We start from the raw sequence: 55,173 nt of genomic DNA, 5'->3' as shown, positions 1-55,173 counted from the left end.
GACGTAGACGCCTCCGCCCCAGCCGAGGTTCGCGCCGGTCGCCGTCGCCCGGTTGCCACTGATCTGCCCGCGGGTCATCGTCAGCGAGGCGCCGGTGGAGGGCCACAGCAGAGCGCCGCCACCGGCGGTGGAGGTGCTGTTGGTGATCGACACGTCGGTGGCACGCACGTTGCCCACCACGATCGGCAGCGCCCCGCCGGTCTGGTAGCTGCCGCCGGTGAGGGTGAGGTTCTGCAGCTCGAGCGTCCCGGCGACCTGCACGGCGAGCGCCCATCCGGCCGTGGTGCTGCTGCTGCCCACCAGCGTTGCGCCGCCACCGGTGCCGATGATCCGGGCCGGCTTCGTCACGAACGGCCGATCGGCGTAGGTGCCCGGAGCGACGTTGATGGTGTCCCCGGCCTGGAAGCCCGCCTTGGCGAGTGCTCCCGTGATCGTGGCGCAGGGGGCTGCCGCGCTGAGACAGCTCGCGGCGTTGCTGCCGCCAGGAGCGACGAACCACGGTCCGGCGGCGCGGGCAGGCGACGCAGCGAGCACGCCGCCGAGCGAGCTGCTGAGGGCCAGCGCGGCGGCGGCCAGCAGTGTCGTACGACGACGGCGCGGCCGCCCGTGACGGTGGCGGGGCTGGGGGGACCTGGACGATCGGACCGGCATGGTGGGCCTCGGCGGGAGTCGACCCGAGAAGGGGAGCAGTCGCGTGACCGTAACATCACGTGACGCCCGTCACGGCCGATTCGGCGAAGCGTCTGTGCCGGGGCCGATTTTCGCACCGGGCGCTGACCTGAGAGACTGGGCCGATCGATCCTAGGAGGAACCATGGGCAAGACCGGCCGCAAGCGCCGCGCGCGCCGCAAGAAGGGCGCGAACCACGGCAAGCGCCCCAACAGCTGAGCGCACGCTCCGACGAACCCCCGAGGCCATCCGGCCCGGGGGTTCGTGCTTTCCGGGTCTCCTCGGGCCTACTCGGGCCGCGGGAACTGACTGCGCATCGCCAGGTCCCAGCCGCGGTCGCCGAGCAGCTTGCGGGCAGCGATGGCAGCCGGGGCGGAGACGGTCACCGTGTAGCGCGGCTTCGGCCGCGACTTCGTGAGGGCCTTCTCGATCACCTTCGCCACGGCCTCCGGCGGGCCGCCGAAGCGCGCCATCGGGCCGGTGTAGGCGTCGCTGGTGGTGGCCTGCACCCGGGCGTTGAAGTCGGCGTACGGTCCTTCGCCGGTCGGCATCCCGGCCGCGACGGCGGCCTCGAAGTTGGTGGTGATCAGGCCGGGCTCGACCAGCACGACCTTGATGCCGAATCCGGAGACCTCGAAGCGCAGCGCATCGGAGAGAGCCTCGACGGCGTACTTGCTGGCGTGGTAGGCGCCTCCGCCGGGGAAGGTGAGCCGACCACCCATCGAGCCGATGTTGACGACCCGTCCCGAGCGCTGGTCGCGCATCGTGGGCAGGACGAGCTGGGTGAGGCGGACCAGACCGAAGACGTTCGTCTCGAACTGACGCCTCAGGTCGTCGAGGTCGACCGACTCGAGCGCCCCGGACTGGGAGTAGCCGGCGTTGTTGACCAGCGCGTCGATGCGGCCGGCGCCGGCCAGCACCTCGTCGACGGCCGCGACCATCGACGACTCGTCGGTGACGTCGAGGGCGAGGGTGTGGCAGCCGGCATCGGCCAGCTCGGTCAGCACCTCGGGCCGGCGGGCCGAGGCCCACACGTCCCAGCCGTCGGCCGCCAGCCGGGCGGCCGTGGCCGCTCCGATGCCGGAGGAGCAGCCGGTCAGGAGCACGGTCTTCATGCCCGGATCATGGCACCCCGGCGGAGGCGGCGTCAGCCCTCGCTGATGCGGACCTGGATCTGCTGGATCTGGATGCGGACCTTGGCGCGCAGCTCCTCCGGAGCCGTCTCGCCGCACGAGCGCGCGACGACGGCCTTCACGGTCCGCTGGAGGTCATAGCGCTCGAGGCACGGGCTGCAGGAGTCGACGTGTGCACGGACGATCGCGCAGTCGCCGTCCTCGAGCTCGTTGTCGATCAGACGCACGATGCGCTCGAGGAAGTCGGCGCAGTCGGCACTGCTCGGCTCGTCGCCGTGGACGTGCCCGTGACTGGTGTCGGAAACGGACATCACTTGCCTCCCTCGAGCGGCGCGTCGCCGCCGGTGCGGACATAGTCGGAGAGCATGTCGCGCAGCTGTCGGCGACCTCGGTGAAGGCGGGACATCACCGTCCCGATCGGCGTGTCCATGATCTCGGCGATCTCCTTGTAGGCGAAGCCCTCGACGTCGGCGAGGTAGACCGCGAGCCGGAACTCCTCGGGCAGACGCTGCAGCGCGTCCTTGACCTGGCTGTCGGGGAGGTGCTCGAGCGCCTCCATCTCGGCCGACTTCAGGCCCGAGGAGGTGTGGGCCTCGGCGCGGGCGAGCTGCCAGTCCTCGACCTCGCCGGTGTCGCCGGCCAGCGTCATCTGCGGCTGCCGCTGCTTCTTGCGGTAGTTGTTGATGAAGGTGTTGGTGAGGATCCGGTAGAGCCAGGCCTTGAGGTTGGTGCCGGGCTTGAACTGGTGGAAGGCGGAGTAGGCCTTGGCGAAGGTCTCCTGGACGAGGTCCTCGGCGTCGGCGGGATTGCGGGTCATCCGCATCGCGGCGCCGTAGAGCTGGTCGAGGAAGGGCAGGGCATCGCGCTCGAAGCGGGCGGCGCGCTCCTCCGGGCTCTCGGTCGCGAGGTCCACGCCCGCCCCGGTGGCGGGGTCGAGCTGGGCAGCCTCGGCTGAGTCGTCCAGGGACGGGAGGTCAGAGGTCTCGGTCATCGCGTCCCAGCCTACGGCGCCGGAAGCCGGGGCCACGAGGGGCCGCTCGAGTGTCGCGATCATGCCAGGTGGAACGCCCTACCCCCGGCCCGCATTCCCCACGATCTCGCGCACGATCCACTCAAGGGTCGACTCGACGACGATGTCCATCGCGTCGGCCTGCGACAACGGCGCGCTCCGCGGTACGGCGAGGCCGTGATCGGCTGCCGGGACGATCGCCAGGTCGGTGCGACCGGGCAGCGGATCCGGGAACTCCTCGGGCCGGCCCATCGGGTCCCGCTCCCCCTGGACCACCAGGGTCGGGACCCCGGCCCCGGCCAGCTCCTCGAGGCGGGACCGCTCCGGCTTCCCGGGCGGGTGGAGCGGGAAGGACAGGGCCAGGCATCCGGTGGCCGCGAGGGACCGGGCGCAACGCGCCGCGGACCGGGCACCCGCCGACCGTCCGCCCACGATGAGCGGGGTGCGGACCCGCAAGGCGTCGGCGGCCGACCGCAGTCCGGCGTCGAGGGTGGGCGGCGGTGTGGCGATCTTTCGCCCCGCACGACGCCACGGCTGCTCGAAGAGCGCGACGTTGATGCCCTGGCGCGGCAACGCCTCGGCGAGCGCCACCAGGTCACGCGCCTCGATGCCGCCGCCCGCGCCGTGGCTGGCCAGCAGGGTCGCGACCGGGCGCCGGGCGCGGTGCATGACCAGCCGGCCCTCGCCGTGCGGGGTGTCGATCACACGTTCGTCGCTCATGCCGCGATCATTCCGCGCTGCTCACAACAGGGTCCCCTGTCCGTCATCGGTGTCATCGTCGGTGTCGTCGTCACTGTCGTCGCCGGTGTCGTCGCTGTTCCCGCCCTCGGCAGGCAACGGCTCGACGAGCTCCGGCCCGTCGTTGGCCACGTTGCCCACCGCGGTCGAGACCGGGAAGGCCGTCAGGTCGCCCTGCTGGGCAGGCGTCAGCAGGGACTGGAGGTCGGTGACGGCGTGTCGGGGGTCGAGCCACTCGTCCCGCGCAGCCCGGTCGACGAGGAGCGGCATCCGGTCGTGGATGCGGCCGAGGTCGTCGGTCGCGGCGGTCGTGATCACGGTGCAGGTCCAGCGGAAGGCGTCGGGGGCGTCCTCCGGCAGCGACCGGTCGCGCCAGATCTCGTAGAGACCCGCCATCGCGAGCACCGAGCCGTCGGCCGGCCGGATGAAGAAGGGTTGCTTGCGCGGCTTGCCCTTCGCCGTCAGCTGCTCGGTCTCGTACCACTCGAAGTAGCCGTCCGCCGGCACGATGCACCGCCGGGACGCGAACGCCTTGCGGAAGGCTGGCTTCTCGGCGACCGTCTCCAACCTGGCGTTGATCATCCTGCTGCCGATCCCGGCATCCTTCGCCCACGACGGCACCAGGCCCCAACGCACTTCGCGCAGCTGGCGCACCGGATCGCCCTCCCGCTCGCCGGCGTCGTTGCGCGGCACGCGATCCAGGACGGCGTAGACCGGGTCCGTCGGCGCGACGTTCCAGGACGGCGGGATCACCCGCTCGAGCCGGGGATCGAGCACCTCGAACTCCTCGGCCAGATCCTCCGGACTCCGACTGGAGGCATAGCGCCCGCACATGGCGGCCAATCTACGCAGTCAGTGGGCCGTGTGGGTCGTGATGGTCGGGGTACCGACCGGCCATGGCACTGAGCAGACTGATCGCCCGACCACTGCTGGCGACCTACTTCCTCGCCAACGGCGTGCAGGACCTCAAGGATGCGCCCGCGCGCGCCAAGGAGGCCGCCCCCGTCACCGAGGCGATGGCGCCGATCCTCGACAACGCGACCCCCGACGCCGTGAAGGTGCCCTCCGACCCCACCACCTGGGTGCGGGTCAGCGGTGCGCTCCAGCTCGCCGCGGGCGCCGCGCTCGCGACGGGCAAGTTCCCGCGGCTCTCGGCAGCCGTGCTGGGCGTGACGCTGTTGCCGTCCACGGCCGCGCACCACCGCTTCTGGGAGGCGTCCGATCCTGCAGAGCGCAAGGCTCAGCTGGTGCACTTCGCCAAGAACGCCTCGCTCGCCGGCGGCCTGCTGATCGCCTCCCTCGACACGGCCGGCAAGCCCGGCGTCGCGTGGCGGGCCGGCCATGCAGCCCACGACGCGAAGCGCGAGGCCGCGCTGCTCAGCGCGAAGGTCAAGGCGTCCGCGCCGTCGCTCCCCTGAGGCGACCCGGAGAGCATCGCCCTAGACTCTGGCGGGAGATGAGCACTCCCGACCCCTGGCCCGCGCCCACCGTCGCCGGAGCCGTCACCACGACGGTCGCCCTGCCCGGGAGCAAGTCGCTCACCAACCGGGCACTGGTGCTCGCCGCGATCGCCGACGGGCCCTCCGTCGTACGACGGGCGCTGCGCTCGCGCGACACGTTGCTGATGGCGCAGGCGCTGACCGCGCTGGGCGCCGTTGTCGACACCAGCGGCGATGACTGGACGGTGGTGCCCCTCGACGGCTCCGTGCCCGACGGCGTGGCCGAGGTCGACTGCGGGCTCGCCGGCACCGTGATGCGGTTCGTGCCCCCGGTGGCGGGTCTCGTGGCGGGCCGGGTCACCTTCGACGGCGACGCGCACATGCGGCAGCGCCCCGTCGGCGAGATCCTCACCGCCCTGCGCGGGCTCGGTGTGCCGGTCTCCGACGGCAACGCACTTCCGTTCACGATCACCGGCACCGGAGCGGTCGCAGGCGGCACGGTCGTCATCGACGCCTCGGCGTCCTCGCAGTTCGTCTCCGCGCTGCTGCTGGCCGGGGCCCGCTATGCCGGGGGCGTCGACATATGCCACGAGGGCGCCCCGATCCCCTCGCTCCCCCACATCGAGATGACGATCGCGATGCTGCGCGACCGCGGCGTGGTGGTCGACGACTCCGATACGGACCGGTGGCGGGTCGCGCCCGGACCCGTGACGGCCCACGACGAGGCGATCGAGCCTGATCTGTCCAACGCGGCGCCCTTCCTGGCCCTGGCCGCGGTGTCCGGCGGCTCGGTGACGGTGCGCGACTGGCCGCTCTCGACGACCCAGGCCGGCGACGCGCTGCGCGACCTGCTGGCCCGGATGGGCTGCCGGGTCGAGCGGGTCGACGACGGGCTGCGGGTCACCGGCCCCGTCGACGGTTGGCGTGGGCTGCAGGGCCTGCAGGCCGACCTGCACGACGTCGGCGAGCTCGCGCCGGCGATCGCCGCGCTCTGCGCCCTGGCCCAGACGCCCTCGCACCTCAGCGGCATCGCGCACATCCGCGGCCACGAGACCGACCGGCTGGCCGCACTGGCCAAGGAGATCGGTGGCCTCGGCGGCGACGTCGAGGAGCACCCTGACGGCCTCACGATCCGCCCGGCACCGCTGTCGGCGGGTGTCTTCCACACCTACGCCGACCACCGGATGGCCCATGCCGGCGTGATCATCGGCGCCGCCGTCCCCGGTGTGCTCGTGGAGAACGTCGGCACCACCAGCAAGACCTTCCCCGACTTCGCGGCCTTCTGGTCCGGCCTGCTCTGAGGGTCGGACCGGGATGGGGCGCTACAGCGAGCACGACGTCGAGCACTACGAGCGTCCCCGCCGCCGCACCCGGCCCCGCACCAAGGATCGACCGACCTATGACGACGCGGTCGACGGTCTCGTCGTCACCGTGGACCGTGGCCGGTTCACGCTGCTGATCGACGGCCGCACCGTGATGGCGATGAAGGCCCGGCCCCTCGGCCGCAAGGGCGTGGTCGTGGGCGATCGCGTGCGCGTCGTCGGCGACGTCACCGGCGCCGATGGCTCGCTCGCCCGGATCGTCGAGGTCCAGGAGCGCACCAGCACGCTGCGTCGTACGGCGGACGACGACGACCCGGTCGAGCGGGTGATCGTCGCCAACGTGACCCAGCTCGTCGTCGTCACCGCGCTCGCCGACCCCGAGCCGCGGCCACGCTGGATCGACCGCGCCCTCGTGGCGGCGTACGACGGCGGGATGGCGCCGCTGCTCTGTCTCAGCAAGGCCGACCTCGAGGACCCGGAGACCCTGCTGTCGACCTACCGGTCGCTGGGCGTGCCGTGGGAGGTCACCCGCCGCGATGCCGATCGCACCATCGTCGGCCTGGACGCCCTCCACGAGCGGCTGCGCGGCGAGACCAGCGTGCTGATCGGGCACAGCGGCGTGGGCAAGTCCACCCTCGTCAACGCGTTGGTGCCCGACGCGCGACGGGAGACCGGGCACGTGAACGCCGTGACCGGTCAGGGGCGGCACACCTCGACCTCCGCGCTCATGCTGCCGCTCGAGGGCGGTGACGGCTGGATCATCGACACCCCCGGCATCCGCTCCTTCGGTCTCGCGCACGTGCAGCCGGAGCACCTGATCGAGGCGTTCCCCGACCTCGACGAGATGACCGAGGACTGCCCGCGCGGCTGCACGCATGCCGAGGACGAGCCGGAGTGCGGGCTCGACGTCGCGGTCGCCGACGGCGAGGCCGATCCGGAGCGCGTGTCGTCCTTCCGGCGGCTGCTCGCCGCCCGGTCGATCTCGGACTACTGAGCCCAGCCTGGATCCAGGCTCAGCTTGGCTCAGCCCCAGACGGCCTCGGCGCCGGAGTGGCCCGTCACGGCCACGATCAGGAGCACGGCCAGCGCGTCGATCGCCATCAGCACGCCGAGCAGCCACCGCACCCAGGTCCGGTCGGAGTGGAGGACCGTGTTGAGCACCGCCATCACGCCGAACGCGATCGTCCACCACAACAGGTAGGTGCCGAGGTCCTCGTGGGTCTCGAGCCGCTCGGCGAACTCGCCGGTGGCGGTGGCGAAGCGTTCGGAGTCGCGGAAGTCGGAGCCCGACAGGTAGGCGACAACCACGGAGGCCACCGCGACCAGCGCCGCGACCAGCAGCGGCCAGCGCAGCCGGTCACGCCAGCCAGGCACCAGGTAGGCCAGGGCGAGGAGCGCCGCGATCGGCGTCAGGACCACGGCTGCGTGGACGGCGAGCGGATGCAGGGGCAGTCCGAAGAACTCCATGGTTGAAGAGTGCACCACCGCGCCCAGCGCTGCCAGCACCACCGACAGTAGGGTGCCCCTGTGGCCGCCCCCGATTACACCGACGACCTGCGGCTGGCGCACCTGCTCGCCGACGACGCGGACTCGCTGACCCAGGCCCGTTTCCGCGCACTCGACCTGCACGTGATGAGCAAGCCGGACCTCACGCCCGTGACCGACGCCGACCGCGGCGTCGAGGAGTCGATCCGCCGTACCCTCGCCAAGGCGCGCAGTCGCGACGCCATCACCGGCGAGGAGCAGGGCACGTCCGGGCACTCGCAGCGCCGCTGGATCATCGACCCGATCGACGGCACCAAGAACTTCGTGCGCGGTGTGCCGGTGTGGGCCACGCTGATCTCCCTCGTCGTCGAGGGCGAGGTCGTCCTGGGTGTCGTCTCCGCGCCCGCGCTGCAGCGGCGCTGGTGGGCCGCCACGGGCCAGGGGGCGTGGACCGGCAGGTCGCTGATGAAGGCGACGCAGTGCCACGTGTCCGACGTACGACGCCTCGAGGACGCGTCGTTCTCCTACTCCTCGATCAGCGGCTGGGAGGACCGGGGCCTCGGCGAGGACCTGCTGGCGCTGATGCGGCGGGTGTGGCGCACCCGCGCCTACGGCGACTTCTGGTCCTACATGCTGCTTGCCGAGGGCGCCGTCGACCTGGCCGCCGAGCCCGAGCTCGAGGTCTATGACATGGCCGCGCTCGACGTCATCGTCCGTGAGGCCGGCGGACGGTTCACCTCGCTCGAGGGCCGCGACGGACCGTGGGGCGGCAACGCGCTGGCCAGCAACGGCCACCTGCACGACGCGGCGCTGGCGTTCCTCGGCAGCGTCCTCGCCGACGACTCCGATCCGGACTGGCCGCGCAGCGGGCCGGGCAGCGTCTCCGACCTGCGCAGCCGCCGACTCCGGGCGGCTGAGGAACAGACCGATGACGGCGAGGGCTCCGACGAGTAACCTGCGTCACATGCGCATCAGTGACGTGCTCGGCTCCAAGTCGATCAAGGACGTGGTCAGCATCCGCCCCGACGCCGGAGTCCGCGAGCTGCTCGCGACGCTCGCGGAGCACAACATCGGGGCGGTCGTGGTGAGCTCCGACGGGGAGTCGCTGGACGGCATCGTCTCCGAGCGCGACGTCGTCCGCACGCTGCACCACGACGGCACCGTCATCAACAACGTCGTCTCGGCGATCATGACCAGCGCGGTGCGCACGTGCGCCCCGGAGGACGAGCTCGACGAGGTCATGCAGATGATGACCCAGCACCGCTTCCGGCACATCCCGGCCGTCTCCGAGGGCCGGGTCGTCGGCATCGTCAGCATCGGCGACATGGTCAAGCACAAGATCGACCAGCTGCAGTTCGAGCGCGACCAGCTCGACAGCTACGTGCACCAATCCTGAGGAGCCCGGGCACAGTCCCGGCAGCATCTCACCGGGTTTCGAGACGCGTCGCTCGGCCCTCGCAGGCTCGGTCCGAGCCGACGCTCCTCAACCTTCGGCCGTTTCTCGTGTCCTCGCAAGCTCGGCCACGACGGCCTCGACGGCCGCTAGGAAGACCGGCCGCCAGCGGTGGACGTCGAAGACGACGGAGGCGTGCCCGCCGGGGGCCTCGTGGACGGTGGCGCCCGGGATCGCCGCGGCCATCGCGCGCTGTCGCGCGGTCGGGATGGCATGGTCACGGGCAGTGACGACGACCGCGGTGGGGACGTCGATCTCGCCGAGCCAGGGGCGGGCGTCGAAGCGACCGAGAGCGCCGAGCACCTCGGGCAGCGCCCAGGCACTGGTGCTGCGGAACTCCGCCCACGCCCAGGTCGACATCTCGGCCGCGGTCAGCGGGATCTCGCTCAGGGCCGCCCGCGCAGCGCCGACCCGCTCGCGATAGCGGTGGCGGAACCGGTCGTTGGCGAAGCCGAGAACGGGATAGAACATCGCGTCGCCGACATTCGTCCGCCAGCAGGCAGCGGTCGAGGCGAGGACCAGGCCAGCGGTCCGGTCGGCGTGCCGACGCCAGAACACCTGCGCCAGGGCTCCGCCCATCGAATAGCCGACCACGACCACGTCGTCGATGCCGAGCACGTCGAGGACGGCTGCGGCGTCATCCGCGCAGTCCTCGAGGGAGAAGTGCTCCGAGACGATGCCCCGCCCGTGCCAGCGCTGGTCCAGCAGGACGACCCGATGGTGCCGGCTCAGCTCGGCGATGGTGCTGAACCAGGTGAGGTAGGCCGTCGTGGCCAGCCCGTGGAAGAGCAGCAGAGTCGGCGCGCCCTCGCGGGGGCCGGTGTCCGCGACGAACAATTCGCCGCGTCCGGGCAGGTCGATGAAGCGTCCCTCGGGGAGCTCGGGCAGGTCCGGGAAGCGCTGGGTGCGCCGGATGCCCGTGCGCACGCCGAACACGGCAGCTCGCCCACCGAGCCGGGCCGCGAGCATCGAGCCACGCCAGGCGTGGGCGCCGGCGGACTTCATCACCTTGGTGGTCATGCGAGGGCCTTCTGCTCCTTCGTCGGGATGGTCAGGCGGTGGCTTCGGCAGCGACGGGCGCCGGCGGCTCGAGGTCGAGCTCGGCCAGCGCCGCCGGGAAGTACGACGCCAGGTGCTGCACGTCCGGGAGGAGGTCCGGGCAGGCGAGCAGCGAGAAGTTCATGCGGTCGACGTAGGACCACACCGTCACGTTCAGCCCGATCCCGTCGGCCAGCGGGCCGACGCTGAACAGGTCGGCGAGGCGGGCTCCGCCGACGGTGGCGGGCTCCCGGGGGCCCGGCACGTTGGACACGATCGCGGAGAACGCCGCCGGGTGCCACGACGCGGCACTGATCCGGGAGTAGGCCCGCACGGCGGCGGCGAACGGTCGCGGCGGGGTGAACTGCGACCAGTCGGCGAGGATCGTGGAGCCCAGCTGGGCGTTGATCCGCTTGGCGTGGCTGGTCGTCTCCGCGATGACGCGCAACCTCTCGGTCGGGTCGTCGACGTCGGTCGCCAGCGTGGTGAACAGGTTGGACACCCGGTTGCCGCCCAGCCGAGGCACGGCGTCACGCTCGTCGGCACTGACCGGGACGCCGGCCAGCAACGACGAGGACGGCCGCTCGTCGTGGTCCTCCATCCAGCGGCGCAGGGCACCGGAGGTGATCCCCAGCACGATGTCGTTGAGGGTGACCTCGTGGCCGGCGGCGACGTGCTGGGCACGGATGCGCTTGAGCTCGGCCAGGGGGAGCGTGACGGTCGCGAAGGACCGGAGCGGGGTGAGCGAGCCGTTGAAGGAGACCCGCGGCGCGTGCAGCACCGGGACGGGAGAGCTCGCCCCGGCGCGGCGCTCGCGGATGACGCCCCGGATGCCGAGCAGGGTGCGCCGCAGCAGCGCCGGGATGGTCCCGATCTGCGCGGCCGCGTCGGCCCAGGCGTGCCGGATCAGGTTCCACCGGCTCGGCGGGCGGTCGCGGGTGGCGAACTCCTCCTGGACCGGCTCGGGGACGGCCGCGCTGCGCACGTCGGTGACATTGCCCAGCAGCGCGTTGGCGGCGGCACCGTCGGCGAGGGCGTGGTGCATCTTGCCGACCACGGCCACGCGTCCACCCTCCAGGCCCTCGCAGTAGTGCAGCTCCCAGAGCGGGTGGTCGCGGTTGAGTGGGGTGCTGGCGATCATCCCGATCAGCTGCTCGAGCTGGGCCATGCTGCCGTCTCCCCCGACACGGTGGCGCCGGATGTGGTGGGCGACGTCGATGCGCGACTGGGTCACCCACACCGGGTGGTTGAGGCCGAAGGGCACCTCGACGACCCGGCGGCGCAGCGGCGGCAGTCGCTTGAGGCGCGCGAGCATCCCGGCGACGAAGGTGTCGTAGGTGAGCGCCTCGTCGGCCTCGAGGATCGCGATCTTGAGGGTGTGCATGTGGACCGACGGGGTCTCCATGTAGAGGAAGCCCGCGTCGATGCCGGTCATCCGCTCGATGGCCGGCCGCACGTTCATGCCGCTCCCCCGGCCGCCGGCAGGTCCCGCACCGTGATCTTGCCGGAGGCGTTGCGCGGCAGGGCGTCGAGCACGACCACCTCGCGCGGCACCTTGTAGCCGGCGAGCTGGGCCTTGACGTGGGTCTTGAGCTCGTCGCCCGCGAGGGTCGCACCGTCATTGAGGGCGACGTAGGCCGCGAGCCGTTGGCCGAACGCCTCGTCGTCCACGCCGATCACGACGACCTCCCGGACGGCCGGGTGGGCGCCGATCACCTTCTCGACCTCGATCGGATAGACGTTCTCCCCGCCCGAGACGATCATGTCGTCGTCGCGGCCCACGACGTAGAGGCGCCCGCCCTCGTCGAGCCGACCGACGTCGCCGCTGACCATGAAGCCGTCGATGAAGTCCTTCTCGGCCCCGGCCGTGTAGCCGTCGAAGGGCGAGGCGCCGCGGACGATGATCCGGCCGACCGTCCCTGTCGGGACGTCCACGCCCGCGTCGTCGACGATCCTGATCGCCGTACCGCGGACCGGGCGGCCGGCCGTGTCGGCGGCGTGCCGCAGGTCGGCGGGCTGGGCCACGCTGATCTGGCCCGCCTCGGTGGCGTTGTAGGAGTTGTGGACGACGTCGCCGAAGCGGTCCATGAAGGCGACCACCGACTGCGGCTTCATCCGTGATCCCGATGCCGAGGCGAAACGGAGGCTGGCGAGCGAGTAGCGATCGAGCGTCCCCGCCGGGAGGTCCATGATGCGCTCGAGCATCACCGGCACGACGCTGAGCCCGGCGGCCCGGTGCTCGTCGACCAGGGCGAGGGTGGCCTCCGGGTCGAACCTGCGGCGGGTCACGACGGTGCAGGTCATCGTCGCGGAGATGACCAGCTGACCGAAGCCCCACGCGTGGAACATCGGCGCGGCCACGACCGTCGTCTCCTCGCCCCGCCACGGGATCCGCTCGAGCATGGAGGCGAGCTCGTCGGCGCCACCGCCGCTGCGGCGCGCGCCCTTCGGCGTACCGGTCGTGCCCGAGGTCAGCAGGACCACCCGACCGCTGGTGACGGGCCGCGGCGGCACCTTCCCGGCGTGCTTGGCGATCAGCCCTTCGGCCGTGAGGGTGCCGGGGCCCGGGTCGGCGTCGGTCCAGCCGAGGATCTCGACCAGGCCGGCGACACGGGCTCGGGCGTCGGCGACGACGCCGGCGAACTCCTCGTCATAGATGATCACGCGCGCACCCTCGCGCTCCATCACGTCGGCGAGCTGGGGACCGGAGAAGCCGGTGTTGAGCAGCAGCGCGCTGCCCCCGAGCCGGGAGTTGGCCAGCAGCGAGTCGACGAAGCCGCGGTGGTTGCGGCACAGGATGGCCAGCGTCTCGACGGGACCGCCGGCGACGTCGGTGATCCCGACGGCCAGTGCTGCGGAGCGGTCCTGCAGCTCCTGCCAGGTCAGTGACCCGAGCTCGTCCACCAGCGCGGTGCCGCGCGGGTTGCGCACGGCGGCGAGCGCGAAGCTGGTGGTGGCATTGGTCCCCTGCTCGCGCAGGATCCGGACCAGGCGGACGTATTTCGCCGGACTCATCAGCACCAGCATCCGGCTGCTCACGAGCATCCGGAAGACCCACAGCTGGGTGCGCAGCCCAGCGAACCGACGTGCGAGCACGTCACTCATCCCAGCACGGGGAAGCGTCGGGCGCGAGCCATGTCGCGCAGGGCGTCCTGCATCCGGCCGCGGACGACCCCGTCGACCTCGGTGAGGTCCGGATCGGGGCCGAACTCCGCCTCGATGTCGATCGGGTCGAGGACCCGGGTCGTGATCTTGGTCGGCAACGGGACGTTGAGCGGCGCCGGCCCGAGCAGGAACGGGAAGCCGGCCCCGATCGGGAAGAGATCGGTGCGCATCAGCTTGCGCAGCGGCGAGCGCCGTCCGATCCACTGGCCGCGGCTCAGGAAGAGCTGGGACTCCTGCCCGCCGATCGAGACGACCGGGACGATCGGTACGCCGGCCCGGATCGCCGTCCGCAGATAGCCGGTCCGGCCGTTGAAGTCCACGATCGTGCCCTGCGTGGTCGGGCGGAAGGTGTCGTAGTCGCCACCGGGAAAGACGATCGTGACGCCGCCGCCGGAGAGGATCTCGTGCGCGGCCTCACGGGTGGCGTTGACGAAGCCGAAGCGCCGCATGACCGGGCCGGCCACGCCGGTGAACAGCATGTCGTGCGCCAGGCAGAAGAGCGGGCGCTCGGCGCCGAACTCGTCGGCGAAGGCGACCGCGATGATCGGGACGTCCATCGGCGTCAGACCGCCCGAGTGGTTGCCGACGATGAGGGCCCCGCCGTCGGGCATCTTCTCCATCCCGGTGACGCTGGAGCGGAAGTAGGTCCGCATCGCCAGCTTGAGGGCCGGCAGCGCGAGAGCGAGGGCGGCCGGGTCCCGCTGGTCGAGGGCGCCCATCACGCCACCTTCGTCGGTGCACGGTAGGGCCGCCAGGCAGCGGTGTCCTGGCCCAGCCGGTCGACGACGATCCGCAGGACGAGCGGGTTGGCGACCATCCCGACGTGGCTGCTCACGACCTCGACGTTCTCCGCCGGAGCGCGACCGTCGCCGGGCGCGACCGGGTCGACCGTGCACCCCCGCCACGGGACGATGCCGTCGGACTTCGACCAGACGGCGGTCAACGGCACGGGCACCTCGCCACGGAGCAGGTCGACGATCTCGCGGGCGTCGTCCACCATGCCGTGCTTGGTCCGCGAACGCTCGAACATGGCCGTCGCCCGGGTCTGCTCCCCCTCGGCACGCCACGGCGATCCGAGGGTGACGACCTGGCGGACCCGGTCCGGTTGCTGGTGGGCGAGCCAGCGAGCCAGCAGCCCGCCGAAGCTCCAACCGACCACGCTGACCGGCTGTCCCGACCGCTCGGCGATCTCGACGAACCGGCGCGGCAGACCGGTCACGATCTGCTCGGTCAGGCCGTGGTTGGTGCCGAGTCCCCAGCCGTGGACGTCCCAGCCGCGCTGGGCCAGGTGGCCCCGCAACCGACCCGTCAACCGGTCGTTCGCGGAGAAGCCCGGCAACACCAGCACGGGCCGCCCCCGGCCGAGGTCGCGATCGGCCCGCAGCAGGCAGGCCGTCAGGTCGAGGGCGCGCGAGGCGCCGTACTCGATGCCGAAGCGGGGCACCTCGAGCGCGAGGAGCCAGGGCGCCGGGCCGCCACCCGCCGCCGACCCGTGGTCGCCTTCGAAGTCGTACACCGCACTACCCCCATGTAGAACACGTTCTAGTTCTGGGAAAGTATGGCCCCTGACCTGCGCCAACGGCAAGCACGCGGGGTGCAGGTCACACCTTGCGTGCCCCCCGGCCGCGTCAGGCGCAGGGCCAGGAGGTGGCCGTCATCGTGCGCCGCGCACCGGTCTTGAGCACGATGTCGGCCCGGACGACCCCGGTCGTGCGCGGCCGGACGTCGTTGAGCAGCACCGCGGAGCGGTTCAGCTGACGGCCACGGAGCGTGTAGCGACGCTGGCCGTCGACCGAGAACGTGATCGACCGGACCTTGGTGCGCGCCGCGTTGCTGAAGGCGACCTTCACCCGACGTTGGCTGCAGTCGCGGTGCCCCGGGGCGAGGTAGGGCAGGCCGTTGCCGGCGCGCGAGCGGAGCGTGCCGATGGGATAGAAGGCGACCGACCCGCTGGTCGAACCCACTTTGGTGCGCGCCACTGTGCCTCGGACCGGCTCATGGGTGCGCGCGCCGCCGCCCATCGAGAAGTGGTAGGTCCCCGGTGCGACCAGATGGGACTCCGCCTCGCCGGCATTGACCACCCCGACCAGGCCGCTCGAGCCGCTTACGCTGGCCGATGCGAAGGCCTGGCCCGTGCCGCGCTGGGACACGATCCGCTGACGTAGGACGAGCCAGGATCGGACCGGGATCGTGACATCGCCGCTGGTCGAACCCGGCGTCTCGTTGTCGAATGCGCAGGTTGCATGTCCGGTCGTGGGGGTGATCCGGGAGGTCGCGGTGATGGCCTGGTCGACACGCGCCATCCCGCGGCTGTTACGGGTGATGCGGGCCTTGGTCGTCGTGGACCGTGAGAAGGCGGTGTTGGCGTAGGTTCCCTGCTCGCTCCTCGCCACCGTGTGCCAGGCGCCGTCGGCCGCCAGGGCAGCCGGCGTCCACAGACCGTTGTTCGGAGCAGGACAGACGGCAGGCGTGGCACCGAACGGATAGATGAACCCAGCAGCACTGAAGTAGGTCTGAGACACGCTCGGCGTAGCGGCCTGCGCGGGAGCGAGCTGCAGCCCGAGCGCCCCGGCGACAAGCGAGGTGCCCACGGCACAGATCCAGCGTCGTACGGTCATGACGAACCTCCCGAGAACAGCACCGGCCGGGTCCCGCCCGCCAGCGGGTCGAGCGCAGCCTAGCCAGCCGCGCGGGCGCCGAAACCAGCGGTCTAGGCTGGCGGGATGAGCCAGAAGCCCGAGATCGACTTCATAGACCCCACTCCCCCGAGCGACCTCGTCATCACCGACGTGACCGTCGGTGACGGTGACGAGGCGAAGGCCGGCGACACCGTGTCGGTGCACTACGTCGGTGTCGCGCTGTCGACCGGCGAGGAGTTCGACGCGTCCTACAACCGCGGCACGCCGCTCCAGTTCCGCCTCGGCATCGGCCAGGTCATCCAGGGCTGGGACACCGGCGTGCAGGGGATGAAGGTCGGCGGCCGCCGCCAGCTCGTCATCCCGCCCCACCTGGGCTACGGCGACCGCGGCGCCGGCGGCGTCATCAAGGGCGGCGAGACGCTGGTCTTCGTCGTCGACCTGCTCGGCGTCAGCTGACGCAGCGACGACCTACCACGGCAGGTTGTCCGGGGCGTCCTGGTCGGACACCCGGGCGGCCTGTCCGGCCAGCTCCACCACGTCCCCGAGGACGAGCTGGCGACCACGGCGCCGCTCGACCGTCCCGTTGACGGTCACGACGCCGTCCGCGATCACCGGCTTGGCGTCCGCTCCCGACTCCACCAGGTTGGCGAGCTTGAGGAACTGACCGAGCCGGATCGACTCGTCGCGGATCGGGACGTCCATGGGCTCGGGCACACGCCCAGCCTAGATCCGGGGTAGTCCCTGCCCAAAAGCACCGCGACACGCCGGTGGGCGGTGCTTTTGGGCAGGGACTACAGCAGCCGGGTCAGTGGACGGCGACCGAGACGGCGTGGATCAGCACGCCCACCAGGCCGCCGACGATCGTGCCGTTGATCCGGATGAACTGCAGGTCGCGGCCGACGTGGAGCTCGATCCGGCTGGCGGCCTCCTTGCCGTCCCACCGCTCGATGGTCTGCGTGATGACCGAGGTGAGCTCGGCCCCGTAGCGGTCGACGGCGAAGACCGCGGCGTCCGCCGCGAGCCGGTCGAGCCGCTCCCGCAGCGCCGCGTCGGAGCGCAGCCGACGGGAGCCGGCCTCGACCTCGACCAGCAGGCGTCGTCGTACGGCGCCGTCGGGGTCGTCGAGCGAGGCCTGCATGGCGCGGCGCAGCGCCTGCCACAGCGAGACGGCGGTCGAGAGGACCGCGGGGTGCTCCAGCAGCCGCTCCTTGAGCCGTTCGGCGCGGGCCTGGGTGTCGGCGTTGACGAGCAGGCCGTCGGCCAGCTTGGCCAGCATCGAGTCGAGGGCGGCGCGGGCACGGTGACCGGGATCGCCGCGGATGTCGTCGACCCACCGCACCATCTCCAGGTGGAGGCGGTCGATGACGATCTCGTTGAGCCGCTCGGGGGCCCACCAGGGCGCGCGCTCGCCGATGACCTCCTGCACGGTGTCGGGATGGGCGAGCAGCCAGCCGTGCAGCTCGTCGAGGACGAGGTCCACGACGCCGTGGTGGAGGTCGTCGCGCAGCGCCTCCGCGAGCAGCCCGCCGAGCAGGGGCGAGATCGGCTCCTCACGGAAGCGGGGCACGAGCGCCTCGGTGACCAGCGCCTCGATGTGCTCGTCGCGGACCTTGCCGAGCGCCACACCGGCCAGCTCGGAGACCTCCCGCACCACACGATCGGCGTTGGCGGGCACGGCGAGCCAGTCGCCCACCCGCTGGGAGATGCCGACGGCGAGCACGCGCTCGCGGATGATCTCCTCCTGGAGGAAGTTCTCCCCGACGAACTCCTCGAGTCCCTTTCCGAGGTCGTCCTTGCGCTTGGGGATCAGCGCGGTGTGCGGGATCGGCAGGCCGAGGGGGTGCTTGAAGAGAGCCGTCACGGCGAACCAGTCGGCGATCGCGCCCACCATCGAGGCCTCGGCGCCCGCGTTGACGAACCCCCAGAAGCCGTCCTGACCGAGGGTCGCGAGGTAGACGGCGGCGGCCAGGAGGAGCAGCGAGACCGCGAGCGTCCGCATCCGGCGCAGCGCCGTACGCCGGAGCTGGTCGGCTGTCGGGTCGGAGGAGATCAGGGGCCCGGACACCGCACCATCCTTGCCTACGACGTGGGCTGCAGACGCCAGGTGGCCCCCGTCCTTGCCGAACGAGGGCCACCTGCGTGCCGCGGAACCCCCCAGCCACCGCGACGACCGTCAGGCGACCGCGGCACCACGATGAGTGGTGGTACGGGAGCCCGACACATGTTCCAACGACGTAACCAGCCGGAGGTTCCGCAGAAACTGCGACATCGTGTCCGTCGAAATCGATAGTCGTCCGGAGCGGGGGCCGGAGCGGGGTCCGGAGCGGGGTCCGGAGCGGGGTCCGGAGCGGGTCAGGCGCGGCGCCGGGACGGCACCATCGCCGCCAGCACGGCACCGAGGAACGCCGCGGCGGCGCCGACGATGAAGCACAGGTGGAAGGCCGTTTCGCTCGGCAGCTCCTGGCCCCCGAGGCCGATGGTGGAGGCTGTCAGGATGGCCGCCATCGCCGCCGAGGAGACGCTCGTGCCGATCGATCGCATCAGTCCGTTGACCCCGACGGCCGATCCGGCCTCCGTCAGCGGCACGGACTCCAGGATGAGCGTCGGCATGGCGGCGTAGCCGATGCCGACGCCGGCGGAGGTGATGCAGTTGGCGACGAGGAGCTGCCACGGCGCGGTGGTCAGGAAGAACGCGAAGAGGTAGCCGCTGCCCAGGACGCTGGCGCCGACGATGAGCGTCGTGCGGGCACCGAGGGCCCGGATCATCCGCCCGGAGATCGGCGAGAAGGCCATCATGACCAGGCCACCCGGCGCCATCCACAGGCCGGTCTGGAGCAGGGTCTGCCCGAGGCCGTAGCCGGTCTCGGCCGGCGACTGGAGCAGCCGCGGGACCACGATCGCCTGCGCCATCATCCCGAAGCCGATGGCCACCGCTGCGGCGTTGGTCAGCAGCACGGGCCGCGATGCGGTGACGCGGAGGTCGCACAACGGGTCAGTGACGCGGAGCTCGTAGCGCCCCCACACCAGCAGGACGACCACCGCCGCGGCGAGCAGTCCGAGGGTGCGCCCGCTGGTCCAGCCCCAGGCGTTGCCCTTCGAGACCGCCACCAGCAGGCCGACCAGGCCGACCGCGAGACCGAGTGCGCCGATGACGTCGAAGCGGCCGGGGACGGCGTCGCGCACGTGGGGCACGAGGGCCACCACCGCGAGCGCCATCACGGCCGCGAGTCCGGTCGACACCCAGAAGAGGGTGTGCCAGCTGAAGTCCTGCACGATCCACGCCGACAGGGGCAGGCCGATCGCGCCGCCGACGCCGAGCGTGGCGCTCATCGCCGCCATCGCCGTCGCGGTCAGGGCGGGCGGGGTGACCTCCCGCATGAGCGCGATGCCGACCGGGATGAAGCCCATCGCCAGGCCCTGCAGCAGGCGGCCGGCGAGCATCGGGACCAGCGAGTCGCTCAGGGCGCAGACGAGCGAGCCCAGCAGGAGGACCAGGGCACTGATAGCGAGCACCCGCTGCTTGCCGAACAGGTCCCCGAGCCGGCCTGCGATGGGCATCGCCACGGCGCCGGCGACGAGGGTCGACGTGACGACCCAGGAGGCGTTGGCCTCGCTGGTGTCGAGCAGTCGGCCCAGCTCGCCCTGGATGGGGATGACCATGGTCTGGGTCAGCGCGGCGACCAGGCCGCCGAAGCACAGGATCGCGACGGTCGTCAGCGCGGAGCCGGATGCGGTCGTGGCATCGCCGGAGGGCGGCGCGGGCTGGGTCGTGGTCACGTCGGCTGAGTCAACGCTGTTGACCACCTGACTGTCAACAGCGTTGACCTTTGCCGCCGATGGCCTACGGTGGGCGTGTGACGAAGACCTCGCCGCCTGCGCCCGTCGACGAGAGCCGACTCCGGCCCGCCGGGCGAGCGACGCGAACCGCGATCGTGGACGCCGCCCGCAGCCTCTTCGCCGAGCGCGGCTTCGAGGCCGCCTCGGTCCGCGCGATCGCCGCTGAGGCGGGCGTGGACCCGGCGATGGTCATCCGGCACTTCGGCTCCAAGGAGGCGCTGTTCCTGCGCGCGATCGACACCTCGATCGGCATCGGCGCCGTGCTCGACGGACCGTTGGAGAGCCTCGGCCGGCGCCTGGTGTCCTACTTCATCGAGTCCGGGCCGATCTCCCGGCGGGGCACCTACCTGGCGCTGGCCCAGGCCGCCCACCACCCCCAGGTGCGCGACGAGATGGTCCGGATCACCGCCGAGGCCTACATCGCCCCGCTCGCCCCCCGCCTCGAGGGCGAGCACCGCGAGCTGCGCGTCGCGCTACTCGTCGCCCAGGTCGGCGGACTGCTGTCGATGCTCTACCAGCAGGAGGACCCGTCGCTGACCTCCGCCGGCACCACCGCCATCGTCGAGCTCTACGGCGACGCGATGCAGCAGCTGCTCACGCCCTGAGCCTCGATTCACCGATTTGCCGCGTCGCGAGCGTCACCCGACGGGTGCGCCGGCAAGGCGCCCGGCGCGAAGCCAGACTGGCCGTCTGTCGAGCGTCGGCAACGCAGCCGACGCTCCATCGGGTGGCGCGCAGCAGCGGAAATCGGCGAATCGAGGCTGAGCCAGCCGGGCGGGGAGTCCGCGTTCGTCGTACGACGCGTCGTCCCAGCTCGGGCGAGAAACCGGCGTACCTCAGGTGAGAAACCGGCCCACCTCGTGCGAGAAACCGGCGAACTTCGGGCGAGAAACCGGCGCACTTCGTGCGGGAGGGTCAGGGGCGGCGGTTGACGACGGCCAGCTTGGCGGGCTCACGCAGGATGTCGACCCGGGCGGCGCGGTCACCCACGACGGTCAGCACGGTGAGCGACGTGAGCGCACCACCCTCACGGATCCCGATCGCGGGAGCACCGTTGACGAGCAGGATCTCCACCTCCGCGCCGGCCTCTGCCTTGGCGAGCGTGCCCAGGACGAACCGGGCGACGCGGTCGGCGCCCCGCACCGGCTTGCGCGCGGCGCTGACGACTCCCCCGCCGTCGGAGGTGAGCACCACGTCGGGATCCAGGGTCTCCACGAGGGCACCGAGGTCTCCACCGGCCGCAGCGGCGAGGAATCGGCCGAGGAGCTCGTCGTGGGCGGTCCGGTCGACCTCGAACCGCGGGGCCTCGGCCGCCAGGTGGGCGCGGGCCCGCGAGGCCAGCTGACGCACCGCGGCCGGTGTCCGCCCCACGACGGTCGCCACCTCGGCGAAGCCCAGGCCGAACACGTCGTGCAGCACGAAGGCCGTGCGCTCGGCGGGCGAGAGCGTCTCCAGCAGGACCACCAACGCATAGCTCACGCTCTCGTCGAGGTTGACCCGGTCAGCCGGGTCGAGCGCGGTCACCTCGACCCCGGACTCGACGTAGGGCTCGGGAAGCCACGGGCCGACATAGGCCTCCCGGCGCACGCGCGCCGAGCGCAGCACGTCGGTCGCGCCCCGCGCGACCGCCACCGTCAACCAGCCGGTGACGTCGCGGACCGGCTCCCTGGTGTCGGCATCGGCGAGTCGCGTCCAGCAGTCCGCGACGACGTCCTCCGCCTCCGCGCGCGAGCCGAGGATGGCGTAGGCGACCCGCACCATCCGGGGCCGCAGCGCGTCGTACTCCACCGCCAGCGCGTCGATGCGCTCCGGCACCTGCTCAGGCACGCGCCAGCCAGTCGTCGAAGGTCTCGGCCGCGAGGCTCGCCCCGTCCCCGGGCAGCAGGCCGCCTCCGCGGACCTGGCGGCCGACGCGCCCCGCCATCGGCACGGGTACGGCGAGCCGGCGGGCGCCGCGGCGACGCAGCTCCCGGCGCACCAACCGGTCCAGCCGCTCGGGGCGCGGACCGGCGAGGTCGGCGGCGCGACCGGCGGGCTCGCCCAGGGCGCAGGCGACGAGCGCGGTGGCGACGTCGGACGCCGCCACCGGCTGGGTGAGCATCCGCAGCGCTAGGGCGAATGGCCGGGGGCTGCGATCGACCATCTGGCCGGCGAACTCGTGGAACTGCGTCGCACGCAGCACGGTCCACGGGACCGGACCGGCGGCGACGAGGTCCTCCTGGCGCCGCTTGCCGAGGTAGTAGCCCATGTCGACGACGTCGCAGCCGACGATCGACAGCGCGACGTGGTGACGGACCCCCGCTCGCTCGCCGGCGGCCAGCAGGTGCGTCGTCGCCGACTCGAAGAAGGCGATCGCCCTCTTCGCACTCATGGTCTCGACGTTGCTGACGTCGATCACCACCTCGACACCGGCCAACGCCGCGTCGAGGCCCTCACCCGTCGTCAGGTCGACGCCCGTCGAGCGGGCCATCACCACCGGCTCGCCGCCGGCGCGACGGACCTCGTCGACGACCATCCGACCGACGAGGCCGGTGCCTCCTGCCACAGCGATCCGCACGGTCCCAGTCTGCCTGTCATTGCTCTCCATGACAGGTGGACGGGACAGCCCCGGCGAATGTGACATCGGACGGTGCCGCGGTGGTCGAGGAGGCCGACGACGGCCGTCTCGAGACCCCCCGCCCGGAGGTGGCTCAGGCGCCGCGCTCCTCCAGTGCCGAGGTCAGCAGCGCCACGAGGGCCTCGGTCTGCAGGTCGATGGCTCCACCCTCGACCTCCTCGCCGGCGCCGTCGAGGGCACGGGCGGCGAGGCCGGCCTTCTTGTCGATCAGCTCGGCGATGCGGGTGTCGAGGGTCTGCGTCGCAATGACCCGCCATGCGGTGACCGGCTCGGACTGGCCAATGCGGTGCACGCGGTCGATGGCCTGGGTCTGCTCGGCGTCGGTCCAGGAGAGCTCGGCGAGCACCAGGTTGGAGGCGACCTGGAGGTTGAGGCCGACGCCGGCGGCGGTCAGCGAGCAGACCGCGACCTGGACGTCGGGGTCGTTGACGAAGTCGTCGATCGCCTTCTGTCGCGCGGTCGAGCTCTGGTCCCCGCGGATCGAGCTGAAGCGGATGCCGCGGTCGGCGAAGGTCGCCTCGGCCGCGTCCATCACGTCGATGTGCTTGGCGAAGAACACGACCTTGCCGACGTTGCGGGCCAGCTGGGCGGTGTAGTCGGCCGCGAGCCCGGCCTTCGCCTGACCGATGCGGCGCATCATCATGAAGACGTTCTCGCCGGTCTTGGCCGAGTTGTCCTCCCGCTCCCAGCCGGCGACCTGGCGCACGAGTCGGTGGTCGATGCCCTCCACCACCGCGCCCGTACGACGCGTGGCGATCGCGGCGTCGTAGCGCTCGACCATGCGGCGGGCCAGCTCCTGCTCCGCCTTGCGGATCGATCGGCCGGCCTCCCCCTCGAGCTCGACGGGCATGTCGGCGATCCGTCGGGCGGGGATGTCGGCGGCGACGTCGATCTTGCGGCGCCGGACGATGCCCTCCTCGACGACGGCGCGGCGCGCCGCCGGGTAGAAGCCGGGGTCGGCCGGGGTGAGACCGGTCTCCTCGAGCGCCTCCATCAGCTCGCCCTGGGGGACGACCTCGTCGATCCAGCCGAGGAACTGCCAGATGGCCCGGAAGTCCTCGATGTCGTTGATCAGCGGGGTGCCGGTCAGGGCCATCAGGAGCGGGCTCGCGATGCGGTTGCGGATCCGCGAGGAGATCTCCAGGACGTTCTGGGAGCGCTGGGAGGTCTTGTTCTTGATGTAGTGGGCCTCGTCGACGATCATGCCGCGGAAGCCGTGCGTCCCGAGCCAGCCGACGTGCCGGTCGAGGATCTCGTAGTTGACGATGAACACGTCGGCGAAGCCGTCGGCGTCGGCACCGTCGCCGTGCATGACCGTGGCCGTGCGGTGCGGGGTCCACAGCTCGACCTCGCGGGCCCAGTTGGTCTTCACGACATTGGGCACGACCGCGAGCAGCGGGAACGCGCCGGCCGCCTCCGCTGCCAGGAGCGCCTGGGCGGTCTTGCCCAGCCCGGGCTCGTCGGCGAGCAGGTAGGTGCGGTGGCCCTCGGCCGCGGAGGCGATGAGCTGGGCCTGGTGCGCCATCAGCTCACGGCCGGCGGGCGCGTGGCGTCCCGTCAGCGCGGTCAGCTGATCGGCCTCCGGCAGCGGCATGCAGGCGGGCGCGTCCGGAGCGGCCCTCTCGAAGGAGCGGAAGAGCGGCTCGAGGAGCTCCCAGCCGGCGAGGCGGCGGGGCCGGACCTTGGCCCGCGCGTGGGAGAAGTCGGGCACCAGGAACGGGTTCGCGAGCTGTCGGGCCTGGACCGACAGCGGGATGACCCGCTTCTCGAGGAGGGCGAGCGCCTCCTGGTCCTCGGCGACGGGCTCGGGTTCCGGCTCGGGCTCGTCGATGCCCGCCTTGCGGAGCAGCTCGCGGCGCACGGCCTTGGCGGCCTCGCTGATCTCGGCGTTCTCGTCGAGGAGCGTGAAGAGCGTGCTGTCACGCGCAGCCGTCTGGGCGAGGATGGTCGCGATGCCGTCGAGACGCTTGAGCTCCTCGCCACGACGCCCCTCGGAGAGCCCGGGGTCGGTCTTGACGCGGGCCCGCTCCTCGCGGGCCAGCAAGGCGATGACCTGGAACTTCGCACGCACCTCCGGCATCGCGGAGCGGCGGGCGACCGCGGCCTCGACCTCGCGCACGGCGCGGGCGAGCTGGGGGATGATGCCTTCCTCGTTGCGGCGCTGACGCCCCGCCTGGGGGTTGCGCCGCTGCTGCGTCGCACCCCGCTGGCCTCCACGACCCACAGGTGTCCTTCCGAGTGCGGGCGGACCCGCACGGTTCACCGTCGCACCACGCGCTGCTGCGGGTGGGCGGCGATCAGCTGATCATCACCGGGCGTCCGTCGTCGCCGACGACCCTCGGTGGTGCTGCCAGCCTAGCGCACACCGTCGTCCCCCGGACGCGGTCCACGTCCTCGGGCCACCGGGGCCGTGGCCGGCGGCTCGACGCGGTCCGCGCCGCGCAACGCCCGGCCGACGCGGACCAGCCGGCCGAGGGTGAGCAGCGCACGCATCCCACGGATGCGGAGCGGGCCGAGCGGGAGGCGGCGTTCGTCTCGGCCCTCGCTGAGCGTCTCGACGACGCCGTCGCCTCGGGCGAGCTGACCGCCGCCGACAGGACGTCGGTGCTCAAGGCGCACGACGCCGGGGTGCTCGGACGGCCGTGAGGGCACGGCCGGGCCACCCCGCCCCACGCGGTGGTGGCCCGGCCGGGGCCGGTCACGCCTCGATGCCGAGGGCGTCCCTGCCGAGGGCGACCAGCGTGTCCTCGGGCGTGAACGGGTGGAACTTCGCGGCCCGGACGTCGCGATAGCAGCGCTCGATGACGGAGCCCCGGAAGAACGCCGGACCTCCCGCGACCTCCATCGCGAGGTCGCAGACCTCGATGCCGGCGCGAGCGACCTCGGACTTGGCGGCCATCACCGCCAGCACCGTGTCGTACGACGGCGACGGGTCGTCGCCGACGAGCGCGAGCGCGCCGTCGAGGGCCCAGGCCGCGACCTGCAGGCGAGCTCGCATGACGCCGACCTGCCGTTGCACGAGCGGGTCGTCGGAGCGGCGAGCCGCCGCGGCGACCGCCGCCTCGTAGGCCGCCTCGGCCACGCCCAGGTAGGCGCCGGTGACGATCGGGAACGCGATGCTCGAGATCACCTGCAGCGGCGGGTCGAGCACGCCCCACGGGCGGTTGGCGAGCACCTTCTCCTCGGGGACGAAGACGTCGACGAGGTCGATGTCGTTGCTGGCGGTCCCCCGCATGCCGAGGGTGTCCCAGTTGTCGGCGACGGTCACGCCCTCGGAGACGAAGGGAACCGCCATGTTCAGGACCCGACGGCCCTGCGCGGGGTCGTCGAAGCAGAACATCGTCGACATCACCGCGCCCTGCTCGGACTGGCTGGCGAAGCGCTTGCGGCCGGTGACCCGGTAGCCGCCGTCGACCTTGACCGCCTCGCCGTGCGGGTGGGTGTAGTCGCCGCCACCGGTCGAGACCAGCAGGATCTGCTCCTCGGCGATCCGGCGCAGGGTCGCCTCGGCGCCCGGGAGACCCCGGCGGTAGCGCCAGGCGGTGAACGCCACGACGTGCTGGTGCATCGCGCTGGCGAGGGCCGTGGAGCCGCAGTGGTGGCCGAGCTCGCGCTGCAGCGCCGTCAGCTCGCGGATGGTCGCACCGTCCCCGCCGAGCTCGACGGGGACGGCCGCCCGCAGGAGGCCGGCGGCGCGGAGCTCGTCGTACGCCTCGGCGACGAAGGTGCCGTCGGCGTCATGGCGCGACGCGTGGGCGGCGATGCGGGGGCCGAGCGCGGTGGCCCGGGCGAGAGGGGTGGGGGCGGTGGTTGCCTCTTCGGTCGGTGTGGTCGAGGTGGTCGTGGTGGTCCCGGTCGTCATGGTCGTCATGTCGACCACTGTCCGCGCACCGGGGACCGCCAACCAGTCCACAAAAGTGACCCCGGTGGTCCAATGGGAGGACTACCCACGGCGGCCCCGGCAGAGGACGATGGCGTCATGCCCGACTACGGCAACTACTGCCCCGTCTCGATGGCCTCCGAGGTGGTCGCCGACCGGTGGACCCCGCTGATCATCAGGGAGCTGGTGCTCGGCAACACCCGCTTCAACGACATCGCCCGCGCGATGCCGGGCATCTCCCGCTCCCTGCTGGTGCAACGGCTGCGACACCTCGAGAAGCGCGGGGTGCTGGAGACCTGGCCCTCGCCCACCGGGCGGGGCAGCGAATACCACCTCACGCCGGCCGGCCGCGACCTGGAGCGAGTGATCGACAGCCTCGGGCGGTGGGCGATCGAGTGGCTCTTCGAGGAGATGCGGCCCCACGACGTCGCCCCCACCACGCTCATGTGGTGGATGCACCGGCGCGTGGACCACGGCCGGCTGCCGCCGGGCCGCACCGTGGTCGAGTTCCGCCACACCGCACCCGATCCGACGACCATCTGGCTGGTCATGACGCCCACCGAGGCGTCGGTCTGCCTGCAGCACCCGGGCTTCGACGCGGACGTGGCGGTCGCGGGGTCGACGCCTGCGCTGGCCGACGTCTTCCAGGGCTACTGCACCTGGGCGGAGGCGGTGGACGCCGGGCGGATCACGGTCGACGGGGCGCCGCGGCTGGTGCGTGCCCTGCCCCGCTGGTTCCTGTGGAGCCCGTGGGCGGATGTCACCCGGGAGCGGTCGCAGCGCTCCGCCACGGCACTGGTCGCCGCGGACGAGCCCGCAGCTCACTAGAACGTGTTCTAGAGTCGGCGCGTGGGCATCTACGCAGTCACCGGCTCCGCCTCCGGCATGGGAGCGGCGGTCGTCGATCGCCTGCGCCGCGACGGCCACACCGTCGTCACCGTCGACCTGAGGGACGCCGACGTCGTCGCGGACCTGTCGACCCCTGCGGGACGCGTCGCGGCGGCCACCTCCGTCCTCGAGCGGTGCGGCGGCGTGCTGGACGGCGCCGTGATGGCCGCGGGCCTCGGCCCGGCTCCCGGCCGCGAGCGTCCGCGACTGATCAGCGAGGTCAACGTCCTCGGCGTCACCGACCTGCTCGCGGCCTGGCGCCCGGCTCTGGCGGCGGCGGACCGCGCCAAGGTCGTCGTGTTCGCCAGCAACTCGACGACCACCGTGCCACTCGTCCCCCGGCGCGTCGTCCGCGCCCTGCTGGACGGTGACGTCGACCGGGCGGTCGGCACGCTGCGCCTCCTCGGCCGCGCGGCTCCCACCTTCGCCTACGCCGCCAGCAAGATCGCGGTCAGCCACTGGGTGCGCCAGCAGGCGGTCACCCGCGAGTGGGCGGGGGCCGGCATCCGGCTCAACGCCCTCGCCCCCGGAGCCGTCATGACGCCACTGCTGGAGCAGCAGCTCGCCACCCCGGCGGAGGCCAAGCGGATCAAGGCCTTCCCCGTCCCGATCGGCGGCTACGGCGACCCGGAGCACCTCGCCGCCTGGGTGGTGCACATGCTCTCCGATGCCGCCGACTTCCTCTGCGGCAGCGTCGTCTTCGTCGACGGCGGCTCCGACGCGTGGTTCCGGGCCACCGACTGGCCGCGTCCCGTCCCGGCCCGGCGGCTGCGGTCCTACATCGGCCGGATGCGGGGCTTCCGGCGCTACGGCCGGTGATCTGAAACTCGTTTGCAACTAGTTGCAAACGAGTCCGGGGTGGGGCACAGTGGGCCCATGGCCCTCGAGCACGCCCTGCTGGTCTCCCTCAGCGAGCGCGCCGCGTCCGGCGCGGAGCTGACCCGGCGCTTCGACGCGTCCATCGGCTTCTTCTGGAGCGCCACCCACCAGCAGATCTACCGCGTCCTGGGCCGCATGGAGAAGGACGGCTGGGTCCAACGGGTCGACGACGGGGGGAAGTCCTACGCCGTGACCGACACCGGACGCGCGGAGCTCGCGCGCTGGATCGGCGAGCCGACCGACCCCGAGGCGATGCGCAGCAGCGTCAGCGTGAAGATGCGCGGCGCGTCCTACGGCGACCGGGCGGCACTGCTCGACGACCTCCGGCGCCAGCTCGACGAGCACGTCAAGCGCCACTCCCTCTATGAATTCCTCGCCGCCCGGGACTTCCCCGACCCGGCGGCCCTGTCAGCGACCGAGCTCGACGTCTACCTCGTCCTGCGCGGCGGGCTCCTCATGGAGGAGTTCTGGGTCCGCTGGCTGACCGAATACCTCGACGCCCACACCACCGCACCTTCCGAGGAGTCCCGATGACCCATCACCCGCTGCTCACCAGCCCCGCCGTCGTCGGCGGGCTCGAGCTCCAGTCCCGCACCGTCATGGGCTCCATGCACACCGGACTCGAGGACCGCCCCTGGCACGTCGACGAGCTCGCGGCCTACTTCGCCGAGCGCGCCCGCGGCGGCGCCGGACTGATCGTCACCGGCGGCTACGCCCCCAACGTGCGTGGTTGGCTGCTGCCCTTCGGCTCGCAGATGACCACCCGGATGAACGCGCACCGCCACCAGCGCGTCACCGACGCGGTCCACGAGCACGGCGGCAAGATCGCCCTGCAGCTCCTCCACGCCGGCCGCTACGGCTACACGCCGTTCAGCGTCTCGGCCAGCGCGACCCAGTCCCCCATCACCCCGTTCAAGGCCTCCGCCATGTCGGGCCGGATGGTCGAGCGGACGATCGACGACTTCGTCGACTCCGCGCGACTGGCCCGGAAGGCGGGCTACGACGGCATCGAGGTCATGGGGTCCGAGGGCTATCTGATCAATCAGTTCCTCGCGGCGCGCACCAACCGCCGTACGGACAAGTGGGGCGGGTCGGCCGAGGCCCGCATGCGCTTCCCCGTCGAGATCGTGCGCCGGATCCGGCAGGAGCTGCCTGACTTCTTCGTGATGTACCGGATGTCGCTGCTCGACCTGCTCCCCGACGGCCAGACGTGGGACGAGACCGTCGAGCTCGCGCACCTCATCGAGGAGGCGGGCGCCAGTGTCATCAACACGGGCATCGGCTGGCACGAGGCGCGGGTCCCCACCATCGTCACCTCGGTGCCGCGGGCAGCCTTCGCCGACGTGACGCTGCGCCTCAAGGGCGAGATCTCGATCCCGGTCTGCGCCAGCAACCGGATCAACACCCCCGAGGTCGCCGAGTCGCTGCTCGCGCAGGGCATCGACCTGGTCTCGATGGCCCGGCCCTTCCTCGCCGACCCCGACTTCGTCGCCAAGGCGCGCGAGGGCCGCGGCGACGAGATCAACACCTGCATCGGGTGCAACCAGGCCTGCCTCGACCACACCTTCCGCGCCAAGCGGGCCTCCTGCCTGGTCAACCCCAGGGCCTGCCACGAGACCACGCTGGTGCTCAGCCCCACCCGCTCGGCCAAGCGGGTCGCCGTCGTCGGCGGTGGCCCCGCCGGCCTGGCCACCGCCGTCAGCGCCGCGGAGCGCGGGCTCGACGTCACCCTCTTCGAGGCGGGCGACGAGATCGGCGGCCAGTTCCGCCTGGCGATGCAGATCCCCGGCAAGGAGGAGTTCGCCGAGACGCTGCGCTACTACCGCCGCCGGATGGAGGTCCTCGGCGTCAACGTCAAGCTGTCCACCCGCGCGACGCCCGAGCTGCTCAGCGGGTACGACGAGGTGGTGATCGCGACCGGCGTCGCCCCACGCACGCCGCAGATCGCCGGGATCGACCACCCCAAGGTGGTCTCCTATCCCGACGCGATCACCGGCCGGGTCCCGGTCGGTGCGCGGGTCGCCGTGATCGGCGCCGGCGGCATCGGCTTCGACGTCGCCGAGCTGCTGGCCCACCGCGAGGAGACCCTCGAGGAGTGGAAGGCGCACTGGGGCGTCACGGACCCCGCCGTCGTCCGCGGCGGCGTGACCGACAAGGCGCCGCGCGATCCGGCCCGCGAGGTCTGGCTCCTGCAGCGCAAGGACGAGACGCAGGGCAAGGGTCTGGGCAAGACGTCCGGCTGGGTGCACCGGGCCGTCGTCAAGGACCTCGGCGTCCAACAGCTCAGTGGCGTCACCTACCACCTGGTCGACGACGCCGGCCTGCACATCAGCGTCGATGGCGTCCCTCGCGTGCTGGACGTCGACTCGGTCGTGCTGTGCGCCGGACAGGAGTCCGTCCGCGAGCTCCACGACGAGCTCGCCGGCTCCGGTTTCCCCGGTCGCCTGCACCTGATCGGCGGGGCCGACGTCGCTGCCGAGCTGGACGCCAAGCGAGCGATCAAGCAGGGCACCGAGCTGGCGGCAGCGCTGTGAGCGGCGGGTTCCGTGCAGCCGTCGAGGCAGGTGACGTGCCGGCGATGCAGGCCTGTCTCGCCGACGACGTCGTCTTCCGCAGCCCAGTGGCCCACAAGCCCTATCCCGGCAAGGCGATCACCAGCGCGATCCTCGCCCACGTCATCGAGGTGTTCGAGGACTTCCGCTACGTCCGCGAGCTGGGCGACGAGTCCGGCCACGCGCTCGTCTTCGAGGCGAAGGTCGGCGGCCTGGAGCTCACCGGCTGCGACTTCCTCGTCCTCGACGCCGACGGCCTGATCACCGACTTCATGGTGATGGTCCGCCCGCTCAAGGCAGCCCAGGCCCTCGCCGAGGCCATGGCCGCACGTTTCCCGTCGATCGTGGAGCTGGCGGCGTCGTACGGCGCGGAGTGAGGCGGCGACGCGGGAGTCTCACCGGCCGGCCGGTGAAACTCCCTCCTCCGCCGCCGGCGACCCCATTTGACGCTCCATCAGCTTCTTCACCAGCCGGATCGCGGGTCGCGGCGCGACCTTGATGAGCAGGCTCATCAGCTGCGCGTCGCGTCCGACGTGGACGTGGAGCCGGTTGCGCTCGATGCCGTCGATCATGATCCGGGCGGCATCGGGGGCCGACGTCATCATCCTCTCGGCCTTCGCCTTCTCCTCCGGGGTTCCTTCCCGCACCTGGACGCCGGAGTTGGCGGTGATCTCGGTGTCGACGGCGCCGGGGAAGATCACGGTCACGCGCACGTCGGTGTCGAGGAGCTCGGCATACAGCCCCTCGGTCAGCAGCTTCACGGCCGCCTTGCTGGCGCCATAGACGGTCTGCCCGGGGAACGGGAAGAAGCCGCCCATGCTCGCGACGTTGGCGAGATGGGCCTCGGGGCGCTCGAGCAGGACCGGCAGGAAGGCGCGACACATCGCGAGCGTGCCCATGAGGTTGACGTCGAGGACGCGGCGGATGTCGTCGTCGGTGAGCTCGGTCACCGGCACGAAGGGCTGGATGATGCCCGCGTTGTTGATGAGTCCGTCGACCGCGCCGTGGGCAGCCACCACCTCGTCCGGGAGTGCCGCCACCGCCGCGGCGTCGGTGATGTCGACGACGTGGCAGGAGAGCCGCTCCCCCGGCGCGCCGGCGAACGACGTGGTCTCCGCGCGCGCTGCCGGCGCGCGGTCCACCGCCGCCACCCGCGCCCCGCGCTCGAGCAGCGCGAGGACCAGCTCGCGTCCCATCCCGCTGCCTGCCCCGGTGACGACCCAGACCCTGTCCTTGACCTGCAACGCTGACTCCTTCTGCCGCGCACCCACGCCGGACGCGTCGCCGGCAGCCTAGTCCTGTGGCTAGACACGTGTCTGGTGAGAGAGCGCACTGTCCCCCGATCCCCCTAAGGTGGGTCCGATCCGCTGCGGCACCGGCGGAGGCGACAGCTGACGGAAGGCGTGACATGGGGATCGAGTTCAGGGGCGTCAGCAAGACGTACGCCGACGGCACCGTCGCTGTCACGGACTTCTCCTGCACGGTGCCGTCGCACTCGACGCTCGCGCTGGTCGGCTCGTCGGGCTCGGGCAAGACCACCCTGATGCGGATGGTCAACCGGATGGTCGACCCCAGCGCCGGGACGGTGCTCATCGACGAGCGCGACGTGCGCGAGCTCGACAAGGTCGCCCTGCGCCGGTCGATCGGCTACGTCCCCCAGGCCGGTGGCCTGCTGCCGCACCGTCGGGTCGTGGACAACGTCGCCACGGTGCCGGTCCTGACCGGCACCTCCCGCCGGACGGCGAGGGCGGACGCACTGGACCTGCTGGCCCGCGTGGGGCTGGACCCGGCACTGGGCCGCCGCTTCCCCAGCCAGCTCAGCGGCGGACAGCAGCAGCGGGTCGCGGTCGCGCGGGCGCTCGCGGCCGATCCCCACATCCTGCTGATGGACGAGCCCTTCGGTGCGGTGGACCCGATCGTGCGGCGCGACCTGCAGGACCAGCTCGCCGAGCTCCAGGCCGAGCTCGGCAAGACGATCGTGCTGGTGACGCACGACATCGACGAGGCCTTCCGGCTGGGCGACCAGGTCGTCATCCTGCGCACCGGCGGCGTCGTGGCACAGACCGGGACCCCGCAGCAGATCCTGGCCGAGCCGGCCGACGACTTCGTCCGCGACTTCGTCGGTGCCGACCGCGCCGAGCGCCGGCTGACGACCACCGAGGTCGACGGCCGACGGATCGTCGTCGACGGGGACGGGCGGCCCGTCGGGGTGCTGGCATGACCTGGCTGGAGGCCAACCGGTCCTACGTGCTCGACATGCTGCTCCAGCACGTTCAGATCGCCGTGCCCGCGGTGCTCATCAGCATCGTCGCAGCCGTCGCCCTCGGGCGGCTCGCGTGGCGTTGGCGTCGCGTCGGCGCGGTGGTGCTCGGCGCGACCAGCCTGCTCTACTCCGTGCCCGCCCTCCCCCTGCTCATCGTGATCCCCGTCGTGCTGTCGATCCCGCTGCGCTCCGACCTCAACCTGATCATCGCGCTCGCGCTCTATGGCACGGCGCTGCTGGCCGGCACCGCGCTCGACGCGTTCCGGTCGGTCGACCCGCGGGTCAGGGAGGCGGCCGAGGCGCTCGGCCACTCCCGCGCGGGCATCTGGTGGAAGGTCGACCTGCCGCTGTCGTTCCCGGTCCTGCTCTCCGGCATCCGGGTGATCACCGTCAGCACGGTGAGCCTGGTGACGATCGGCGCCCTGGTCGGCATCCAGAGCCTGGGCAACCTGCTGACCGACGGCTTCCAGCGCGGCATCCACGCCGAGATCGTCACCGGCATCGTCCTGACGATCCTGGTCGCCGTCGTCCTCGACGTCCTCCTGGTGCTGGTCGGCGCGCTGGTGACCCCGTGGCGGCGGCGCACCCCCCGCGCCCGGTCGCGACGCCGCGCCGACGACACCGCGGCGGTGTCCGCATGAGCCTCTTCGGCGACGCTCTCGCCTGGATCCTCGACGGCGGCCACTGGGGCGGCCCCACCGGCATCGACACCCGTCTGTGGCAGCACCTGGCGGTCACCTTCGCCGCGGTCGCCCTCGCCGCCGCCGTCGCGATCCCGCTCGGCGTCCTGATCGGCCACACCGGCAGGGGCCGTCTCGTCGTCGTCGCGACGGCCGGCGCGGTCCGGGCCGTGCCGACGCTGGGGCTGCTGACACTGCTGGGACTGTGGCTCGGCATCGGCCTGACCGCTCCGCTCCTCGCGCTCGTGGTCCTCGCCTTCCCCTCGCTGCTGGCGGGTGCCTATGCCGGCGTCGAATCGGCCGACCGGGGCGCCGTCGACGCAGCGCGCTCGCTGGGCATGAGCGAGTGGCAGCTGGTGCTGCGGGTCGAGCTGCCACTCGGGGCCGCCGTCGTCATCGGCGGCCTGCGGGCCGCGACGCTCCAGGTGGTCGCGACCGCCACGCTCGCGGCCTACCTCTCCGACACCGGCCTGGGCCGCTACCTCTTCGCGGGCCTGAAGTCCCGCGACTACCCGCAGATGCTCGCCGGCGCGCTCCTCGTCGCCGCGCTCGCGCTGCTCCTCGACGTCGCGCTCGCCTTCGTGCAGCGCGCCTGCCGCGGTCCCGCGCCGCTGGCTCCCTCCGACGCGGCCCCCGAGGCCGCACCCGCGAAAGGATGATCCGATGACCATCACCCGCTCCCCCCACCGCCTGCGCAGGGTCACGGCCGGCCTCGCCGCCGCCGCGATCGGCGCCCTGACCCTCGCCGCCTGCGGCGACTCCGACCCACTCGACAACAGCGGCGGTGACTCCGACACGATCGTGATCGGCTCGCAGGAGTACTACTCCAACGAGATCATCGCGGAGGCCTACTCCCAGGCGCTGGAGGCCGCGGGATTCGAGGTCGAGGAGGAGTTCAAGATCGGCCAGCGCGAGGCCTACCTCCCCGACATCGAGTCGGGCGCGATCGACCTGTTCCCCGAATACACCGGCCCGCTCCTGATCGCCCTCGACCAGGACGCGACCGCGAAGCTGTCCGACGACGTCTACGCCGCGCTCGGCGAGGCGCTGCCCGACGGCCTGCGCGCCCTGGAGCAGTCGGAGGCGACCGACCAGGACTCCTACGTCGTGACGCGCGACTACGCCGACCAGTGGGGCCTGGCCACCATCGAGGACCTCACCAAGGTCACCGACCCGATCGTCTTCGGCGCCAACTCCGAGGCGGAGAGCCGTCCCAACGGCCCGAAGGGCCTGAAGTCCACCTACGGCGTCGAGGTCTCCTTCACGCCGATCGATGACGGCGGCGGCCCGCTCACCGTCAAGGCCCTCAAGGACGGCGACATCCAGATGGCGATCATCTACACCGGCGACCCGTCCATCCAGAAGAACGACCTGGTGCCGCTGGAGGACACCAAGGGCCTCTTCCTCGCCTCGCACGTGGTCCCCATCGCCAGCGACGACGTCGACGACGAGGCGGCCGCCATCATCGACGAGATCAGCGCCGCGATGTCGCCCGAGGACCTGGTGGCGCTCAACGCCCGCAGCGTCGACGAGCAGCTGTCGGCCGAGGTCATCGCCAAGGAGTGGCTGGAGGACGAGGGCCTGCTGTGAGCAGCCTCGTCGGCACGACCGGCTCCACGGGAGCGCTCGGGCGACTCGTCGCCCGGGCGCTCTCGGAGCACGGCACCGAGCAGCGGCTCCTCGTCCGGGACCCGTCCCGCGCGCCGGCTCTGCCGGGGGCGACCGTGATGACGACGTCCTACGCCGACCCGACCGTGGCGCGGGACTCGCTCACCGGGGTCGCGACGCTGTTCATGGTGTCGGGCGCCGAGGCCGAGGACCGCCTCGAGCAGCACCGGACCTTCATCGACGCGGCAGCCGCCGCCGGCGTGCGGCACGTGGTCTACACCTCCTTCCTCGGTGCGGCGCCCGACGCGACCTTCACCCTGGCCCGCGACCACTGGGCCACGGAGGAGCACCTGAGGGCCAGCGGGATGGCCTTCACGTTCCTGCGCGACGCCTTCTACCTCGACTTCCTGCCCGACCTGGTCGGCAACGACGGGGTCATCCGCGGCCCGGCCGGCGACGGTCGCGTCGCCGCGGTGACGCGCGCCGACATCGCCCGCAGCGCTGTCGCCGTGCTCCTCGATCCCGCGGCGCATGCGGGCGCGACCTACGACCTCACCGGCCCCGAGGCCCTCTCCTTCGACGAGGTCGCCGCCCGGCTCAGCGCCGCGACCGGGCGTGACGTGAGCTATCACGCCGAGACGGTGGAGGAGGCCTACGCCTCCCGGCTGCGGTGGCCCGCCCCGCCGTGGCAGTACGACGCGTGGGTCTCCACCTACACGGCGATCGCCCGTGGTGAGATGGCCGTGGTGAGCGACCACGTGGCCCGGCTCACCGGACGCGAGCCGACCGGCCTGGCGTCGTACCTCGCGGGGAGGAAGTGAGTCGTGGAGTCCGTCGCACTCGTGTTCGCGGGACTCGCCGCGCTGCTGCACGTCTACATCTGGGTGATGGAGTCGTGGACGTGGACCAGTCCACGCACCCGCGCGACCTTCGGCGTCAGCCTCGAGGAGGCGGAGGCGACGAAGGAGATGGCCTTCAACCAGGGCTTCTACAACCTCTTCCTCGCGGTCATGGCGCTCGCCGGCGTCGGCGCGTTCGTCGGTGACGAGGAGGCGGTCGGCGCGACCCTGGTGTTCTGCGGCGCCGGCTCGATGCTGGCGGCCGGGCTGGTCCTGCTCGTCTCCTCGCCCGACAAGGCACGGGCCGCGATCACGCAGCTCACTTTCCCTCTCGTCGCGGTCGTGCTGCTCACGCTCAGCCTGGTCTGACGCCGCGGCGACTCACGCCATCGCGCCGACGGCCTCGGGCTGGAAGCCGGGGAACACCTGGGCGCTCGAAGCGCCGAGCCGCTTCGTCACGACCTCGCTCAGCACGCTGCGGAAGTCGGTCGTGACGAGCAGGTCGTCGTTGGCGCCGCCGGTCAGTCCGGGCCAGCTGCCGTGGTAGCCGCCCTTGACGCCGGCGCCGAACAGCATCATCGCGGTCCCGAAGCCGTGGTCGAGCCCGTAGTTGGCGTTCTCCTTCGTGCGGCGGCCGAACTCGGAGATCGTCACCAGCGTGACCTTGCCCGCGAGTGGGCCGAGGTCGGTGAAGAACGCCGCGATGCCCCGGGCGAGCTCGGTCGTCATCTGCTGCATCGAGCCCCAGTCGAGCGGCCCGAGGTTGACGTGGTGGTCCCACGAGCCGTGGTCGATGGTGATCACCTCCGCGCCGACGTCGCCGCGGATCGTCCGCGCGGTGGCGGCGAGCGCCTTGCCCAGGTCGCCGCCCGGGTACGACGCCCCGTTGGCCGGGTTTCCCGAGGTCGCCCGCACCGGCCCGAAGTCGTCGATGGCGCCCATCGCGGAGCGGGCTCCGACACCCAGAGGGCCGCGCGCGTCGGCCCACATCGTCCGCATCGACGCCGGACGCCGGCCCTGCCTGTCCCACTGGTCCGCCCCGGCCAGCCGCATGTCGGCGATGCTCTCGACGGCGACGGACGGCCGGGGCCCGGCAAGCGCGGCGGGCGGCACCGACTCCCCCAACTGGACGGCACGGAGCGGATGCTCATAGGCATCGCGCCCGATGAGACGGTTGAGCCAGCCCACGCGGGCCGACGAACCCGGATCGGCGTCCTCGACCTCCTCGATGGCCGAGAAGTGGGAGCGGTTGGGTGCGGGGAGGCCGGTCGCGTGGACCGTCGCCATGCGGCCTGCGTTCCACAGCGGCATCAGTGGCGCGAGGTTGGGGTGGAGGCCGAAGAAGCCGTCCTTCGCGAGCAGCGTGCTGGCGGGCACGGCGATCCGCGGCCGCGCGGTGTAGTAGACCGGGTCGCCATGCGGGACGACGAGACTCATCCCGTCGACGGCGCCGCGCATCGACAGCACGACCAGCACGGCCGGCGCCGAGCGGGTCGCGGCATAGGAGGTCTGCACGAAGGCGGACCCGAGCGTCGCGACCGACGTCATCCCGGCGCCGGCGACGAGCGCGCCACGCAGCAGGCCCCGGCGGGACAGCCCGCTGAACTCGTGGCACCCGGTCGCGGTGGTGGGCCGGACGGCGTCGGTCGGATCGGTCATCGCGATCACCTCGTCAGGTGGGTCGGGCAGTCGAGGAACACGGTGAGCAGTCGCGGGAAGTCCCACTTGACGAGCGCGTGATCGGCCGTGATCACGGTCGCGGGCTGGAGACCCGTCGCCTGGCAGGCGACCTCGAGCAGCAGCGCGGTCGAGCCGCGACCGTGGATGCTGCGGGCCAGGTGGTCGACGAGGTGGTCGAAGCGGAGACTGCGCTGGGGCAGCCAGGACGCGGGGCGACGATGGCCGGTGCCGAGGCTGGGCCACCAGCCGCCGGACATCGTGTAGTGCACGTCGAGGGAGGCCAGGAACCGCGACGTCGACGACCACGCCTCGGCGGTGTCGGGTCGGCCGTCGGGGCGCTGCCAGGCGAGTGGCCGCAGCCCGATGGACGACACCTGCCAGAGGATCGCGTTCGCTCCCGACTCGTCGTCGCTGCTGCCCGGCCGGGCGGTGAATCGCGTCCCCAGCGCCCGCCAGGTCGCGACGACGTCCTCCGCCGGGGTCCGGACCTTCCGGCCCGCCGACGCCTTGAACTCCGAGCTCGCGACGAGGCTGCGCAGCACCGGTCGGATCGCCGTGTCGTTGGCGAGATAGACGGTCGCGAGGCGTCGTACGAGCGCGTCCGAGGGGGTGTCGGACACGAACCGGCGGGCGAGCTTGAGTGCGATCCGGCGGGCGGTCGCCGGATGCCGGGCGAGGTGGTCGAGATAGGCCGCGACGACGGGGCGACCGTCGGGTGCGGCATTGGCGTGGTGGAAGTCCATCACCTGCACCGGCCCGGTCCAGTGCTTCGAGGGGTCGTAGGAGACCGACCAGTCCTGCCACAGCCCGACCCGATAGCCGGTGAGGATCCGGGCCGAGGCCTTCACGTCGTCCTCGGTGTAGTTGCCCCGGCCGACGGTGTGCAGCTCGAGCAGCTCGCGACCGAGGTTCTCGTTGGGCGCGCTCTTGGTGGAGTTGGCGTTGGTGAGATAGACCGACATCGCCGGGTGGGTGGTCGTGGCCTTCAGCAGGTCGCGGAAGCGACCCAGGGCGTGACCGCGCACGGTCTTGCCGTACGACGCCCGGAAGGGTCCGACCTCGCCGTTGGCCGGGACGTGGAGGTGGTGCTCCCAGAAGTCGGCCATCGTCTCGCGCACCTGCCGGTGGGAGCCGAAGCGACGCAGCAGCGTCCAGCACTCGTAATTGGCGTCAGCGCGCCAGAACTCCTCGGTGCGGTCCTCGTTGCGCTGGGCGATCGTCGCGTAGGAGGCGTTGACGGAGGGCCACCACGTCGACGTGTTCGCATACCAGCGGTCGTCGTAGCCGTCGGCCAGCTGACGGTCCAACCACGGGCCGAAGCCACCGGCGGCCCGCACCTGCCGGGCGAGCGCGGGGGTGTAGCCGGCGGTGAGCCGCTGGAGCGCGTGACGCGTGCCGGTCGGCGGCACGACGGTGCGCCGGTAGGGCCGCGGCGTGAAGCTCATTGCTCACCTGTCGGCCGCGGCGGCCCGGAGTTGAGACGTTCGGGGTCAGTCCTTCTCGAGGACGAAGAAGTAGGGCGGCGCGTCGCGCAGGTCCATGCAGCCCAACAGCGTGCGGTCGTCGACGCGTCGGAAGAGGTCGATGATCGGGAGGTGGTCGTAGCTCATGCCGGCGGTCACGACGCCCCGGTACTCGACGTTGCGCAGGCGGGCCCGGTGCTTGCGCGTGGTCAGCGCCGGGAGGGACAGGCCCATCACCTGGCGACCGCGGGCGACGACGCCCTCCGGGATCCGGGGCAGCAGGCCGAACGGGATGCGGCGCGGGTCGACGGTGACCAGCTTGCCGCTGGGCGCGCGGAAGACGAGCGGGTGCACCTCGTCGACGGAGTCGAACTGCTTGCCGTACCAGCCCGAGGCCTCGAGCAGCCCGTCCATGGGGTGGCCGGTGCCCAGCTCGCGACCGTGCCAGCGGCCGGTGATGTCCTCGGCTCGGACCGCCGGGAGCGAGTCGAAGAGGGCGAGCGCCTCGTCGAGGGCGCAGGTCGGCTCGAGGGCGGCAAGGCGCGCGGTGGCGTCGGTCGCGGTCGTCATGGGTCCATCATCCCGCATGTCCCGACCCCGTCGCTCACGTGCTCGCGCGGCGCTTCACCTCTGCCCAGCTGAAGCGCTGGCGCAACGTCGCGCCACTCGGCGCGCCGTCGTGCTCCTTCGCCCACGCCGAGTAGTCGGCGAAGGTCCCGGCACTGCCGGGCGAGGTGAGGTAGGTCCGGACGATGGCGACGACGTCGTCGTCGCTCCACCGACGGCTGGTCGAGCGGGTCTTGTTGGTCGCGACCCCGGCGCGGGCACACGCCTCGTTCCACGACCCGAACCGGCGGATCAGCAGGGCAGGACTGGCGGCGTCGCGCTCCCGCTGCCAGCCGTCGTAGCCCGACGCGGTGAGGGGCTCGCCGAGGTCGGTCGCCGCGGCGGCGAGGTCGTCGGCCAGTCGGTCGTCGGAGAAGTCGGGTGCCCTCATGCCGTCGACACTAGGTCGTGTCTCCCATTTCTCGGTGGATGCACAGATCGTCCAGTGCGTGTGGCCGCAAGGCGCCGGCGCGCGGGCATGCTGGGCGCACGTCGAGCGGCGGCAACGCCGCGGACGTACGTGCTGGGCGGTCTGGGCGCCGCCAGGGAATGGGAGACACGACCTAGCCAGCGGCTCGCCCGATCTGCTCAGGTCCGGCAGGCAGGATGGGACGGTGACGTCGAGCATCCTGTGGTTCCGCCGCGACCTGCGCCTGGGCGACCACCCGGCCCTGCTCGCCGCCGGCGACGAGGGACCGGTGCTGCCGGTCTTCGTCCTGGACGAGGCGCTGTGGGCGGCCTCCGGTCGGCCACGACAGGCCTTCCTGCTGCGCTCGCTGCGGGCGCTCGACGCCGACCTGCGCCGGCACGGCCCGGGCCTGGTGATCCGTCGGGGACTGCCCGAGGAGGTGCTCCCCGAGCTGGCCGACGAGGTCGCGGCCGCGGCCGTCCACGTCACCGCGGACTTCGCGCCCTATGGCGCGGCGCGCGACGAGCGGGTGGCCCGGGCACTGGGTGACGTGCCGCTGGTGCGGACCGGGTCGCCGTACGCCGTGGCGCCGGGGCGGCTGTCGACCGGCGCTGGACAGCCCTACAAGGTCTACACGCCCTTCTCCAAGGCGTGGGTCGACCACGGCTGGCGCGCGCCCGCGGCCTCCGATCCGGCCGCCGTCGACTGGGTCGGCGCCCCGGTCGACGAGCTGCCGGAGGAGCCCGAACTCGTCGGCGTGATGCTGCCCGAGGCCGGCGAGACGGCAGCCCTCGCGCGGTGGGACGAGTTCAAGGGCACGCCCTACGACGACGTCCGCGACCGGCCCGACCTCGACGAGACCTCACGGCTCTCGACCTACCTGCGCTGGGGTGCGATCCACCCGCGCACGCTGCTGGCCGACCTCGACGCTCGCCACCCGCACGAGCGCACCTTCCGCAAGGAGCTGGCCTGGCGCGAGTTCCACGCCCACGTCCTGCACCACTGGCCGGACTCGGCGCGCGACTACTACAAGCCCGAGCTCAAGGGGCTCCCCTATGTCACCGGCCGCGAGCTCGACGAGCGTCTGGGGGCCTGGGCCGACGGCCGGACCGGCTATCCGATCGTCGACGCCGGCATGCGGCAGCTGCTCGGCGAGGGCTGGATGCACAACCGGGTCCGGATGATCGTGGCGTCCTTCCTGGTCAAGGACCTGCACGTGGAGTGGACCCACGGCGCCCGCCACTTCATGAGGCACCTCGTCGACGGCGACCTGGCCAGCAACCAGCACAACTGGCAGTGGGTCGCCGGGTGCGGGACCGACGCGGCGCCGTACTTCCGGATCTTCAACCCGACGACGCAGGGCGAGAGGTTCGACCCCGACAGCACCTACGTGCGGCGTTGGCTCCCGGAGCTCGGCACGGACGACTACCCGGCGCCGATCGTCGACCACGCGGAGCAGCGCGCGGCGACCCTGGAGGCCTACCAGCACCTGCGTGGCCAGCGATGACCCATCCGCATCCGCCGTCGACTCCGAAGGACCTGCACCATGGTTGACGTGACCTCCCCGCCGCCCGGCACCGAGCCGGCCTTCACCGACCTCCACCTGCCGACGTCGCACGGCCGACCCACGACGGGCTTCGTGCTCGTCCTGCACGGTGGGGCCGAGCGCACCCACGAGCCGGTCGACGGCCGCAGCCTGTCCTGGCGCCGGGGGCGCGCGCTCGCCCGACAGCTCGGCCAGCGGCTGGCGGACGACGGGATCGGCGTCGCGTTGCTGCGCTATCGCGTGAAGGGCTGGAACGCCGGTGCCGCCGCGCTGCCCTCGCCCGTCCCCGACGCGCGGTGGGCGCTGGACGCCCTCACCCGCCAGCACGGCGTGCCGGTCGCGATCGTCGGGCACTCGATGGGCGCCCGCACCGGTGTCGCCGTCGCCGACCACCCCGCCGTTCGAGGCGTGGTCGCACTGGCACCGTGGCTGCCCGCCGACGAGCCGATCCAGCCGCTGACGGGCAAGATCCTCCGCGTCGCCCACGGGCGCCGCGACAAGATCACGTCGGCCCGCGCCTCACGCAGGTACGTCGACCGCGCCGCCGCCGTCGCGGACGCCGAGTTCACCGACATGGGACGCGCCGGGCACTACCTGCTCACCCAGGTGGGCCGGTGGAACGCCTTCGCCGAGCAGGGCGTGCGCGAGGTCCTGGGCTGATCGGCCGCCGTGCTCACGCTGCGGGGGCGAGGTCCTCGCTCTCCGCGCGGACGAATGCCAGGAGCCACACGAGCGGCGAGGCTTGCCTTGCGTCGTACGTCGCGGCCTCGGCCCAGGCACGCTCGTAGGAGCGAATCGTCAGGCATGCGGCCGCCTCGGCGTCGCGGGTGAGGAGCAGAGCGAGTCGGTGAACCGCCCGGGAGGTGAGGTCGTAGAGGCTGCCGAGCGCGTCGGCGTCGCCCTCGGCGACCCTGACCAGCAAACGACGTGCGATGTCGCTCACCAACTGGTGCGCGGTGTCCGACGATCGGTCCACGGGTCCCTCCACCTCGAGCGGGTGCGAATACTTCAACATCTAACCTAAACGGCTTGTTTAGATTTATGATGGACAGCATGGAGCACATCACGGGGTCGACGCAAGCCCCGAACGCCGGCGCCGAGCTCACCATCGGCGACCTCGCCCGCCGGACCGGACTGAGCACCGCAGTGCTGCGGATGTGGGAGTCGCGCCACGGGTTCCCCACCGCCCACCGACTGCCCAGCGGCCACCGCCGCTATCGCGAGGAGGACGTCGAGCTCGTGGGACAGGTGCTCCGTCGCCGCGACGCCGGCATCCGGCTCGAGACCGCGATCGCCGAGGCAGCCGCGACCCGGGTGCCGGACTCGCCCTCGATCTACGCCGAGCTGCGCCGCCGGCATCCCACATTGGTCAGCCACCGCCTCCGGAAGTCCACCCTGATCGCGCTGTCGTGGGCGATCGAGGACGAGTGCTGCGCGGTCGCCGACCGGCCCATCCTCTTCGGCGCCTTCCAGACGGCCGACTTCTACCGGCCTTCCGCGCCCCGGTGGCGCGAGCTCTCGCGTGTGGCTCGCTCCGCGATCGTCTTCGCCGACGACTGGCCCCAGACAGCCGAGGAGGCCGACGGCCCCGTCCGCGCCCACCTCCAGGAGGACGCCCCCATGCGGCGGGAGGGGGCCGTCGTGTGCGACGCCCTCGACAGCACAGCCTGCCTGACCGCCTGGGAACTGCCCGGCCAGAGCGCCGTCCCCGACCGCCAGCGCATCTTCGAGGCCCTGTGGACCGTCGACCCCGTCGCCGTGCGGGACGCCGCACGAGTCGCCGCCGGCGTGGCTGCGACCGCCGGTGTCGCGGCGGCCCGGCCGCTGCTCTACGAGCTGGCGGACACGCCGGCTCCCCGCGTCACGGCCGCCACGGGGGTGACGGCGCTCTTCAACCGCATCGTCGCCTACGTCGACCGGTTGGGCCACTGACCGCCTGATCCACCCGGTCCGGCCCGGAGATCAGCCTCGATTCAGGCGCCGTGCGCCTGCAAGTAGGCCGCCAGCGGCCCCGGCAGCTCGGCCGGCCGGTCCCCCCAGTCATAGACCACGCAGGTGCCCACCAGGAGGTCGTGGAGCCCGCGCCGATCCCGCCGCACGACGATCAGCAGGGCGCCGAGGCCCAGGAACGACGTACTCAGCGGGAGGAGGAGGACGCGCAAGAGCGAGGCACCGGGGCCGACCGGGCTGCCCAAGCGGGTGACCACCCTGAGCCCGACGACCGCCTTGCCGATCGTCCGGCCCGAGATCGCCGTGCTGACGGTGAAATAGGCCGCGCCCCAGGTGATCAGCAGGAGTGTGGCGGCCAGCTCCGGCAGGTCCTCGACCCGCACCCCGAGCAGGAAGTCGAGCAGGTAGCCCACCAGCAAGGTGCCGGCCGAGTAGGTGCCGATCACGACAGCGACGTCGAGCGCCAGCGCGAGCAGGCGGCTCACCGCGCCGGCGTACCGCCCCGTCGCACTGGCCGCACTGGTCGAGGCGGCCACCAGCGCCGGCGGACCCGTCGGCGCCCCACCGGCACGTGGCAGGATCCGACCGACCACCCCGGCGAGGACGGTGTCGACGCCGACGACCTGCCGACGAGCCACGTCCAGCGTGCGGCCGGCGATGTTGCCGGTGGTCTCCGCGACGATGTCCGGGATGCCGGCACGCCGGACGAGCTGCTCGAGCTCGACGTCGGACAGCAGGGCGTTGACGTCGGCGCGCGCCAGCAGCCGGTCGACGTCGATCCGGTCGAGCAGCCGGTTGACGTCGACCCGGTCGAGGAGGTGGTTGACGTCGACCCGGTCCAGCAGGGCGTCGAGGTCCACGTGGTCGAGGATCACCTCGGCCGGGACCGCATCGACGACCCGTCCCGTGACGGCTCCCGCGACACGACCGAGGAGACTGGGCTCTGGAGGAGTCACGCGGACAGCGTCCCACGGGGCACCGGTCGGCCAACCTAGGGTTCGACCATGGACTTCCCGATCCCGTCCTCGGCACTGGGCTGGACGATCCTGTCCATCGACATCGTGCTGCGTTTCGTCGCTCTGGGCGTGATCCCGGGCGGGCGGCGACCGTCGACCGGCATGGCGTGGCTGCTGCTGATCCTCATCGAGCCGATCATCGGCTTCCTGATCTTCTGGATGTTCGGCCGGACCCGGCTGGAGGGCCGGCGGATCCAGCGGCAGAAGCAGGCGATCACGGCGATCCGCCAGCGCACCGAGGAGTTGCCGCTCGACTACGACCTGGCCTCGCTCCCCCGCCCGGTGCAACGCATCGCCGAGCTCAACCGCTCGCTCGGCGCGCTGCGGATGACCGGCGGCAACGAGGTGCAGCTGTGGCCCGACTACCGCGGCGTGGTCGAGGAGATGGCCGCGGAGATCGACCGTGCCCAGGCCCACGTGCACGTCGAGTTCTACATCACCGCCTGGGACGAGGTGACCGACCCGGTCTTCCAGGCGATGATTCGCGCGACCGACCGGGGTGTGTCGGTGCGGTTGCTCTTCGACCACATCGGGTCACGGCGGATCCCCGGCTACCGTCGCATGACCCGACGCCTCGACAGGACGGCGATCGACTGGCGTCCGATGCTGCCGATCCAGCCGCTCCGGGGCCGCTTCCGCCGACCGGACCTGCGCAACCACCGCAAGATCCTCGTCGTCGACGGCAGCGTCGGCTTCACCGGATCGCTGAACCTCACCGAGCCCGGCTACAACAAGTCGGCCAACCACAGGCTGGGCCGCGAGTGGGTCGAGCTGATGGTGCGGCTCGAGGGCCCGGTCGTGGGTGCCCTCAACGCGGTGTTCGCCTCCGACTGGTACGTCGAGACCGGGGAGGTCGTCGACCTCGTGCCCGTCCTCGGCGAGCCGGACGCCCGGCCGGACGAGATCTTCGACGTCCCCTGCCAGGTCGTCCCCAGCGGGCCCGGCATCGTCGCGGAGAACAACCTGCGGATGTTCACCTCGCTGCTCTACGCCGCCACGGACCGCATCTCCCTGACCTCGCCGTACTTCGTCCCCGACGAGTCACTGCTCTATGCCGTCACCACCGCCGCGCAGCGCGGCGTCGAGGTCGAGCTGTTCGTCAGCGAGGTGTCCGACCAGTTCCTGGTGGGTCACGCGCAGGCGTCCTACTACAAGGCGCTGCTGCACGCCGGCGTGCGGATCTGGCTCTATCCGGCGCCCTTCATCCTGCACTCCAAGCACTTCACCATCGACGACAGCGTCGCCGTGGTCGGCTCGAGCAACATGGACATGCGCTCGTTCGGCCTCAACTACGAGGTGTCGCTGATGATGCCGAGCGTGCAGGTCGTCACCCGGATGCGCGAGGTCGAGGACACCTATCGGTCGCTGTCGAAGGAGCTGACCCTCGACGCGTGGACCGAGCGTCCACGCCGCTCGAAGTACGTCGACAACGTCGCCCGCCTGACTGCGGCGCTGCAATAGGTGACCCTCGTCCCGGTCGCCTAGTCCCTCCGGGCCATGGGTCTGCGAACCTTCGGCCGGACCTCGCCGCCGACCATTGCCCCGCCCTGCGACACTCCGACATCCTCGAGGGAACAGCCGGGACGGAGGGTCCCGGGCAGTCAGGACTCGGGCACCTTGGGGGAGGAAAACCATGAGCGCACTGGCCACCGAACAGGTCACCGGCGGACCGCGGACGAGCACCGCGGGATCCCGCCTGTCCCCCGAGCTCGAGGCGGTGATCATCGAGATCGCCCGGTCCGAGCGGGCGCTCGACGACGTCCTCGCCCGCTCCGAGCGGCTGCACCAGGCCAACATCCATCACCTCCCGGCCTCCTGCCTGGTCTGCTTCTCGTCCCGCTGACCTCCAGGTCATCGAGGAGCGAGCGCCAGCGAGCGTCACGAGATGCCGGTGCGGACCTCGTCGAGGCGACCACACCGGTCATGCGCCGCCCGCAGTCCACTCCCTCCATTCCGATGCGGCTGATCTGCGGCGCAGCGGGCACTGGTGGGTCATGTACATCGGACTCGGCATCGTCCTCCTCGTCCTGGGACTCATCCTCGCGATGGACGTCATCACCGTCGACATCGACTTCGTCAACGACGACGCCCTCGGCACCATCCTGATCGCGGCCGGCGTGCTGGCGATCGTGCTGTCGTTGCTGATCGCGCCGCCGTGGCGTCGCGACCGCGTCATCCACGACGAGCGTCCGCTGCGCTGAGGGGGTCGCGATGTCCACGATCCGTCCTGACCGCCGACTCGGCCGCGGACGTCCCCGCGTCGACCTCCTGGCAGAGCTCGAGGGCCTGTGGCCGGCCATCGTCCTCATGCTGCTCCTCGCCGTGGCGATGACGAGCCTGCGCCTCCTGTGACCGGGCCACTCCGGGCGGCGACCTGCCCCGCCACCTGGGCCCCCCACCCGAGGCCCGCCAGCAGCCTGCTGGCGGGTCTCGCCATGCCATGAGGGCGGGCGAGGTCCTCGCCGGCCGATTCGAGCTGCTGCGCACGATCGGCCGCGGCGGCAACGGCGAGGTGTGGCGCTGCCGCGACACCGTGCTGGAGCGCGAGGTGGCGGTCAAGCTCCTCGACCTCGGCGATGCGGACGAAAGGGTCCGTCGCCGCTTCCACCAGGAGGCCCGCTCGGCCGCGGCCCTGATCCATCCCCACGTGGTCGCCGTCCACGACGCCGGGATCGACGGGAGCCGGGCCTTCCTCGTCATGGAGCTCCTGCCCGGGCCCACCCTGGCAGCGCTCGTACGGCGGGAGGGGCCGCTCCCGCCGGCGCGTGCCGTCGACCTGGCAGCGCAGGCCGCCGCCGGGCTGGAGGCCGTGCACCGGGTCGGGATCGTCCACCGCGACGTCAAGCCCGGCAACCTGGTGCTCGACTCGCTCGGGCGCGTCAAGGTCGTGGACTTCGGCATCGCCAGCGTCCGTGAGGCCACCGCCACCCAGCTCACGGCGCCGGGGACGCTCGTCGGCAGCGCCAGCTATCTCTCGCCCGAGCAGGCCCGAGGCGAGTCGGCGACACCGGCGAGTGACCACTACGGCCTCGGCTGCACGCTCATGACGCTGCTGACCGGTGAGCCGCCGTTCAGCGCCGAGCATCCGCTGGCGGTGCTGCAGCAGCACCTCTCCGAACTGCCGCCGCGGGTCGTGTCGCGGCGCCCGGAGGTGCCGGCGTGGATCGATGCACTCGTCGATGACCTGCTCGCCAAGGAGCCGGGTCGTCGCGCAGCTGGCTTCGCCGTACTCCTCGACCGCGGAGGGGTCCTTCCTCCGCCCCCGCCGGTCGACTCGACCTCCTCGATGCCGCCTCCGACCCGGACCCTGGTCGCCACCTCGTCGGGCTGGGGCACGGGCTCGGGCACGGGCTCGGGTCCATCGCCGCTGCCTCCGCCCCCGCCGCCCCGCCACTCGCGGACCGCCGGGCCGCCAGCGTGGGCGGTCCCCGCCGTGCTCGGCCTGCTCGTGCTGATGGTCGCGGTCGTCCTCGTCGCGGCCCTGGCGGGCGGAGACGACGATCAGCGTGCAGCAGCGGGGGCCGCCGACACCGACACCCCGAGCACGACGCTGGCCGCGGAACCGCCCAACTCCACCACCAGCGCTCCGGTCCCCCGCCGGCAACAGTCCGTGGACACTCCGGTCGGTCCCGCCGATGCCATGTCGTCGCTCCGCGCCGTGGTCGACCTCGCCGCCCGGGCCGGCGAGCTGGATGACAAGGCGATCGGCGCGCTCGACAAGAGGATGGACCGGTTGGACCGTGCGATCGCCGGAGGCGAGTCCGGCGACCGCATGACGAAGGCGTTGGACGACCTCGACAAGGCGCTCGCCGACAGCATCGGCAAGAACCAGGTTCGTCCGGCGACAGCCCAGCGACTCCGGGCCGCGGCGCAGGCGGTCCGCGACGCCGCATCCACCGCGGGCTGAGCCCGAGGCCTCAGAGGCCGATCAGCTCCAGGTAGGCATCACCGAGGTACCCGGCGCCCAGGATCGAGCTCAGGGCGGCGAGCAGCATGAACGGCCCGAACGGCACCGCGGTCTTGCGACCGGCACGCCCGCCGGCCATCAGCATCAGGCCGGCCGCCGCGCCGAGCAGGAACGCTCCGAAGGCACCGACGAGGAAGGTCCCCCACGACAGGTAGGCCGTCATGCCGCCGACGATCCCGGCGAGCTTGACGTCGCCGAACCCCATCCCGCCCGGCGCGATGAACCAGACGACGAAGTAGAACGCCCCCAGGATGGCGGCTCCGAGCAGCGCCCGCCACAGCGCCTCCCCGTCCCACCCGATGAGGAGCAGCCCCGCGAGGACGGGGTACGACGGCAGCACGATCTTGTCCGGCAGCCGCTTCACGTCCAGGTCGATGAGCGCGAGCGCGATCCCGATGCCGGTGAAGGCGAGGTAGGCCGGCAGTACCCGCAGCCCCGCCTCGTCCGTCCCGAGCCGCACCGCGACGAGCGAGAACGCGATGCCGGTCCCGAGCTCGACGAGCGGGTAGCGCGGACTGATCGGTGCCCTGCAGTCGAAGCACCGCCCCCGCAGCACCAGCCACCCCAGCACCGGCACGTTGTGCCGCCCCCGGATCGCATGACCGCACGCCGGGCACGCCGACGGCGGATGCACCACCGACTCCCCCGCCGGCACGCGGTGCGCGACGACATTGAGGAAGGACCCGATGGCCAGCCCGAGGAGGCCGGCGATCGTCGGGACGGCGAGGTCGAGGAGCTCCTGCTCGGTCAGCGCGGGTGACTCCAGCTCAGAACTCGGACGGCACGTTTATTCTTTACCTCTCCGCCATTCGCTCCTCCGGTTGGCGCCCAAAGCTGCACTCGTGAAGTCAGAGCGGGCGTTCCGCTAGCGCTGCAGGTCGGGGAACTGGGACAGACATAGACCTTGAGCTGCACGATAGTGCTCTTCACTCCAAAGCCCGGCGAGTTGTCGGGAATCTCGATCACGGGTTGGTCTTGCACCGAGTTTCCGTTCCAGAAGGCGAACTCGAGACTGTTGGAAATAAGCCCGAATTTCATGATCTCGTTGGAGAAGTTGCCGATCAGGAGCCGAATGTTCCCAAGTGGAACATAGGTAGTACCTTGGAAGTAGATTTGGTTTTTCGCGTTTCCTTGCTTCATGTTGATGAACCTGCATGATCCGGAGGCGATACATGTCCCAGACTGGCCACGAAGTACTGGCGTGTAGTAAGTCAAGCTGAGCCGGATGGCGTCAAGGTGCGCGGTGCCCGCATTGCGCATTCCCGCGACGTAATCGATAGTTGCGCCGCTGTAACCGAACTCACGCACCTGCTTCTGCAAGTCAGCGAGCGTATCTCCGGTCAGAGGCACTCCGCTGGCGCCACCATCAGTTGAGTTCGCTGCGTGGGTTGGCAACGTAAACGCCGCAGTGTTCGTCGAGGAGCCGTCTACCTTGACCGCGATGGACGCGGACGGGCGGCTCGCTCCATCCGCGTGGGTGACGTTGACGGATGCCCCCGTGACGATGGATCCCGGCGGAATGGCGGCGCCTGGGGTGTAGCCCTTGAGCGACACCGTCGTGGTTTGGTCACCTGACGAACTGTTGGTCCAGGTCGCCACCTTCGTCAGGTCGACCGGTTGTCCTCCGTCGGCGGTCGCGACGCGAAGCGCGGTAGCGTTCGTGAATCCACCGGTTTCGACCACCGACGAGGGCGTCATCCCCGCAAGGGACGATGAGGTCGGAGTGCTCCCGTTCTTTAGTCCGTAGACCACGATCGGCGGGCGATCGTTGTGATAGCTGCCGCAGAACTCGATGTCCGAGTTCTGGTCTACGTAGAAACGACTGCTGCCACCGAAGACGAACTGCACCCCCTGGGCGTTGACGTTGTCGATCGGACTGTCGCAGGCGCCCGGAATCGTCGGGTTGCTTGGAAGGGACCCTCCACCGATGGGCGTTCCGGCGACGATTTTCTTATTGTTGATGGTCCACTCGTTGCCAGCCGTCCCGAACAGTCCAGACGGGCAAACGTTGGCGCAGGCATCGTTGTGAAAATCGAAGTAGTAATTTCCAGGTTTGAACCACAAGGTGCCGCAGAGGTTCGTGGCTGTGTTGAGGTCACTTGCGCTGTCGTAGTAGCCGGGCTCGAAGATCGCCACCCCACTAGTGCAAGCGGTCGGAGCCTTGCGCCAATCCGGGACGCTCGTGATCTCTGCGGCGTAGTTAGGGTCAACGACTGGTGCTCCGGCGGGGCAGTTCTTCGGAGATCCGACGACCTGAGCTCCACTACAGCTCCCGGTTGCGCGAATACCCCCGGCGAGAACATTGACCTTGCCGAGAACGTTGCCGTTGGCGTAGATGCCGCCCTTGACCAAGAGGCCCGGATCATTGCTCCCGCTCGCATCGACGTTACCGCCCAACGTCACGATGGCGTAGCCAGGCTTGTTCTGATTGTTGATCGGCACCAGAGGGCCGGCGTCCCCCGTGTCCAGCTCGGCTTCGCATGTGACCACCGCACTCGTCGCCCCGTTCCCACTGGAGGTCGGGGCCGGGTAGAAGTCGGACAGCAGCATCGAATCTACGGGCTGATTCGCTCCGCTCCATCCGAAACAACCTTCGCGAACGACGGTGCTAGGAATCAACGCGTTCGTGTACGACCATGGAGTCACGCCTCTAGGGTTGTAGCCCGAGCGCAGCGCGTTGATGGCGACCTGCGCCGCGCCGTCCGCGGCGTAGGTCGAGCCAGCAACCTGCCGAAGTTGGACGGTTGCCCTGAGTGAACCGTCACCGCGGGTAAGCAACGCGCTCACGACGACCGCGATCACGGTCGTGATGATGAGCGCGATGATCAGGATCGCCCCGGAGTCGTCGCGAGAAGACTTGAGCCGACGTGCGTACCGATTGCGTGGGCGCACTGTCATGACTGTCTCCGTTCGCCAGTGAGGGTCGCTGTGTAGTCGCCACTGTGTCGTTCACCGGCGTCGTGGACTTGAAGTCTCATAGTGATGATTCGTGGTGCTGTCGCCGACGGCACGCAGTTCCCGCCGTCGCACCGCACCTGCGGTCGCCCCGCAAGGTTGTTGGCCACCGAGACGACGGATGCGGCCGTGCCACATCGCACGCGGACCATCTCGTAGGTCGAGCCCGACACCAGCTTGGTGGCGTAGGTGATCTTGATCTGGGCCGGTGGGTCGCTTGAAGTCCGCGACGTGTACTCCCCCCAAGAGAGAGTGATGTCAGGCGAGTATCCCGAGGGCAGATTGCCGCAGGCTGTGTCTGACGCCCACTGAGCTAGAGGGTAGTTTCCCGTAGCGGGATCGGGTGTTGTGCTCCGGACGCCGATGCTTGAGACATCCCGCTGCCAATAGGCCGCAGCGAGTTGGACATCGTGGGACTCAGTCAACCTTGCCTGCGTGTCGGCGGTGTTCTTGAGGAAGGCGATGACAACGCCCGACAGAACGGTCGTGACGCCTCCAATGATCGCCACCGTGACCACCAGTTCCATCAATGTAAATCCGGCATCTCTTTGAGCGCGGTGTCCGCTTCCCTCCGAAGCCGAGGTCAACTCGTGCATTCGACTCCTCCGCACGGCCGCTGAAGGACGACGTCGAGCGTCTCCACCCCTCGATTGTCCTGGCTTCGAACCTCGAGGCGCACCAGAACAGCCGTGTCGACGGAGCAGCCGGCGGCTCCAGGATCTCCGTCATACGCGACCTGCGGCGTCGATCCAATCTGCGACGCCACGTATCCGTCCGGCCAGTTGGACGGAACGTAAGAGGCCGGGAGATCACCCAAGTCATAGGTCCCCGCGGGAACGCATGGCACCCAGGCCGACGGGGTTTCGACAAGGTATTGCTGGATCGCCTCAGCGTAACTGCGCGCGTAGCTCCCACCCGTTGTCTGCTTTCGGTGATAGTCCGACGCGGTCACGCTCATCTGGAATCCTGCCAACACGGCTACCCCGGCGATTCCGAGTATGACAATGGCAACCAGGGTCTCTACCAGCGTGACACCTTGGTCGTCGAGCGTGCGACGCGGGACATGCATCAGATATCGACCTGATTGAAGATGCCGTACATCGCCGACACCAGGGCCACCGCAACGAAGCCAACGATGCCGCCCATGACGATGATGACTAGCGGCTCGAAGAGCGCCGTCAGCTTGGCGATCTTGTAGTCGAGCTCATCCTCGTAATACTCCGCCGTTACCTCAAGCTGGACGTCCATCGAACCCGTGTCTTCCCCGACGCGAAGCATCGACGTAGCCGTTCCCGGGAACAAGTTGGTCCGCGCGAGCGGGCCGGCGATGCCCTGGCCCTCGAGCATCTGCTCGGTGACGCCGTTGAGCCGCCGCATGAAAACCCGATTGCGCAACGAATCAGTGGCGACCCGGATCGCTTCCTGAAGGTTGACTCCGGCACTCACCATCGACGCCATCACGCGGCAGAAACGCTCGACCAGCATGTACTGAATAGTCTCGCCCAACACCGGCGTTTTGAGCAGCAGCAGGTGGAAGGCGTACTTACCGCGCTCGAAACGCTGAGACAGCAGGAACACCAACGTCAGCAGTGCCGCGGCACCCGCCATCGCCCACCACCAGGCGCCAATGAAGTCGGTCGTGGCGAGAAGCATCCGGGTCGGCAATGGCAACTCTGCGTCGAGGTCGGCGAAGAACGACTCGAACTTCGGCAGAACGTAGAGAGCAAGTACCAGGACGGTGACCACCGACATTGCTGCCACGGCGATCGGGTAGATCATCGCCGACTTGACCTTGCGCCGGGCTTCCAGGTCGCGCTCGATGTACCGAGCGAGGCGGGCCAGCACTGTGTCGAGCTCGCCCGTGAGCTCAGCTGAGCGCACGATGCCGCGGTAGAACTCGGGAAACACCTTGGGGTAGCGCTCGAGGGTGTCTGAGAAACGCTCGCCCGTCCGCAGACCGTCCTCGATGTCGTTCATCATCCGGCGAACCGAGGAGTTCTCACTCTCCGCGCCGAGCGAGTGGACGGCGTCGAGGATCGGAAGGCCCGCGCGGAGGAACGCGGCGATCTGCCTCGACAGATGCATGACCTGCTCGCGCTTGATGCGGGGACATGTGATCTCGTACTGCAGGATGCTCTTCTTCTCGGTGACCCGAAGGTCGCGAATCTCCCGGTCGTAGAGCGCGACCTCCGCGTCTCCACGGCTGGAGGCCTTGTGGGTCCCTTTGACCTTCTGGCCGTCGAGGTCGACCCCGACGTAGGCGAACTTCGGCACTTCAGACCCCCGCGACGTAGATGGAACGCATGACCTCGGCGGCCGTCGTCATGCCTTCGGTGACCAGCCGTGCGCCCTGCTCCTGCAAGGTGCGCATGCCCTGACTGCGCGCCAGCTTGCGCATCTGGTCGTGCGGCGCGCGGTCGATGATGAGCTCGCGCACCTCGTCGGTGATCACGAGCATCTCGTAGACGCCGATCCGTTCCAAGTAGCCGGTGTGGGCGCACAGGTGGCAGCCGGTGCCATGCCGATAACCGCCGATCGGCTCCTCCCCGCCGAAGGCTTGCAGGAAGGCCAGCTCGTCGGCGGTCGGCGCGTAGACCTCAAGACACGAGGTGCAGCTCCGGCGCACCAAGCGCTGGGCGACGACGGCTGTCACCGAGGAAGCGATGAGGAATGCCTCGATGCCCATGTCGAGCAGACGGTAGAGTGCCGAGACTGCCTCGGTTGCATGCAGCGACGAGAGCACGAGGTGGCCGGTCAGCGCTGACTGCACCGCGATCCGGGCCGTGTCGACATCGCGGATCTCCCCGACGAGAATGACATCAGGATCTTGGCGCAGGATGGACTTGAGTCCGCCGGCGAAAGTGATGCCAGCCTGCTCGTTGATCTGGATCTGGTTGATCGAGTCGAACCGGTATTCGACTGGGTCCTCGATCGTCATCAGGTTCTTCTCGGGGCTGTTGAGCTCCCCCAGCGAGGCGTAGAGCGTCGTGGTCTTGCCACCACCGGTGGGTCCCGCGCAGATGACCATCCCGAACGGCGAGTGGATGAGTTGGGAGTAGCGCTCGGCGACAGCCGACGGCATGCCGAGCTGCTCGAGCTTGAACAGTGGTCGAGACTTGTCGAGCACCCTCATCACAATCTTTTCGCCGCTCACCACAGCCGTGGTTGACACCCGGATGTCGACGTCGCGGCCGTCGATCTCCATAGAGATCTGTCCGTCCTGGGGCCGGCGTCGCTCCACGATGTTCATCCCCGCGAGGATCTTGACCCGGCTGACGATGGCAGGACCGATGGAGCCGGGCAGGTCCAGCACCTCGGTCAGGGCGCCGTCGATGCGGTAGCGGACCCGCACCCGTTCAGCGCCAGGCTCGACGTGAACGTCGGAGGCCCGGTCGCGCAGAGCCTGCGTGATGATCGACTGGACAACCCGGACCACCGGCGCGTCGTC

61 protein-coding genes (2 of these 61 only partly in view) are annotated in these 55,173 nt (G+C 71.2%); 28 read left to right on the top strand and 33 right to left on the bottom strand.

Going from position 1 to position 55,173, the window contains the following annotated elements; genetic code table 11:
* On the bottom strand, positions 1–651 hold the beginning of the coding sequence (locus tag E9934_RS01755; RefSeq protein WP_136561096.1) for a beta strand repeat-containing protein. 3,231 nt of this gene lie to the left of the window's left edge; only the first 651 of its 3,882 coding nucleotides appear in the window; it begins with the start codon at positions 649–651; the stop codon falls past the left edge of the window.
* 162 nt (positions 652–813) lie between these two features.
* On the opposite strand from E9934_RS01755, the gene E9934_RS20555 reads away from it, so the two are divergent.
* On the top strand, positions 814–888 hold the full coding sequence (locus E9934_RS20555) for a 50S ribosomal protein bL37 (protein WP_370249596.1): 75 nt from the start codon (positions 814–816) through the stop codon (positions 886–888).
* A 68-nt stretch (positions 889–956) separates the two neighbouring features.
* On the opposite strand, the gene E9934_RS01750 is transcribed toward E9934_RS20555, so the two are convergent.
* The 5 genes from E9934_RS01750 to E9934_RS01730 form a co-directional block, all read right to left on the bottom strand.
* Complete coding sequence (locus E9934_RS01750) at positions 957–1,784, bottom strand: oxidoreductase (RefSeq protein ID WP_136561095.1); 828 nt, start codon at positions 1,782–1,784, stop codon at positions 957–959.
* Between the two features lie 32 nt (positions 1,785–1,816).
* Positions 1,817–2,113 carry a mycothiol system anti-sigma-R factor gene (gene rsrA / locus E9934_RS01745; protein ID WP_136561094.1) on the bottom strand — a complete coding sequence of 99 codons (297 nt, stop codon included), beginning with the start codon at positions 2,111–2,113 and terminating at the stop codon, positions 1,817–1,819.
* Positions 2,113–2,793, bottom strand: coding sequence for a sigma-70 family RNA polymerase sigma factor (locus tag E9934_RS01740; protein WP_193556852.1), 681 nt, complete (start codon positions 2,791–2,793; stop codon positions 2,113–2,115). The genes rsrA and E9934_RS01740 overlap by 1 nt, the downstream gene beginning before the upstream one ends.
* A gap of 78 nt (positions 2,794–2,871) precedes the next feature.
* Positions 2,872–3,531, bottom strand: coding sequence for an alpha/beta hydrolase family protein (locus tag E9934_RS01735; protein ID WP_136561092.1), 660 nt, complete (start codon positions 3,529–3,531; stop codon positions 2,872–2,874).
* Between the two features lie 21 nt (positions 3,532–3,552).
* Complete coding sequence (locus tag E9934_RS01730) at positions 3,553–4,383, bottom strand: SOS response-associated peptidase (protein ID WP_136561091.1); 831 nt, start codon at positions 4,381–4,383, stop codon at positions 3,553–3,555.
* A 62-nt stretch (positions 4,384–4,445) separates the two neighbouring features.
* Between E9934_RS01730 and E9934_RS01725 the strand changes: the two genes are divergently transcribed.
* From E9934_RS01725 to rsgA, 3 genes are read left to right on the top strand one after another with little or no spacing between them, the layout of a single operon-like run.
* Positions 4,446–4,967 carry a DoxX family membrane protein gene (locus E9934_RS01725; protein WP_136561090.1) on the top strand — a complete coding sequence of 174 codons (522 nt, stop codon included), beginning with the start codon at positions 4,446–4,448 and terminating at the stop codon, positions 4,965–4,967.
* Positions 4,968–5,005: 38 nt separating this feature from the next.
* Complete coding sequence (aroA, locus tag E9934_RS01720) at positions 5,006–6,289, top strand: 3-phosphoshikimate 1-carboxyvinyltransferase (protein WP_136561089.1); 1,284 nt, start codon at positions 5,006–5,008, stop codon at positions 6,287–6,289.
* A gap of 13 nt (positions 6,290–6,302) precedes the next feature.
* Complete coding sequence (gene rsgA, locus E9934_RS01715; protein ID WP_136561088.1) at positions 6,303–7,304, top strand: ribosome small subunit-dependent GTPase A; 1,002 nt, start codon at positions 6,303–6,305, stop codon at positions 7,302–7,304.
* Positions 7,305–7,333: 29 nt separating this feature from the next.
* Here rsgA and E9934_RS01710 read toward each other — a convergent pair whose 3' ends face one another.
* Positions 7,334–7,777 (bottom strand): DUF2231 domain-containing protein, encoded by a 444-nt coding sequence (locus E9934_RS01710; RefSeq protein WP_136561087.1) that lies wholly within the window; start codon positions 7,775–7,777, stop codon positions 7,334–7,336.
* Positions 7,778–7,837: 60 nt separating this feature from the next.
* Here E9934_RS01710 and hisN point away from each other — a divergent pair, with 60 nt between their 5' ends.
* Positions 7,838–8,749 carry a histidinol-phosphatase gene (hisN, locus tag E9934_RS01705; protein ID WP_136561086.1) on the top strand — a complete coding sequence of 304 codons (912 nt, stop codon included), beginning with the start codon at positions 7,838–7,840 and terminating at the stop codon, positions 8,747–8,749.
* A 10-nt stretch (positions 8,750–8,759) separates the two neighbouring features.
* Complete coding sequence (locus E9934_RS01700) at positions 8,760–9,191, top strand: CBS domain-containing protein (protein ID WP_136561085.1); 432 nt, start codon at positions 8,760–8,762, stop codon at positions 9,189–9,191.
* A gap of 87 nt (positions 9,192–9,278) precedes the next feature.
* Here E9934_RS01700 and E9934_RS01695 read toward each other — a convergent pair whose 3' ends face one another.
* The 6 genes from E9934_RS01695 to E9934_RS01670 form a co-directional block, all read right to left on the bottom strand.
* Complete coding sequence (locus E9934_RS01695; protein ID WP_202977156.1) at positions 9,279–10,268, bottom strand: alpha/beta fold hydrolase; 990 nt, start codon at positions 10,266–10,268, stop codon at positions 9,279–9,281.
* A 31-nt stretch (positions 10,269–10,299) separates the two neighbouring features.
* Positions 10,300–11,748: a wax ester/triacylglycerol synthase family O-acyltransferase gene (locus tag E9934_RS01690; protein ID WP_136561084.1), complete on the bottom strand. Its 1,449-nt coding sequence runs from the start codon at positions 11,746–11,748 to the stop codon at positions 10,300–10,302.
* Positions 11,745–13,382 carry an AMP-binding protein gene (locus E9934_RS01685; protein WP_202977155.1) on the bottom strand — a complete coding sequence of 546 codons (1,638 nt, stop codon included), beginning with the start codon at positions 13,380–13,382 and terminating at the stop codon, positions 11,745–11,747. Before E9934_RS01685 ends, E9934_RS01690 begins: the two co-directional genes overlap by 4 nt.
* A 5-nt stretch (positions 13,383–13,387) precedes the next feature.
* The gene (locus E9934_RS01680) at positions 13,388–14,170 is read right to left on the bottom strand and encodes a lysophospholipid acyltransferase family protein (protein WP_136561082.1); all 783 of its coding nucleotides are present in this window, start codon (positions 14,168–14,170) and stop codon (positions 13,388–13,390) included.
* Positions 14,170–14,967 (bottom strand): esterase/lipase family protein, encoded by a 798-nt coding sequence (locus E9934_RS01675; RefSeq protein WP_158294894.1) that lies wholly within the window; start codon positions 14,965–14,967, stop codon positions 14,170–14,172. Before E9934_RS01675 ends, E9934_RS01680 begins: the two co-directional genes overlap by 1 nt.
* Before the next feature lie 112 nt (positions 14,968–15,079).
* Positions 15,080–16,042, bottom strand: a complete 963-nt coding sequence (locus E9934_RS01670) for a hypothetical protein (RefSeq protein WP_136561080.1) — start codon at positions 16,040–16,042, stop codon at positions 15,080–15,082.
* Positions 16,043–16,174: 132 nt separating this feature from the next.
* Between E9934_RS01670 and E9934_RS01665 the strand changes: the two genes are divergently transcribed.
* On the top strand, positions 16,175–16,546 hold the full coding sequence (locus E9934_RS01665; protein WP_136561079.1) for an FKBP-type peptidyl-prolyl cis-trans isomerase: 372 nt from the start codon (positions 16,175–16,177) through the stop codon (positions 16,544–16,546).
* 12 nt (positions 16,547–16,558) lie between these two features.
* On the opposite strand, the gene E9934_RS01660 is transcribed toward E9934_RS01665, so the two are convergent.
* The 3 genes from E9934_RS01660 to E9934_RS01645 all read right to left on the bottom strand — a co-directional run bounded on the left by E9934_RS01660 (position 16,559) and on the right by E9934_RS01645 (position 19,867).
* Positions 16,559–16,804 (bottom strand): RNA-binding S4 domain-containing protein, encoded by a 246-nt coding sequence (locus E9934_RS01660; RefSeq protein ID WP_379190717.1) that lies wholly within the window; start codon positions 16,802–16,804, stop codon positions 16,559–16,561.
* A gap of 91 nt (positions 16,805–16,895) precedes the next feature.
* On the bottom strand, positions 16,896–18,155 hold the full coding sequence (locus E9934_RS01655) for a DUF445 domain-containing protein (protein ID WP_238694689.1): 1,260 nt from the start codon (positions 18,153–18,155) through the stop codon (positions 16,896–16,898).
* A 287-nt stretch (positions 18,156–18,442) separates the two neighbouring features.
* A complete protein-coding gene (locus tag E9934_RS01645) occupies positions 18,443–19,867 on the bottom strand; it encodes an MFS transporter (RefSeq protein WP_202977154.1) in 1,425 nt (474 codons plus the stop codon).
* A 77-nt stretch (positions 19,868–19,944) separates the two neighbouring features.
* On the opposite strand from E9934_RS01645, the gene E9934_RS01640 reads away from it, so the two are divergent.
* Positions 19,945–20,532, top strand: a complete 588-nt coding sequence (locus tag E9934_RS01640) for a TetR/AcrR family transcriptional regulator (protein ID WP_158294893.1) — start codon at positions 19,945–19,947, stop codon at positions 20,530–20,532.
* Positions 20,533–20,842: 310 nt separating this feature from the next.
* Here the strand turns inward: E9934_RS01640 and sigJ are convergent, their stop codons facing one another.
* The 3 genes from sigJ to E9934_RS01625 form a co-directional block, all read right to left on the bottom strand.
* Entirely contained in the window at positions 20,843–21,754 is a 912-nt protein-coding gene (sigJ, locus tag E9934_RS01635) for an RNA polymerase sigma factor SigJ (protein ID WP_238694688.1), read from the bottom strand.
* Positions 21,747–22,484 carry an SDR family oxidoreductase gene (locus tag E9934_RS01630; RefSeq protein WP_136561076.1) on the bottom strand — a complete coding sequence of 246 codons (738 nt, stop codon included), beginning with the start codon at positions 22,482–22,484 and terminating at the stop codon, positions 21,747–21,749. Before E9934_RS01630 ends, sigJ begins: the two co-directional genes overlap by 8 nt.
* A 133-nt stretch (positions 22,485–22,617) precedes the next feature.
* A complete protein-coding gene (locus E9934_RS01625) occupies positions 22,618–24,768 on the bottom strand; it encodes a DEAD/DEAH box helicase (protein WP_202977153.1) in 2,151 nt (716 codons plus the stop codon).
* A gap of 2 nt (positions 24,769–24,770) precedes the next feature.
* Between E9934_RS01625 and E9934_RS01620 the strand changes: the two genes are divergently transcribed.
* Positions 24,771–25,190 (top strand): hypothetical protein, encoded by a 420-nt coding sequence (locus E9934_RS01620; RefSeq protein WP_136561075.1) that lies wholly within the window; start codon positions 24,771–24,773, stop codon positions 25,188–25,190.
* 52 nt (positions 25,191–25,242) lie between these two features.
* Here E9934_RS01620 and E9934_RS01615 read toward each other — a convergent pair whose 3' ends face one another.
* Positions 25,243–26,415, bottom strand: coding sequence for an acyl-CoA dehydrogenase family protein (locus tag E9934_RS01615; protein ID WP_202977152.1), 1,173 nt, complete (start codon positions 26,413–26,415; stop codon positions 25,243–25,245).
* Between the two features lie 108 nt (positions 26,416–26,523).
* Between E9934_RS01615 and E9934_RS01610 the strand changes: the two genes are divergently transcribed.
* From E9934_RS01610 to E9934_RS01590, 5 genes are read left to right on the top strand one after another with little or no spacing between them, the layout of a single operon-like run.
* Positions 26,524–27,252: a winged helix-turn-helix transcriptional regulator gene (locus tag E9934_RS01610; RefSeq protein ID WP_136561074.1), complete on the top strand. Its 729-nt coding sequence runs from the start codon at positions 26,524–26,526 to the stop codon at positions 27,250–27,252.
* Between the two features lie 21 nt (positions 27,253–27,273).
* On the top strand, positions 27,274–28,131 hold the full coding sequence (locus tag E9934_RS01605) for an SDR family oxidoreductase (RefSeq protein WP_136561073.1): 858 nt from the start codon (positions 27,274–27,276) through the stop codon (positions 28,129–28,131).
* A gap of 57 nt (positions 28,132–28,188) precedes the next feature.
* On the top strand, positions 28,189–28,725 hold the full coding sequence (locus E9934_RS01600) for a PadR family transcriptional regulator (protein WP_136561072.1): 537 nt from the start codon (positions 28,189–28,191) through the stop codon (positions 28,723–28,725).
* Entirely contained in the window at positions 28,722–30,725 is a 2,004-nt protein-coding gene (locus E9934_RS01595; RefSeq protein WP_136561071.1) for an NADPH-dependent 2,4-dienoyl-CoA reductase, read from the top strand. Before E9934_RS01600 ends, E9934_RS01595 begins: the two co-directional genes overlap by 4 nt.
* Positions 30,722–31,120: a nuclear transport factor 2 family protein gene (locus tag E9934_RS01590; protein WP_275106602.1), complete on the top strand. Its 399-nt coding sequence runs from the start codon at positions 30,722–30,724 to the stop codon at positions 31,118–31,120. The genes E9934_RS01595 and E9934_RS01590 overlap by 4 nt, the downstream gene beginning before the upstream one ends.
* A gap of 18 nt (positions 31,121–31,138) precedes the next feature.
* Here the strand turns inward: E9934_RS01590 and E9934_RS01585 are convergent, their stop codons facing one another.
* On the bottom strand, positions 31,139–32,014 hold the full coding sequence (locus tag E9934_RS01585) for an SDR family NAD(P)-dependent oxidoreductase (protein WP_202977151.1): 876 nt from the start codon (positions 32,012–32,014) through the stop codon (positions 31,139–31,141).
* Between the two features lie 137 nt (positions 32,015–32,151).
* Between E9934_RS01585 and E9934_RS01580 the strand changes: the two genes are divergently transcribed.
* From E9934_RS01580 to E9934_RS01555, 6 genes are read left to right on the top strand one after another with little or no spacing between them, the layout of a single operon-like run.
* Entirely contained in the window at positions 32,152–32,964 is an 813-nt protein-coding gene (locus tag E9934_RS01580) for an ABC transporter ATP-binding protein (RefSeq protein ID WP_136561070.1), read from the top strand.
* Positions 32,961–33,647: an ABC transporter permease gene (locus E9934_RS01575; RefSeq protein WP_136561069.1), complete on the top strand. Its 687-nt coding sequence runs from the start codon at positions 32,961–32,963 to the stop codon at positions 33,645–33,647. The genes E9934_RS01580 and E9934_RS01575 overlap by 4 nt, the downstream gene beginning before the upstream one ends.
* On the top strand, positions 33,644–34,345 hold the full coding sequence (locus tag E9934_RS01570; protein ID WP_136561068.1) for an ABC transporter permease: 702 nt from the start codon (positions 33,644–33,646) through the stop codon (positions 34,343–34,345). Before E9934_RS01575 ends, E9934_RS01570 begins: the two co-directional genes overlap by 4 nt.
* 4 nt (positions 34,346–34,349) lie before the next feature.
* Positions 34,350–35,276, top strand: a complete 927-nt coding sequence (locus tag E9934_RS01565) for an ABC transporter substrate-binding protein (protein ID WP_136561067.1) — start codon at positions 34,350–34,352, stop codon at positions 35,274–35,276.
* Positions 35,273–36,115, top strand: a complete 843-nt coding sequence (locus E9934_RS01560; protein ID WP_136561066.1) for an SDR family oxidoreductase — start codon at positions 35,273–35,275, stop codon at positions 36,113–36,115. Before E9934_RS01565 ends, E9934_RS01560 begins: the two co-directional genes overlap by 4 nt.
* 3 nt (positions 36,116–36,118) lie before the next feature.
* The gene (locus E9934_RS01555; protein WP_136561065.1) at positions 36,119–36,502 is read left to right on the top strand and encodes a DUF1304 domain-containing protein; all 384 of its coding nucleotides are present in this window, start codon (positions 36,119–36,121) and stop codon (positions 36,500–36,502) included.
* 12 nt (positions 36,503–36,514) lie between these two features.
* Here the strand turns inward: E9934_RS01555 and E9934_RS01550 are convergent, their stop codons facing one another.
* Genes E9934_RS01550 through E9934_RS01535 form a run of 4 tightly spaced genes read right to left on the bottom strand, consistent with a single transcriptional unit; the run spans position 36,515 to position 40,273 of the window.
* Positions 36,515–37,792 (bottom strand): DUF1501 domain-containing protein, encoded by a 1,278-nt coding sequence (locus tag E9934_RS01550; RefSeq protein ID WP_136561064.1) that lies wholly within the window; start codon positions 37,790–37,792, stop codon positions 36,515–36,517.
* A gap of 5 nt (positions 37,793–37,797) precedes the next feature.
* Entirely contained in the window at positions 37,798–39,258 is a 1,461-nt protein-coding gene (locus E9934_RS01545; protein WP_136561063.1) for a DUF1800 domain-containing protein, read from the bottom strand.
* A 45-nt stretch (positions 39,259–39,303) separates the two neighbouring features.
* A complete protein-coding gene (locus E9934_RS01540) occupies positions 39,304–39,846 on the bottom strand; it encodes a DUF4334 domain-containing protein (protein ID WP_136561062.1) in 543 nt (180 codons plus the stop codon).
* A gap of 34 nt (positions 39,847–39,880) precedes the next feature.
* Positions 39,881–40,273, bottom strand: a complete 393-nt coding sequence (locus E9934_RS01535; RefSeq protein WP_136561061.1) for a homing endonuclease associated repeat-containing protein — start codon at positions 40,271–40,273, stop codon at positions 39,881–39,883.
* A 223-nt stretch (positions 40,274–40,496) separates the two neighbouring features.
* Between E9934_RS01535 and E9934_RS01530 the strand changes: the two genes are divergently transcribed.
* Positions 40,497–41,798, top strand: coding sequence for a cryptochrome/photolyase family protein (locus E9934_RS01530; protein WP_202977150.1), 1,302 nt, complete (start codon positions 40,497–40,499; stop codon positions 41,796–41,798).
* 39 nt (positions 41,799–41,837) lie between these two features.
* A complete protein-coding gene (locus E9934_RS01525) occupies positions 41,838–42,497 on the top strand; it encodes an alpha/beta hydrolase (RefSeq protein ID WP_136561059.1) in 660 nt (219 codons plus the stop codon).
* Positions 42,498–42,510: 13 nt separating this feature from the next.
* On the opposite strand, the gene E9934_RS01520 is transcribed toward E9934_RS01525, so the two are convergent.
* The gene (locus E9934_RS01520) at positions 42,511–42,813 is read right to left on the bottom strand and encodes a sigma-70 family RNA polymerase sigma factor (protein ID WP_136561058.1); all 303 of its coding nucleotides are present in this window, start codon (positions 42,811–42,813) and stop codon (positions 42,511–42,513) included.
* A 77-nt stretch (positions 42,814–42,890) separates the two neighbouring features.
* Here E9934_RS01520 and E9934_RS01515 point away from each other — a divergent pair, with 77 nt between their 5' ends.
* Positions 42,891–43,769: a DICT sensory domain-containing protein gene (locus E9934_RS01515; RefSeq protein WP_158294892.1), complete on the top strand. Its 879-nt coding sequence runs from the start codon at positions 42,891–42,893 to the stop codon at positions 43,767–43,769.
* Positions 43,770–43,810: 41 nt separating this feature from the next.
* Here the strand turns inward: E9934_RS01515 and E9934_RS01510 are convergent, their stop codons facing one another.
* Positions 43,811–44,743, bottom strand: a complete 933-nt coding sequence (locus E9934_RS01510; protein ID WP_136561056.1) for an RDD family protein — start codon at positions 44,741–44,743, stop codon at positions 43,811–43,813.
* Positions 44,744–44,791: 48 nt separating this feature from the next.
* Between E9934_RS01510 and cls the strand changes: the two genes are divergently transcribed.
* The 5 genes from cls (at position 44,792) to E9934_RS01490 (ending at position 48,710) form a co-directional block, all read left to right on the top strand.
* Positions 44,792–46,264, top strand: coding sequence for a cardiolipin synthase (gene cls, locus E9934_RS01505; protein ID WP_136561055.1), 1,473 nt, complete (start codon positions 44,792–44,794; stop codon positions 46,262–46,264).
* Between the two features lie 172 nt (positions 46,265–46,436).
* A complete protein-coding gene (locus E9934_RS01500) occupies positions 46,437–46,646 on the top strand; it encodes a hypothetical protein (protein ID WP_136561054.1) in 210 nt (69 codons plus the stop codon).
* 151 nt (positions 46,647–46,797) lie between these two features.
* Positions 46,798–47,004, top strand: a complete 207-nt coding sequence (locus E9934_RS01495) for a DUF6458 family protein (protein WP_136561053.1) — start codon at positions 46,798–46,800, stop codon at positions 47,002–47,004.
* Between the two features lie 10 nt (positions 47,005–47,014).
* Entirely contained in the window at positions 47,015–47,155 is a 141-nt protein-coding gene (locus tag E9934_RS19455; RefSeq protein WP_158294891.1) for a hypothetical protein, read from the top strand.
* A gap of 88 nt (positions 47,156–47,243) precedes the next feature.
* Positions 47,244–48,710 carry a serine/threonine-protein kinase gene (locus tag E9934_RS01490; protein ID WP_136561052.1) on the top strand — a complete coding sequence of 489 codons (1,467 nt, stop codon included), beginning with the start codon at positions 47,244–47,246 and terminating at the stop codon, positions 48,708–48,710.
* 10 nt (positions 48,711–48,720) lie between these two features.
* Here E9934_RS01490 and E9934_RS01485 read toward each other — a convergent pair whose 3' ends face one another.
* The 6 genes in view from E9934_RS01485 to E9934_RS01460 are tightly spaced (at most 53 nt apart) and all read right to left on the bottom strand, a layout consistent with a single transcriptional unit that may run on beyond the window.
* Positions 48,721–49,464 carry a prepilin peptidase gene (locus E9934_RS01485; protein WP_275106608.1) on the bottom strand — a complete coding sequence of 248 codons (744 nt, stop codon included), beginning with the start codon at positions 49,462–49,464 and terminating at the stop codon, positions 48,721–48,723.
* A 53-nt stretch (positions 49,465–49,517) separates the two neighbouring features.
* Complete coding sequence (locus E9934_RS01480; protein ID WP_136561050.1) at positions 49,518–51,668, bottom strand: hypothetical protein; 2,151 nt, start codon at positions 51,666–51,668, stop codon at positions 49,518–49,520.
* Positions 51,665–52,321, bottom strand: a complete 657-nt coding sequence (locus E9934_RS01475; RefSeq protein WP_136561049.1) for a PulJ/GspJ family protein — start codon at positions 52,319–52,321, stop codon at positions 51,665–51,667. Before E9934_RS01475 ends, E9934_RS01480 begins: the two co-directional genes overlap by 4 nt.
* Positions 52,309–52,794 (bottom strand): type II secretion system protein, encoded by a 486-nt coding sequence (locus E9934_RS20550; protein WP_136561048.1) that lies wholly within the window; start codon positions 52,792–52,794, stop codon positions 52,309–52,311. Before E9934_RS20550 ends, E9934_RS01475 begins: the two co-directional genes overlap by 13 nt.
* The gene (locus E9934_RS01465) at positions 52,794–53,999 is read right to left on the bottom strand and encodes a type II secretion system F family protein (protein WP_136561047.1); all 1,206 of its coding nucleotides are present in this window, start codon (positions 53,997–53,999) and stop codon (positions 52,794–52,796) included. Before E9934_RS01465 ends, E9934_RS20550 begins: the two co-directional genes overlap by 1 nt.
* Position 54,000: 1 nt before the next feature.
* Positions 54,001–55,173, bottom strand: partial view of a GspE/PulE family protein gene (locus tag E9934_RS01460; RefSeq protein ID WP_238694686.1) — the 3' portion only. Its footprint extends 537 nt past the window's final position; 1,173 of the gene's 1,710 nt are visible here — the last part of the coding sequence; the start codon falls outside the window, past its right edge; it ends in the stop codon at positions 54,001–54,003.

Source organism: Nocardioides caeni (genome assembly GCF_004912195.1).
Classification (GTDB): domain Bacteria; phylum Actinomycetota; class Actinomycetes; order Propionibacteriales; family Nocardioidaceae; genus Nocardioides; species Nocardioides caeni.
Note: the sequence above shows the minus strand (reverse complement) of the source record. Positions and strands in the feature narration are given on the sequence as shown.

What these genes read in the sequence shown, in the direction of transcription:
- E9934_RS01615 (WP_202977152.1), bottom strand. Translation starts at nt 26,415, where the DNA reads ATGACGACCATGACGACCGGGACCACCACGACCACCTCGACCACACCG.
- E9934_RS01480 (WP_136561050.1), bottom strand. Translation starts at nt 51,668, where the DNA reads ATGACAGTGCGCCCACGCAATCGGTACGCACGTCGGCTCAAGTCTTCT.
- E9934_RS20550 (WP_136561048.1), bottom strand. Translation starts at nt 52,794, where the DNA reads ATGCATGTCCCGCGTCGCACGCTCGACGACCAAGGTGTCACGCTGGTA.
- E9934_RS01690 (WP_136561084.1), bottom strand. Translation starts at nt 11,748, where the DNA reads ATGAACGTGCGGCCGGCCATCGAGCGGATGACCGGCATCGACGCGGGC.
- rsgA (WP_136561088.1), top strand. Translation starts at nt 6,303, where the DNA reads ATGGGGCGCTACAGCGAGCACGACGTCGAGCACTACGAGCGTCCCCGC.
- E9934_RS01500 (WP_136561054.1), top strand. Translation starts at nt 46,437, where the DNA reads ATGAGCGCACTGGCCACCGAACAGGTCACCGGCGGACCGCGGACGAGC.
- E9934_RS01665 (WP_136561079.1), top strand. Translation starts at nt 16,175, where the DNA reads ATGAGCCAGAAGCCCGAGATCGACTTCATAGACCCCACTCCCCCGAGC.
- E9934_RS01535 (WP_136561061.1), bottom strand. Translation starts at nt 40,273, where the DNA reads ATGAGGGCACCCGACTTCTCCGACGACCGACTGGCCGACGACCTCGCC.
- E9934_RS01490 (WP_136561052.1), top strand. Translation starts at nt 47,244, where the DNA reads ATGAGGGCGGGCGAGGTCCTCGCCGGCCGATTCGAGCTGCTGCGCACG.
- rsrA (WP_136561094.1), bottom strand. Translation starts at nt 2,113, where the DNA reads ATGTCCGTTTCCGACACCAGTCACGGGCACGTCCACGGCGACGAGCCG.
- E9934_RS01750 (WP_136561095.1), bottom strand. Translation starts at nt 1,784, where the DNA reads ATGAAGACCGTGCTCCTGACCGGCTGCTCCTCCGGCATCGGAGCGGCC.
- E9934_RS01680 (WP_136561082.1), bottom strand. Translation starts at nt 14,170, where the DNA reads ATGGGCGCCCTCGACCAGCGGGACCCGGCCGCCCTCGCTCTCGCGCTG.
- E9934_RS01525 (WP_136561059.1), top strand. Translation starts at nt 41,838, where the DNA reads ATGGTTGACGTGACCTCCCCGCCGCCCGGCACCGAGCCGGCCTTCACC.
- E9934_RS01600 (WP_136561072.1), top strand. Translation starts at nt 28,189, where the DNA reads ATGGCCCTCGAGCACGCCCTGCTGGTCTCCCTCAGCGAGCGCGCCGCG.
- E9934_RS01595 (WP_136561071.1), top strand. Translation starts at nt 28,722, where the DNA reads ATGACCCATCACCCGCTGCTCACCAGCCCCGCCGTCGTCGGCGGGCTC.
- E9934_RS01545 (WP_136561063.1), bottom strand. Translation starts at nt 39,258, where the DNA reads ATGAGCTTCACGCCGCGGCCCTACCGGCGCACCGTCGTGCCGCCGACC.
- cls (WP_136561055.1), top strand. Translation starts at nt 44,792, where the DNA reads ATGGACTTCCCGATCCCGTCCTCGGCACTGGGCTGGACGATCCTGTCC.
- E9934_RS01740 (WP_193556852.1), bottom strand. Translation starts at nt 2,793, where the DNA reads ATGACCGAGACCTCTGACCTCCCGTCCCTGGACGACTCAGCCGAGGCT.
- E9934_RS01730 (WP_136561091.1), bottom strand. Translation starts at nt 4,383, where the DNA reads ATGTGCGGGCGCTATGCCTCCAGTCGGAGTCCGGAGGATCTGGCCGAG.
- E9934_RS01570 (WP_136561068.1), top strand. Translation starts at nt 33,644, where the DNA reads ATGAGCCTCTTCGGCGACGCTCTCGCCTGGATCCTCGACGGCGGCCAC.
- E9934_RS01725 (WP_136561090.1), top strand. Translation starts at nt 4,446, where the DNA reads ATGGCACTGAGCAGACTGATCGCCCGACCACTGCTGGCGACCTACTTC.
- E9934_RS01550 (WP_136561064.1), bottom strand. Translation starts at nt 37,792, where the DNA reads ATGACCGATCCGACCGACGCCGTCCGGCCCACCACCGCGACCGGGTGC.
- E9934_RS01475 (WP_136561049.1), bottom strand. Translation starts at nt 52,321, where the DNA reads ATGCACGAGTTGACCTCGGCTTCGGAGGGAAGCGGACACCGCGCTCAA.
- E9934_RS19455 (WP_158294891.1), top strand. Translation starts at nt 47,015, where the DNA reads ATGTCCACGATCCGTCCTGACCGCCGACTCGGCCGCGGACGTCCCCGC.
- E9934_RS01610 (WP_136561074.1), top strand. Translation starts at nt 26,524, where the DNA reads ATGCCCGACTACGGCAACTACTGCCCCGTCTCGATGGCCTCCGAGGTG.
- E9934_RS01565 (WP_136561067.1), top strand. Translation starts at nt 34,350, where the DNA reads ATGACCATCACCCGCTCCCCCCACCGCCTGCGCAGGGTCACGGCCGGC.
- E9934_RS01495 (WP_136561053.1), top strand. Translation starts at nt 46,798, where the DNA reads ATGTACATCGGACTCGGCATCGTCCTCCTCGTCCTGGGACTCATCCTC.
- E9934_RS01700 (WP_136561085.1), top strand. Translation starts at nt 8,760, where the DNA reads ATGCGCATCAGTGACGTGCTCGGCTCCAAGTCGATCAAGGACGTGGTC.
- E9934_RS01540 (WP_136561062.1), bottom strand. Translation starts at nt 39,846, where the DNA reads ATGACGACCGCGACCGACGCCACCGCGCGCCTTGCCGCCCTCGAGCCG.
- aroA (WP_136561089.1), top strand. Translation starts at nt 5,006, where the DNA reads ATGAGCACTCCCGACCCCTGGCCCGCGCCCACCGTCGCCGGAGCCGTC.
- E9934_RS01710 (WP_136561087.1), bottom strand. Translation starts at nt 7,777, where the DNA reads ATGGAGTTCTTCGGACTGCCCCTGCATCCGCTCGCCGTCCACGCAGCC.
- E9934_RS01580 (WP_136561070.1), top strand. Translation starts at nt 32,152, where the DNA reads ATGGGGATCGAGTTCAGGGGCGTCAGCAAGACGTACGCCGACGGCACC.
- E9934_RS01695 (WP_202977156.1), bottom strand. Translation starts at nt 10,268, where the DNA reads ATGACCACCAAGGTGATGAAGTCCGCCGGCGCCCACGCCTGGCGTGGC.
- E9934_RS01735 (WP_136561092.1), bottom strand. Translation starts at nt 3,531, where the DNA reads ATGAGCGACGAACGTGTGATCGACACCCCGCACGGCGAGGGCCGGCTG.
- E9934_RS01515 (WP_158294892.1), top strand. Translation starts at nt 42,891, where the DNA reads ATGGAGCACATCACGGGGTCGACGCAAGCCCCGAACGCCGGCGCCGAG.
- E9934_RS01575 (WP_136561069.1), top strand. Translation starts at nt 32,961, where the DNA reads ATGACCTGGCTGGAGGCCAACCGGTCCTACGTGCTCGACATGCTGCTC.